Raw genomic sequence first — 55,176 nt, 5'->3', positions numbered from 1 at the left:
AGTCCCCCTTGCCGCGCAGCGCCTCTCGACGTCCGATGGCCTCCACGATGTCGGCGACCGTGCCGAGCCCCTCCTCCGACAGCGTCACCGCCCGCAGCGCCAGGTCCCGCACCGCGCTGTTGCGCAGCGCCCCCAGCAACTCCAGTTCCTCGGCGATGATCCTCCCTTGTTCATCGTCGAAGAAGTAGGCCGGCGGCACCTGGAAGAACCCGGCCAGCGCCTCCAGATGACGCTTCGTGGGGTTGTCCCGGCGCCCGGTCCGCAGCTGCCACAGGTACGCCGCCGAGAACGACTCCCCGGTGGTCTCCCGGCAGGCCCGCGCCACCTCCTCGTGGCTGTGCTGCTCCCCGTTCGGCCTGCGCACCACCTGGAACAGGCGGTCGATGCGGTCGGCGAGGGTGGTCGCCTTTGCCTCGGTCATCATCGCCTTCCATGTGCTCGGATGAACGGTCTTGGGACTCTCATTCATCTTGGATTGACACGGTCCGCCCGTGAACTTACGGTCGTTCACGTTAGCTGAGATGAATGACCGAGGGGAGCCGGTCACTCGTCGCCGAACCAGAGGGGGAGCTGGACATGACGAAGGTGGTCCCAGGATCCGGACTCGCCGCAGGTGCGCTCACCGTCGCGGCCAACCCGCCGGCGGCTGCTGAGGTGAACGAGTCGCAGGCGTTCACGGGCTGGTCCTACGAACACACGCCCGAGGAGGCCGTGCGCGAGGCCCTGGACATGGCGCGGCGGCGGGCGATGATCGCCGGGTTCGACAGCGACGAGTGCGTGCTGCTGTTCGTGAACGCGACCCGGCTGGGGCCAGGCTGTTACGCGGGGGACGCGGGTCTGCGCTGCGCGCGCTGAACCACCAGGATCGCGGCGGCGACCGCGAGGACGACGACTCATCTCGAGACAGCCCAGCGCGGGCCACGGCGCACGCGTGACGACGGCCAGAACCACGCCGAGGGTCCGCCGGCTGGGCAGAGGGACGACCAGCCGCGAAAATCTCACCTGGCCATCATGGCGAAAATGTCGAAAGCTCCGTGACGTCGATCGACGCAGGGGTGGCGGCCGGACGAGGCCGCCAGTCGACAACGAGGAGACGACATGCGGTTCATGCTCATGCACCGAGTCCAGGAGGACGACCCGGCTTCGTGGGAGCCGAACGCCGAACTCATCGAGCGGATGAACGCGTTCGTGGAGAAGCTGACCGCGGACGGCGTGATGCTCGGCGCCGAAGGCGTGCAGCAACAGGGCGCGGTGGTGCGCAGGCGTGGTGCGGCGATCAAGTCGATCGACGGGCCGTTCGCCGAGGCCAAGGAGGTCGTCGGCGGGTTCCTGCTGATCAACGCGAAGGACCTGGCCGAGGCCACGGCCGTGGCGGAGGAGTACATCACCTGCTTCGCGGGCGTCGAGGAGATGTCGGTCGAGGTGCGGCGGGTCGCCGAGTTCGAGGACATCGAGCCCTATCTGACCAAGTAGGCCAGTTCGACGACGAACCACTCGCCGTCCAGCTGACAAGGTCCACCTGGGTGGAGCCGCACGTCCTCGCTGTCCAGCGCAACGAGCACGTGCGGCCCCTCCAGGTCCAGCGACGCGTCCGAGACCGTGCGCACGGTGACGTCGTCGGGCCGGACGTCCAGCGGTTCCGGCAGGTTCTCGCCCAGGTCCTTCAGTTCGACCAGCCGGTTGCGGTAGAAGGTCGCGCCGATGTTCGTGAGCCGGTGCACGGGCGACACGGGCCGGTACACGAAACCGCCGCGATGCTCGGAGATGAACCGCGGCTCGCTGCCGTCGAGCCAGTCCATCCGGCCTTCCGAGCCGTCGACGCTGAGCACGACGTACGGGTTGTGGTGCAGGTGCCACGGGTGGGTCTCGCCCGGTTCGAGCGTCACCTCCCACACCCTGATCACCGGATCGTCGTGCAGCACGCGCCGGCCGACGTCGACTAGCACGATCTCCTCGCCGGACGGTGAGACCACGACGTCACCCCGCAAGGCGCACCTCCAGCAGATAGCGGTCCTGGACCGACTGCCACGACGCGGCGGTCCACGGTTCGATGTGGGCGATGTGCGCGTCCGGTCGCAGCAGGACCACGACGTCGCCGAAGCGTTCGCGCACCGTGTCGCCCGGATCGAAGTAAGCGCGCGAACGCAGGCCTGAGTCGTGCGGCGCGTCCCACCGGCTCACGACGACCTGCCTGAGTCCGGCAGGTCCGTCAGCGGGGATGAACGGCCGGCGGCGGGCGTCGGTGAGGTGCAGCGCGACGAACGAGTCACGGCACAGCTCGTGCAGGTGGACGGGACCGCGCAGGCCGAAGATCCGCAGGTCCGGGGCTCGGTCGCCGACGCGCAAAGGCCCGGTGCGCGTCATCGACCAGTCGGCGCCCAGCCTCACGCCGAGCAACGTCCGCGTCATCGCGTCCCGCCACCCGGCCACGGAGTCCGAGCGCCGGTCCATCACGGCACGGGCCGCCTCCGCCATCGCGCCGGAACCGTGCACGGCCACCGGTTTCTGCTCGGCCTCGTAGCCGTCCAGCAAAGCCTCCGAAGCCCACCCGCGCAGCACCCACGCCAGGCGCCACGGCAGGTTGGACGCGTCGAGCACGCCGGTGTTCAGGCCCAGCGCCCACATCGGCGTGATCAGGTGCGCCGCGTCGCCCAGCAGGAACACCCGGCTGTCCCGCCACGACGACGCGACGCGGTGGTGCACGGTGTAGACGTTGCTGCCCAGCACCTCCAGCGAGCCGACCTCGCCGATGAAGTGCCGCGCCTTGTCCCGCAGCTCGTCAGAGGCCGGCTCGTCCCGGCCGGGTGCCAGTGGGAACACGAACCGCCAGCAGTGCGGCTGCCGAACGAGGACCATCCACTCCTCGCGGTCGCCGAAGTAGGCCAGGTACGGGTAGTCGCGCGGGTGGGCGATGTCGAGGTCGCACACCAGGTCGACCAGCATGTACCGCTGTTCCAGGGTGTGGCCGCCGACCTCGACGCCGAGTCGTTCCCGCACGGTCGACCGGCCGCCGTCGCAGCCCAGCACGTACGCGGCCGCGAAGCCGACGGTTCCGTCCGGAGTGGACAGTTGTAGCGTCACGCCGTCCTCGTGCTGGGTGAAGTCCACCAGCCGATGACCCATTCGCACCGTGCCGGGTGCCAGCATCGACGCGAGCACCGGCTCCAGCTCGTGCTGCGGAACGTTGACGACGAACGGAAACCGGGTCTCGCCGGCCAACGCCGACGTGAGCACGCTCCCGGTCGAGGTCCCGGTCGCCCGGTCCACCTCGCCGATCTCGTCGAGCCGCAGCGACGCCTCCAGCACCGGCCCCAGCGCGTCGTACCGGTCCAGCACCTCCAGCGTGCGCGTCAGGATCGTGCCAGCCCTGGTCTCTGCCGACAGCTCGTCGCCGGCCTCGAAGACGACGACCGGGACGCCGTGCGCGACCAGGCCCAGCGCGGTGATCAGCCCGATCGGGCCCGCGCCTATTACGGCCACCGGACTATCGGACGTGTTCATCAGCCCTCCCCGACCTCTATGTTCGACCATGAGGGTGCCTTCGGGGGAGGGAACATGAGGAAAGCGTTTTCAGTGTTGCTGGTCATGCTCGCTGTGACGGCCTGTGCGGCGCCGGCCGGGCAGAAGGCTTCGCAGAAGGTCAACTACCTGACGTCGTTCGGCACGTTCGGCCGGGACGCGTACGTCTACGTGGCGAAGGAGAAGGGATTCTTCGACGAGGCAGGCCTGGACGTCACGATCACGCCGGGCACCGGCAGCGTCGACGTCCTGAAGCTGGTCTCGGCCGGGCGCGCCGACTTCGGCGTCGCCGACTTCACCGCCACCGCGATCACCACGGCCAAGGAGAAAATGCCGGTCACCGTGCTGGCGGCGATCCAGCAACGGTCGCTGGCCGCGATCGTCGCCCTGGAGGGCAACGGGATCAGCAAACCGGCCGACCTGGAGGGCAAGAAGATCGGTGACCAGCCGGGGTCGACGAACCAGGTGATGTTCCCGGTCTACGCCAAGGCCGCCGGCATCGATCCGGCGAAGGTCCAGTTCGTGCCGTCCGCTCCGCCCGCGCTGCCGCAGCTGCTGGCGGCCGGGCAGGTCGACGGGATCGGCCAGTTCGTCGTCGGCAAGCCGTTGATCGAGGCGGCGGCGAAGGGCAAGAAAGCGGTGGTGTTGCCGTACGGCGACCTGGTGCCTGACCTCTACGGCAACGCGCTCGTGTCGTCCAAGGACTTCGTGCAGAACAAGCCGGAGTTGGCGCGTACGTTCATGACGGCGTTGCTCAAGGGTCTGGAGTATTCGATCGAGCACCCGGACGAGGTCGGCCCGATCCTCAAGAAGTACCAGCCGACCCAGGACGCGGACGTGGCCAGTGCCGAGGTCGGGCTGATGGCGCCGTACGTCAAGCCGTCGGACTACAGCGGACGCGTGGGCGGGGTGACGGAGGCGCGGGTCTCGAAGATCGTCGGCACCCTCGTGGAGGCCGGTGCGATTCCGGCGGGATCGTTGGCGCCCACCGACTTCGTGTCCTTCGGGAGCTCGCCCAAGTGATCACCCTGAGCGGGGTCTCACACTCCTTCGGCGGTGTGCACGCGCTCGACGGCATCGACCTGGAGGTGGGTGAGCACGAGTTCGTCGCGGTGATCGGGCGGTCGGGCTGCGGCAAGTCGACGTTGCTGCGGCTCGTCGCCGGGCTGCTGACGCCGTCTCGTGGCCGGATCCTGGTGGCCGGTTCGCCGGTCACCAGGCCGCGCCGGGACGTCTCGGTCATGTTCCAGCGGCCGGCGTTGCTGCCGTGGCGGACGGTGCTGGCCAACGTCCTGCTGCCGACCGAGATCCTCGGCCTGGGCGATCACCGGGACCGCGCGCACGAACTGCTGGAACTGGCCGGGCTCGGCGGGTTCGAGAAACGGCTGCCGCACGAGCTGTCCGGCGGCATGCAGCAACGGGTGTCGCTGTGCCGGTCGTTGATCCAGAGTCCTCAGGTGATGCTGATGGACGAGCCGTTCTCCGCGTTGGACGCGATCACCCGCACCGAGCTTTCCGAGGAACTGCAACGGGTTCAGCTCGCGCGGCCGCGCGCCGTCGTGTTCGTGACGCACTCCATCGACGAGGCCGTGCTGCTCGCCGACCGGATCGTGGTGCTCAGTCCGCGGCCGGGCCGGATCCACCGGGTCGTCGAGGTGGATCTGCCGAGGCCGCGTGCGCTCGGGCAGGTCGAGCTGGACGAGGTGAGCCGCGAGTTGCGCGGGCTCCTGGTGACCGCGTGAGGACCGCGCTGCCGGTGCTGGGACTGCTGGCGATCATCGGGCTGTGGTGGCTCGCGACGATCGTGTTCGGGATCGAGCCGCTGCTCGTCCCGTCACCGGCCGACGTCGTCGCGTCGTTCCTGGAACTGCCCGGCTACCTGCTCGAACAGGCGCTGATCACGTTGTGGGAGGCCGTGTCCGGCTTCGGGCTGTCCATTGTGATCGGTGTGCCGCTGGCGTTGCTGATCGTCGGGTCGCGCGTGCTGGAGCGGATGTTCTACCCGCTGCTGGTCGCGCTCAACGCCGTGCCGAAGGTCGCCATCGCGCCGATCGTGGTGGTGTGGTTCGGGTTCGGCATCTCCTCGAAGGTGCTCATGGTGGTGCTGGTGTGCATCTTCCCGATCGTCATCTCGACCGCGTCCGGCATGAAGTCGACGCCGAGCGAACTGGTCGAGCTGTTCCGGTCGCTCGACGCCACGCGCACGCACGAGTTCTTCAAGCTGCGCCTGTGGCACGCGTTGCCGCAGATCTTCGTCGGTCTGAAGGTGTCGATCACCTTGGCGGTCATCGGGGCGGTGATCGGTGAGTTCGTCGGAGCCGACGCCGGACTGGGCTACGTGATCACCGTGTCCGGTGGCAGCGCCGACACCTCGCTGGCGTTCGCGGCGATGGCGCTGCTCGCGATCATCAGCGTCGCACTCTTCTACGGCCTGACCTGGGTCGAGCGGAAGCTCGTGCCCTGGGCGGAGGTCTAACGCGCCAGGCGGTTCAGCAGTTCGCCGAGCAGCGCCCGTTCTCCCGGCGTGAGGCCGGCCGGATCGTCGGCGACCAGGGCGCGCAGGGTGAGCGCGGTGCTCGCACGGGTCGCGGCGGCGTCGGTCGTGGGAGCGTGCAGGACGCCGGCCAGCGCGGACTCGCGGACGCGTTCGGACAGCGCGAAGTCCGGTTCCGGCTGGGTGATCAGGGTCAGCGTGACGCCGACGTTCGCGGCGAGCACCTGTTCGGCGGCGTCGTCCGCGGGCACCTTCAGCAGGCCTTTCGTGGCGGCCTCGGTGAACCTGTCCCGCAGCGCGGCATGCGCGGGAGCGGTGACGGCACAAGGCTTTCCCGGTTCGGCGCGGCCGTAGAGCAGGCCGTAGAACGACGGGTGCTCCAGCCCGAACCGCACGTGCCTGTCCCAGCCCTCCCGCAGGTCGTCGAGCGGGTCGCCGGAGCTCTCCACGGCGGTGTACTGGGTGAAGCCGTGGTTCAGCACGGCGTCGATCAGGCCCTGCTTGCTGCCGAAGTGGTGGTACAGCGTCGGCGCCTGCACGCCGGCGCGTTCGCACACGGCCCTCGTGGACACCGTGCCGCCGCCGTCCAGCAACTCGGCCGCGGCGAGCAGGAGTCGATCCCGTGCGTTCTGCATGTGGTTATAGTAGATCATATAGCGCTACATTGAGTGCTATAGCGAAAGGAGAAGTCTGATGAGGACCTGGTTCATCACCGGAGGGACGCCTGGAGGGTTCGGGCTGGTCTACGCCGAGGCGGCGCTCGAGCAGGGCGACCGGGTGGTGCTGACCGCGCGTCGGCCAGCTGAACTGCGGGAATGGGCCAACCAGCACGGCGATCGCGTGCTGGTTCTCCAGCTCGACGTGACTGACGCCGAGCAGGTGCGCGCGGCGGTGGCGGCAGCGGAGGAGCGGTTCGGCGGGATCGACGTGCTCGTCAACAACGCGGGCCGCGGCTGGTACGGCTCGGTGGAGGGAACTCCGGACGAGACGGTCCGTCGCACGTTCGACCTGAACCTGTTCGCGGTGGTCGAGGTGGTGCGCGCGGTGCTGCCGGGCATGCGGGCGCGCGGTGACGGCTGGATCGTGAACATGTCGTCCCTGGCCGGACTGGTCGGGGTGCAGGGCTTCGGCCACTACTCGGCGGCGAAGTTCGCGCTCGAAGGGCTGTCGGAGACACTGCGCCAGGAGGTCGAGCCGTTCGGTGTGCGGGTGCTCGTCGTGGAGCCGGGGGCGTTCCGCACCAAGGCGTACGCGGGCTTCCAGGACGAGCCGGTGCGCGAAACCGTTGACGCGTACACGGGTCTGGTGGAGGGCATCCGCGCGACGTTCGCGGACCAGGACGGCAAGCAGCCGGGCGATCCCGGACGCGGGGTGCGGGCCGTGCTCAGCGCGATGAACGCATCTGTTCCGCCGCAACGGATCGTGCTCGGCGGCGCCGCGTACGACGCCGCCGTTGCGATGCACGAGAGTGCACTTGTCGAGCTGCGCGAGAACAAGAAGCTCTCGCGTGGTGCGGACTTCTAGTTCGCCGTGCCGCCACCTGCGGCGAGGCGCATCAGGTCGGAGTCGAGGTCGATCGTCAGCTCCGTGCCGCCCGCGCTGCCGTACTCGTGCTGATAGCTGCCCCACGACTCGTCGCGCACGGTCTTCTCGAAGCCGGAGGTCATGAGCGCCACCAGTTCGAGGGCCGCCCGCTCGATGCGCTTGTTGAGGCCGTTGTCCTGCCAGTCCTCGGTCGCGGCGAACAGCGCCGTCGGCACCACGACCGTGCGCAGGTAGGCGAACAGGCCGCGCATCTGGTCGTCGACCACGAGCGCGTGCCTTGCCGTGCCGGCGGTCGCGGCGAGCACGACGGGCTTCGCGATCAGCAGGTCGTTGTCGAGGATCTGGAAGAACGACGTGAACAGGCCGCTCGCGCCCGCCTTGTAGACGGGGGTGCTCGCGACGATGCCGTCCGCGTGCCGCAGGGTCGTGATGGCGGTCTGCAGCTTCGGCCCGATGTGGTTGGACACCAGGGCGTTCGCGATCTCGGAGGCGAGCTCGCGCAGTTCGATCACCGTCGTGCCGACGGTCTGCGCCCGCTTGCCGGCGAGCGTTTCGACCCGTCCGGCGACGCGGTCGGCGAGCAGACGGGTGGACGACGGGTCGCTCGTGCCGGCGGACACCACCACCAACTGGAAGTTCTGGCCCATTACTCCTCGCTCTGGCTGAGCTTGCCGGTGATCACGGCGAGCTGTTCGAGTTCTTGCGGCGTCAGCACGTTCAGTGCGCGCGTGACGCTGCGTGCGTGCGGGCGGCCGATCTGGCGTTGCGTCTCCCGGCCCGCGGGGGTGAGCGTCAGGCGCACACCCCTGCGGTCGCCGGGGTCGGGGCAGCGGTCGAGGTAGCCGCGTTCGACCAGGCGGTCGACCATGCGGGACAGAGCGGGCTGGCTCAGCAGCACGTGGCGGTTCAGCTCACTCATCCTGAGTGGACTGTCGCACTTGGACAGCTGGTACAGCACGTCGTACTCCCGCATGGTCAGGTCGCCCCAGATGTCCTCCGCGTTGAACTGCTTCATCAACACGGAGTACGCCTTCATCAGGGACTCCCACGCCTCGTTGGCTCTGGTCACTGCGAGTCCTGGTACGGCGAGCCACCCGTGACGTTGTCACCCCGGTTGGCGTTCGGCTTGGGCCGGCGGACCGGTCCGTCGCCGTACTTGTCCTTGACGCGCCCGGCGTGCGTCGGCGGCTTGGCGGTCTCGGGGTCCTGCCGCGCCTCCATCTCCTTGCGCAGCACCGGAACCACCTCCTCGCCCAGCAGGTCGAGCTGGTTGAGCACCATCTTGAGCGGCAGGCCGGCGTGGTCCATCAGGAACATCTGGCGCTGGTAGTCGCCGAAGTGCTCGCGGAACGTCAGCGTCTTGTCGATGACCTCCTGCGGGCTGCCGACCGACAGCGGCGTCTGCTCCATGAAGTCCTCCATCCTCGGGCCGTGGCCGTAGACGGGAGCCTCGTTGAAGTACGGGCGGAACTCCTTGAGCGCGTCCTGCGACCGCTTCGCGATGTACGCCTGACCGCCCAGACCGACGATGGCCTGCTTCTCCGTGCCGTGGCCGTAGTGCGCGTACCGCTGGCGGTAGAACTTGATCAGCCGCATGTAGTGCTCTTTCGGCCAGAAGATGTTGTTCGCGAAGAACCCGTCACCGTAGAACGCGGCCTGCTCGGCGATCTCCGGTGTGCGGATGGACCCGTGCCACACGAACGGCGGCAGGTCGTCCAACGGCCGCGGCGTGGAGGTGAAGCCCTGCAACGGAGTGCGGAACTTCCCTTCCCAGTCCACGACGTCCTCGCGCCACAACCGGTGCAGCAGGTTGTAGTTCTCGAGCGCCAGCGGCAGGCTCTGCCGGATGTCGGCGCCGAACCACGGGTAGACCGGCGCGGTGTTGCCGCGACCCAGCATCAGGTCCATGCGACCCTTCGACAGGTGCTGGAGCATCGCGTACTCCTCGGCGATGCGCACCGGGTCGTTCGTGGTGATCAGCGTCGTCGCGGTGCTGACGATCAGCTTCTCGGTCTTCGCCGCGATGTGGCTGAGCAGCGTGGTCGGCGCGGACGAGAAGAACGGCGGGTTGTGGTGCTCGCCGATCGCGAACACGTCGAGCCCGACCTCTTCTGCCTTCTCCGCGATCTGCACGATCGCGTCGATGCGCTCGGCCTCGCTGGGGGTCTCGCCGCTCACCGGGTCCCTGGTGATGTCGCTCACCGAGAAGATTCCGAACTGCACGGCACCCGCCTCCTTCTGATCCGTACTGTCTGATGACTAATGCGTTTGCATCTACTCTAACGCCTGGGTGCCCCACCTATTCCCACTACCCTGATCACATGTCATTGGGCGTGGGGGACGCCTGCTTCAGCTACGGCGGAGTCCCCGTTTTCGCAGGTCTGTCGTTCGTCGCGGCTCCCGGTGAGGCCGTCGCCGTCCTGGGGGCGAACGGCTCGGGCAAGTCGACGCTGCTCCGCTGCCTGGTCGGGGCGGAGGTGCTGGACTCGGGCAGAGTGCTGTTCGACGGTGGTGTGGTGGACGAGTCGTCGGGCGCGTTCCGTGCCGCCGTCGCGTCGCTTCTGGACGACGCCGACTACTTCCCGGACGTGTCCGTTGTGGAGCACCTGCGGCTGCTGGCGTGGCTGCACGGCTCCACCGCGGACGTCTCGGCCGTGCTGTCGGAGGTCGGACTGACCTCGGCGGCGGACCAGCTGCCGCCGACGTTGTCCTCGGGGCAACGCCATCGGCTCGGGCTGGCGTCGTGCTTCGTGCGCCCGCGTTCGGTGCTCGTGCTGGACGAACCGGAACAGCGCCTCGACACGGCCGGCCGCACCTGGCTGCGCTCCCGCCTGCTGGCGGAGAAGGCTTCCGGGGTCGCGGTCGTGTTCGCGTCGCACGACCAGGAGCTGGTGGAGGCGGTGGCGTGCCGGACCGTCACGCTGTGACCGCCGCTGCCGTCCGGCGCCGGTTGCGGACTCCTGAACCGTGGCGGTTCCTGGTCGCGCGGCTGTACTCGCGGATCGTCCTCGTGTCGATCGCCGGCGCGGTCGGCTACGGCTGGGCGTACGCCGGGCTCACGAAGGCACCTCAGGCCGGGAGCGCCTGGACCGCGCTCTGGTTGTCGGTGCTGGGCGCTACCGTGCTGATGAAGGTGTCGCTGGCGTTCGGGCCGGTCTTCGCCGGCGCGGACCGGATGTTCTGGGTGCTGAGCTCGCCGGCGTCGCGCGGGGCCTTGCTGCGGCCCCGCTTTTTCGGGCTGCTCGCTGTTGGCGCGGCGGTGGGTGTCGTGTGGCCCGCGGTGGTGTTCGGGGTCGTGGGGGCGGTTGTGCCGCCGCTGGTCGCCGGTGTTCTCGGGGCCGCCTGTGGGCTTGCCGTGGTGGCCGGGGCCGTGGTGTTGCAACGGGCTCGGGTGCGGGCGCAGGGGTGGTTGAGCGGGCTGGTCGGGCTGGCGGTGGTGGCGCTGGTGGTGCCTGCCGGGTGGTTCGGTGTACCGGTGCCTTGGGCGGGTTCGGTCGGCGTGCCTGCGGACCGGCCGGGTGAGCTGGCGGGTGGCGTGCCTGCGGACCAGCCGGGTTCTGGTGGCACGGCAGCGGGCGAGTTGGGCACCTTCGGCGGGCCGGCTGGAGAGCCCGGCGTGATCTGGGCCGCCTGGGCGGTGGCGATCGGCCTGGCGTTGGTGGCCGCAGCCTCCGTACGGCACCTGCGGCGGTCCGACCTCGCGAGTGGGGCGGCGTTGGCCGGCGTGACGCGGGTGTCGGTGAGCTGGTTCGACCTCGCACTCCTCGGCGCGATCCTCGCGGAACGCCGTGCGCGCAGCCTGGGACGCGTGAAGTCGGCTCGGCTGAACCAGGGTCGCTCCCACGTCGCAGCCCTCGCCTGGACCGACGCGCTTCGACTGCGCCGCACCCCCAGCGCCGCCCTGGTCTGGGCGGCGCTGCTGCCGGTCCCTGCGCTCGTGGCACTGGGCGGCGAGCCTGACATCGCTCCCGCCGCCCACCTCGTCGCCGCGTTCCTGGCCACCGACCGGCTGGCCGCGGGCCTGAAGTTCGTGTGCCGTTCCCCGGCCATGCGCCGAGCCTTGGGCCTGCCCGATCGTCAGCTGAGGCTGGCCCACCTCGTGTTCCCCGCGGTGGGCGCCGTTCTGTGGTGTGCGATCACCACGGCCTTCACGCCGCACGTGTCCGTGGTGAACGGGATCATCTCGGCGGCGGGCGCGGTGGCGGTCGTGTATCGGATCGCTACGCGCCCGCCGGTCGACTACGGTGCCGCGATCGTCAGCTTCGGGATGTACGGGCCGACACCGGCCGGCCTGATCGTGCAGCTCAGTCGTGGCCCGGCCCTGCTGACGGTGCTCGGTCTGGTGCAGACGATGCTGTAACGCTGACCTTTAGGCGAGCAGCGCCGCCACGCGTTCAGCGGTGGCCACACTGGACTGCGGGTTCTGGCCTGTCACGAGATTGCCGTCCACGACCACCGTGCTCGACCACGGCTCACCCGTCGAGAGTCGCGCGCCGAGTTCGGTCAGCCGACCGGCGACGGAGTAGGGGACGTTCAGGCCGCCCTGGCGTTCCTCCTCGTCGCTGAACACCGCCATCTCCTTGCCGGCGAACACGAACGTGCCGTCCGCGCGGACCGCACTGAGCAGCCCGGCCGGTCCGTGGCACAGCGCCGCTACGAGCTTGCCGTTGTCGTGGAAGTCCGCGAGCAGCGTGCCCAGCGACGTGTCGGACGCCAGGTCCGCCATCGGGCCGTGCCCGCCGGGCAGGTAGATCGCGTCGAAGTCGGCGGCCTTCAGACCGGACAGCACGGCCGGGGCGCGCAGGTCCTCCAGTGAGGTGACGGCGTCGTCGAACCTGCCGTCGAGGCTCGCCTTGTCCACGGTCGGCACGACGCCGCCCGGCGTTGCCAGCGTGACCTCGATGCCGGCCTCCCGCAGGACGCGCACGGACTCCACGACTTCCTCGGCCCAGTAGCCCGTGGGGTGGCTCGAACCGTCCGCCAGCGTCAGCGAGTCGGCGCCGGTCACGACCATCAGTAGCTTCTTCATGTGCCCAGGACATCACAGATCAGCAGAACGCGACGGAGGAGCTATAAGCTGACTTATGGCTTCGAGGTTGACGGACCTGGATCTGCTGGCGACGTTCCTGGAGATCTACCGGGGCGGCTCGCTGACCAGCGCGGCGTCCAGGCGGGGGCTCACCCAGCCGGCCGTCAGCGGGCAGCTCGCGAAGCTGGAGAAGGAGCTCGGCGCGCCGCTGTTCGTGCGGGGCAGCCGTGGGGTCACGCCGACACCCCGTGCCGATGAGCTGGCACGACGTGTCGGTACCCACCTCGATCAGCTCAAGACCGCCCTCGACCCCGTATCGGCTCTCGAAGGCACGGTGCGACTCGGGGGAGCGGCCGAGTTCATGACCACCCGAGGCATGCCCGCGTTCACCCCGCTGACCCAGCGCGGCCTCCGGCTGGAGATCACGCTCGGCCTGGCCGGCGACCTCCTCAACGGCCTGAAGGCCGGGCAGCTCGACCTCGTGCTGTCCTCGGTCCGCCCCGGCGCGGGCCTCACCGCCACCCCGTTCACCGACGAGGAGTTCCTGCTGGTCGGGCCACCGATGCTGGCCAGAACCGTGGACCAGCGGCTGCTCGCGCGGAACCCGGCGCGCGCCCTCGAACACCTGCCGCTCGTCGCCTACTCGGACGAGCTGCCGATCATCCGGAGGTACTGGCGCAGCGAGTTCGGCGAACGACCGAAGAACGCGACCGCCGTGATCGTGCCGGACCTGCGCGCCGTGCTGGCCGCCGTGATCGCCGGGGCGGGCGTGTCGGCCCTACCGCGCTACCTCGCCGAACCCGCGCTCGCCGCCGGATCCGTCGAACAGCTGCACCACCCGGAGATACCCCCGCTCAACACCCTCTACGTGGTCACCCGCGGCACGACGACCCCGGCCACCGACGTGGTCGCGGAGCACCTGAGGTCACGCGACTGGGGCGCGCTCTAGACGCTCCGAAGAACCGAGACCACGATGCCGAGGATCACGGCCTTGTCGCCGTCGATGACCGGGTACGCCTCGTTGCGCGGCTCGAGGAACACGTGGCCGTTGCGACGCTGGTACACCTTCACCGTCGCCTCCTCCTCGATCATCGCGGCGACGATCTGGCCGTTGTAGGCCTCGTGCGTCTGCCGCACCACGACGGTGTCGCCGTCGCAGATCGCGGCGTCGATCATCGAGTCACCGCGCACGCGCAGCGCGAACACGTTGCTGCCCCTGCCGACCAGCCCGCGCGGCAGGTTCAGCACCTCGTCCACGTGCTCGATGGCGGAGATCGGGGTACCGGCGGCGATGTCACCGACGACCGGCACGGAGATCGAGTCCTCGGAGACCATCCCCGGCGCCATCGGCGCGCCGCTCAGGAAGACCCGCACGTCCATCGGCCGCGTCACGGAACCGCCGCGCTTGAGGAAACCCTTGTCCTCCAACGAGGACAGGTGCTTGGAGACGCTGGAGGACGACTTCAGGCCGACCGCCTCGCCGATCTCGCGGGTGCTGGGGGAGTAGCCGTGCTCGACGACCCAGTCGCGAATGGCGACCAGGATCATCTGCTGGCGCTCCGGCAGCTCCGTCGTGTCGAGCTCAAGATCGTCGTAGGCGGTCATCGGCCAGATACTAGTAATGGGGTTGCAGACACGATCGGGTGGCCGTTCGATCATGTGATGACCTCTGCCTGGGTAGGAGACCTCGTCCGGTTGCGCGGCGTCGAACCGGAGGACTGGGAGGCCTTCCACCGGTTCGACGACAACACGGACGAGATGCGCAGGGCGGACCGCGTCCACCCGCCGCGATCCGCTGCCGGGCAACGGGAATGGGCGCAGAAGCAGGCGTTGAAGGAGCCGGTGGACGACAGGATGATGCTCGCCGTCGAGTCGCTGGCCGACGGGGCGCTGGCCGGGATGATGACGACCAGCGAGATCGACCATCGCGCGGGGCGGTTCAGTTACGGGGTCGCGATCGGCACCGGGCACAAAGGACGCGGCTACGCGACGGAAGCCGTGCGGCTGCTGCTGAACTTCATGTTCGGCGAGCGGCGGTTCCACAAGTGCGAGGCGAGCGTCTGGGCGTTCAACGACGCCTCGATCGCGTTGCACCGCAAGCTCGGCTTCACCGAGGAGGGCAGGCTGCGCGACCACGAGTTCTTCGCCGGGCGCCACCACGACGTGGTGCTGTTCGGGATGACGGCCGCCGAGTTCGCCGCCCGGCACCCGTACCCGAGCGAGATCTGATCGGCTCCTCCACGATGTGGCGGTGAGCACACGTCGGGAACGCTCCTGGGGCCTGCGACCAGGTAGGTCTGTGCGAACCCAGGTGGCGCCCGTGGCGCTGACACCAGAAGTGGCGCCAGGCGTGCTGGACGAGGCCGCGCTGCTGGAGCTGTACGAGTCGACGGCCGAGCGGTTGCACCGCTACGTGGCCAGGCGGGTCGGCACCGACACCGCGCAGGACGTGGTGTCCGAGGCGTTCCTGGTGCTGTGGGACCAGCGCGCCGGGCAGACCTACGAGGCCGACGCGATCCGCGCCTGGCTCTACGGCGTGGCGACGAACCTGCTGCGCGGCCACGTCCGCGCCGAGGAACGCAAGCTGCGGGCGTGGAGCAAGGAGTACGCGGCCCGCACCGACGAGGCCGACATCGGCGACAGGGTGAGCGCCGCGGCGGACGCCGGCGTGCTCGCCGGTCCGCTCACCTCCTGGCTCGCCGAACTGCGCGTCGAGGAACGCGAGGTGCTGCTGCTGCACGCGTGGGCGGACTTCACGCCGACCGAGATCGCGGTGGCGCTCGACGTCCCGGTGGCCACCGTGCGCACGCGTCTGCACCGTGGCCGCGCACGGCTGCGCACCCGCCTTGTCGCGACCGACTACGACTTCACCGAGGACAGCCATGTCTGAGCCCACCAAGCCCGAGACCCTCGACCGACTGCTCGACGCCGCCCTGTCCCGGGCCGGCGACGAGCCCGTCCAGTTCGACGTGGCGGCAGGCAAGAACGCCCTGGCCGCCGCGCTGAAGTCACGCGCCGAAGTGGCCGAGCCGATCGCCGTCGGCGCCGAGCACCGGCCGCGCAGGCGGGTCCGGTGGCTCGCCGCCGCGGCCGCCGTGGCCGTGCTGACCGGCGGTGGCCTGGCCGCGTCGACCGTCGACCTCACCGGCGTCGGCAGCAACTCCGTGAGCGCCGCCGAGGAGCTGATCAAGGCAGCGGACCTCGCCTCCCGCGTGGTCGACCGCCCGCTCGCCCCCGGCCAGTTCCGCTACGTGCGCAGCCGTTACGAGGGCATCAGCGGCGAGTACGGCTCGACGAACGCGACGTACAGCGACATCGTCCAAGAAGAGTGGATTCCCGCTGACCGCCGCGACGAGTGGCTGTTCCGCAACCAGAACGTCTCGACGAAGTGGCTGGAAGGGCACGAGGGCCAGGGGCAGCCTCAATCCGGTTCGGCGTTCAAGGACGGTCAGGAGTTCCGCGCCAAGTGCGGCAACTACTCCTACTACGCCGAGGGGCAGCCGGACCGCTGCACGAACGGCAAGTTCCACAATCCGACGCCGGAGTTCATCGCCTCGCTGCCGAAGGACCCGGCGGCACTGCTGGCGAGGCTCAAGGACGCGGGACAGACCGGCGACGCCGGAGCGTTGGTGGAGGCCGGCGGGGCGCTCAACTCGGGGCAGTACCCGGCCGAGGTGCGGGCGAACATCTTCCGCGCGCTCGCCCTGATGCCCGGCCTGGTCGTGACCGACAAGAAGGCCAACCTCGACGGCAAGGAAGGCGTCGCGCTCGGCATGAAGTACTTCGACTACTTCACCGAGATCATCATCGACCCGGAGAACGGTGACTACATCGGTCGCCGGGAGACCGTCGCCGAGGACCTGCCCGAGGAGGAGGGCGGCCTGGAGAAGGGCACCGTCCGCACGTCCTCCGCGGTGACCACCAAGATCGTGGACTCGCTGGGCGCCAGGTAGCTTCTCCCGCCATTCGGGGCGCGGGAGAGACATGCAACCCTGGGGTTGCGCATCCTCGGGGGGATGTGCAACTCTGGGGTTGCACTTATTGGCGGACATCGGGAGTTGTCGTGAGCGTGGACCGGATCGAACGCGAGACGCTGATCAAGGCACCGCTGGCGCGGGTCTGGCAGCTGGTGACCGAGCCGGGGTTCTGGGTGGCCTCCCAGCCGTCCGGCGCCGCGGTCGAGGGGGAGACGACCCTCTGCAAGAACGAGCAGTACGGCGACTTCCCGGTGCGGGTCGAGACCGTGACGCCGCAGACCTACGTGTCCTACCGCTGGGCCAGCGCGTTCCAGGGACAGGAGCTGGGCGCGGACAACACCACGCTGGTCGAGTTCACCCTCACGCCCGAGGGCGAGACGACTCGGCTGAAGGTGGTGGAGAGCGGGTTCTCGCAGCTCGCGGGCTCGGAGGAGCTGCGCGCGAAGGCTCTTCGCGACAACACGGGCGGCTGGCCCGAGGTGCTCGACGCGTTCGTGAAGAAGGCCGAAAGCTAAGTTGAGCGCGTGCCCAAATCAGCCGACCGCGGCCGCCGCACCCGTGAACAACTGATCGACGCCGCCGCTGTGCTGGTGGGTGAGGTCGGCTGGGGTGCGGTGACCACGCGGCTGGTCGCCGAACGGGCGGGCGTCAACGCCGCGCTCGTGCACTACCACTTCTCGTCGGTGCAGGAACTGCTGTCGACGGCCGCGCTGCGGTTCGCTTCGAAGGCGTTGGCCGAGTCGGCGGAGGCGCTGCGGTCGGTGTCGCCGGCCGAGGGCGTCGAACGGATCTTCGCGGACCTGTCCCGGTTCACCGGCACGGATCCCGAGTCGTTGCTGCTGGCCGAGGCGTTCCTGGCGGCGCACCGGTTGCCCGAGTTGCGGGCCGGGCTGTCGGCGCTGGTCGTGGAGTTCCGCACGGGTGTCGCCGGGTGGTTGCGGGAGTCGGGGGTGCAGGACGCCGACGCGGTGGCGTTGTTGCTGGGCGCGGCCATCGACGGGCTGGTGCTGCACCGCGCGCTGGACTCCTCAGTCGACTTCGGCGTGGTCGCAGGCCCGTTCCGGCGCCTCGTCGCGGGCTGACCAGCGGGGCTCGCCACCGGCCTGTGCGAACGCGGCCAGCGCCTCGACCAGGCCGTGCCGCAGGTGCTCCGGCATGCGCGCGACGATCGTGCTGATCTCGGCACGCCGGCGGGCCATCACCTCGGTCACGACCCGGCTGCCTTCCTCGCTCGCCACGACCACGACCTCGCGTTTCGTGGCGGGGTTCGGGGCGCGGTCGACCATGCCGGACGTGATCAGGCGGTCGATCATGCGCTTGGCCGTGGACGGGTTGACCTCCAGGAGGTCGGCGAGCGCCGTGAGGCTCATCGGACCGCGGCTGTCGAGCAGGACGACCATCCTGAGCTGCGGCAGCGTGAGCGTCTCCTCGACGGCTGCGAGCGACCGCGCCGACACCGCTACCAGCAGGCGGGACGCGGTGAGGACCGCGTCGGTCAGGTCGTCGGCATCGCTCACGCCTGTAGTTCTACAGGGCCCGCCTTCAGATAACGAAAAGATAAACATTGCACTGTGCAACGGTCGGCGGGTCGTGGGCTGTCCGTACCTCTCGGCATGCGGATACTCCTCGTTGCATTGCTGACGTTGTCGCTCGGCGCGCAACCCGCGTTCGCGCAGCAGGACCTGGGGCCCGGCTACGTCCAGACCCAGTTCGGGCCGATGGGCCCGGCCGGACGCGACCTGCTCCAGAAGGTGGCGCTCGCGGGGTTGTGGGAGGGGCCCGCCGGGCGGATGGGGCTCGAGAAGTCGGCCAGCTCGAAGGTGCAGGAGGCCGGTCGGCACCTGATCGACGGGCACGCCGACCTGGACAGGCGCACGGTCGAGCTCGCCCGCACGCTGAACGTCCAGCTGCCCACGCGGCCCAACGAGTCGCAGCAGGGCTGGCTCGACGAGATGACGGCCGCGCCCGCGCGCAGTCCCGAGTTCGACCGCGTGTTCGCGAACCGGCTGCGGGCGGCGCACGGCGTCGTCTACAAGTTCCTGGCGAGCGTGCGCACCGGCACGCGCAACACGGCGATCCGGGATTACGCCAAGGTCTGCATGGACACCGTGCTCGACCACATGACGGTGCTCGAAGCCACCGGGATGGTCGACTTCAACGACACCGAGGCGATCCCCCTGGCTCTGGTCGCACAGCCCTCCTCGGTCGCGCCCACCGCTCCCGCGGCTGTGTCGCAGCAGTACTCCCAGCAGCGGCAACAGGGTGACGGTGTGCCCGACGGCTTGATCGGACTGGGGGTGTTGGCGCTGATCGTGGCCGGTCTCTGGTTCTGGACGAGCGGGCGGAGCAGTCGCCGGATGCACCCGTAGTGCTAGATTGGGCATATGCCTAAGTCGAACGCCCAACAGCGTGTGTTGATCGTCGGAGCGGGGATAGCCGGTCTCGCCACCGCGTGGTGGCTGGAGCGCGCGGGGTGGGATGTCCTGGTGGTGGAGAAGGCGCCGTCGTTCCGCGCGGGCGGCTACATGATCGATTTCTTCGGGCCGGGTCACGAGGTGGCGCGGCGGATGGGACTGCTGCCGGCGCTGGAACGGCGGCGGGCGCCGATCTCGTCGGTGACGAGCGTGGATTCGGCCGGTCGCCGGCGCAGTGAGATCTCCACCGCCGCCTACGAGGCGGTCGCGGACGGAGTGATCAGCCTGTTGCGCGGCGACCTGGCGTCGGTGATCCGTGACGACCTGCGGGCCGAGATTCGGTACGGCACCACGGTTTCCGCCATCGACGACGGGCGCGTGACGTTCTCGGACGGTTCTGCTGACGAGTTCGACCTGGTCGTGGGTGCGGACGGCGTGCACTCGCGGGTGCGGGAGCTGGTGTTCGGGTCGTCGTTCGTGCGGTACCTGGGGCATCACGTGGCGGCGTTCTCGGTCCACGATCCCGCGCTGAGCGCCCGGATCGGCTATCGCTACCAGATGCTGACCGTGCCGCACCGGATGATCGGCTGCTATGCCGTGCGGGACGGGTCGATGGCCGCGTTGATGCTCTACCGGTCCGCGTCCCCGGAGTTGCCCGCTGATCCGGCGACGGAGTTGCGGTCGCGGTTCGGCGACCTCGGCTGGGTCGCGCCCTCGCTGCTTTCCGTTGTGCCGGAGGACGTCTACTACGACGAGGTGTCCCAAGTGGACATGCCGGTCTGGCATCGAGGCAAGGTTGTGCTCGTCGGCGACGCGTGCGGGGCCGTCTCGCTGTTCGCGGGCCACGGGGCGTCGCTCGCGATGACCGGCGCCTGCGTGCTGGCGGAGGAGCTTGCCGCGGGCCTCGACGGCGCTTTCGACCGCTATCAGGCGCGGATGAAGCCCGCCGTGGAGCACACCCAGGAGTTCGGGCGGCGGTTCATCGGCTGGATGGCGCCCTCGTCGGCGTGGCGGATCTCGTTGCGCGACCTGGCTTTCCGGCTGTCCGGTCTGCCCGTCGTGCGGAACCTGATCCGCGGCTCCGTCATGCCGGACGTCGACGGGGTGCTCACACCCGCAGCACCCGCAGGCACAGCCGCCTGAGCACCTCGCGCAGCTCGTCGTCGGTCAGGTGGGGGAACGCCGCGATCACCGGGCCGACGTCGCTCGTGAGGAACCACGCGGCCCGCTGGTCGTCGGTCGGCTCGTCGCCGAACAACAGTCGCATGGCCTTCTCGGCCAGCCTCGCCAGCTCGGCGTTGATCCTCTCGTTGCGCCGCACGCTGGGATCGGTCCGGCCGAGCGGCGACAACGCCCTGTTCGCGACGACCTGGTCCACGAACCCCGCGACCACGTGCTCGGCGCGGGCCCGCTTGCCCCTGATCTTCGCGGTCTCGTCCAGCATCGCCTCGAAGAACGCGATGCTGTTGTCCAGCAACGCTTCCAGGATCGCCGACTTCGTGCGGAAGTAGTAGTAGACGTTCGCCTTCGTCACGTCCATGTCGTCCGCGACCGTCCGCAGCCGCCGCCCGGCGGTGCCCGGCCGCTACGAGGTCGTGGAGGCCGACCTGACGTCGGACGCCGGCTGGGCCGAGGCGATGAAGGGCGTGCGGTACGTGCTGCACGTCGCGTCACCGATGTCCGGCAGCGCCGACCTGGTCGGTCCCGCGCGCGAGGGAACGTTGCGGGTGCTGCGGTTCGCGGTGGAAGCAGGCGTGGAACGGGTCGTGATGACGTCGTCCTGCGCCGCGGCGACGCCTCCGGAAGGCTCGACCGGTTCGTTCGACGAGACGGTGTGGACGGACCCGTCGGGCGTGGGGATCGACGAGTACCGGCGCTCCAAGCTGCTGGCCGAGCAGGCGGCCTGGGAGTTCATGCGCCACAAGGACACCTCGCTCGTGACGGTGCTGCCCGGCGCTGTCTTCGGTCCGATCCAGACGCGCGCCAACATGGGTTCGGTGCGGGTGATCGAACGCATCCTCGGCGGCATGCCGGGCGTGCCGCGCATCGGCCTCAACATCGTCGACGTCCGCGACGCGGCCGACCTGCACGTCAGGGCCATGACCGCCCCGGACGCGGCGGGGGAGCGGTTCATCGCGGTCAGCGAGTTCATGTGGATGGCCGACGTCGCGCGCTCGCTGGACGCGCCGTCCCGCGAACTCCCGAACTTCGTGGTGCGCGCGGCTTCTCTGGTGGCCAAGGACATGCGGCCGCTCGTGCCCATGCTCGGCCGCGGTTACTCCTACACCCACGCCAAGGCGTCCTCGATGCTCGGCTGGGCACCTCGCCCGGCGCGCGACACCGTCGTCGAATGCGCGGCGAGCCTGCGTCAACGGGCGTCGTAGGCCTCGCGGTTGGTGAGCACCTCGGCGATGTGCTCCTCGGCCCACTGGCACAGCGCGAGCAACGGCGCGTGCAGTGTGAACCCGAGCTCCGTCAGCTCGTACTCGACGCGCGGCGGCACCTCGGCGTGCACGTGCCGCGTGACGAGCCCGTCCCGTTCGAGGTCTCGCAACGTCTCGGTCAGCACCTTGCCGCTGATGCCGTCGAGCTGCGTCTTCAGGTCGCCGAACCGCGTGCGCCCGTTGCCCAGCACCGACACCGCCATCGCCGTCCACTTGTTCGCGATGCGCGCCAGGCTCGTGCGCGACGGGCAGGTGGCCGCCAGCACGCTCCAGTCCGGCATGGTCTGTGACATGGCACACATCCGTCCATTAGTTACGTTGAGGTAATTGGTTACTTTTGGTGAGCATAGGTCAACCTCAACGAAAGGGAGACCCCATGACCACTCCGCTCGCCGTCGTCACCACCTACTTCGAGGCCCTCGAGTCCGGTGACTTCGCCACCGTCGCCGCCCAGTTCGCCGACGACATCGTGTGGCACCAGCCGGGCGACAACCGGTTCTCGGGCCTGCACCGCGGCGGCGACGCCGTCGGAGCCATGATCGGCGGCATGATGTCCGTGTCCGAGGGCACGTTCTCGTTGAAGCGCAACGCCCCGCTGATGGTGAACGGCGACACGGTGGCGGCTCCGGTGCGCTGGACGGCCAAGCGGTCCGGCGCGGAGATGGACGGGGTCGGGGTCGACCTGATGCGCGTCGTGGACGGCAAGGTCGCCGAGGTGTGGCTGTTCACGGCCGACCCGGCGGAGGAGGACACCTTCTGGGGTCAGGAGTGAGTTCGGCGCGTCCCGCCACCCGATCGGGCTAGATCACGACAGACTGTGCGGCGTGGAACGGGATCGCAGGTGGGCGGACAAGGGTGAGGCCATCGGGCACGGCGTGAGCTGGCTCGCGCGGTGGAGTCTGCGGACGGCGCTGGCCGCGCTCGGCTTCTGGATGGTGTTCTGGCTGATCGGGACGCTCTGGGTGGTCGTGATGCCCGTGCTGCTCGGACTGCTGATCACGACGGTGCTGTGGCCGCCGGCGCGCTGGATGATGTCCAAGGGGCTGAACTCGGCGCTGTCGGCGACGATCGTGCTGATCGTCGGGCTCGGGGTGCTGGGCGGGGTCATCGCGGCGATCTCGTCGTCGATCGCGTCCGGTGTGCCGGAGATCGCGCAGAGCGCGCAGAAGGCCGTCACGCAGCTCCAGGACTGGGCGTCCGGGCCGCCGTTCAACCTGAAGGGCAGCGACCTCGACCGGCTCATCTCGCAGGGCGTCGAGCAGATCAAGTCCAGCATCGGGTCGATCGCCGGCGGGCTGCTGACCGGGGCGGGCGCGGTGACGTCCGGTGTCGTGACCGGGCTGGTCGCGCTGCTGCTGGCGTTCTTCTTCGTCAAGGACGGCATGCGGTTCACGCCGTGGGTGCGCGGGCTGATCGGCGAGCGCGCCGGCGGCCACGTGACGACGGTGCTGGAGCGGGTCTGGGTGACGCTCGGCAGCTTCATCCGCAGTCAGGCGATCGTGTCGCTGATCGACGCCATCTTCATCGGGCTCGGCCTGGTCATCCTCGGCGTGCCGCTGGCGATCCCGCTGGCCGCGCTGACGTTCCTCGGCGGCTTCATCCCGATCATCGGCGCGTTCATCGCGGGTGCGCTGGCCGTGCTGGTCGCGCTCGTCAGCAACGGCGTGACCACGGCCATCATCATGTTGATCATCGTCATCGTGGTGCAGCAGGTCGAGGGCAACGTGCTGCAGCCGATCCTCCAGTCGCGCAGCCTGCGTCTGCACGCGGCGGTCGTGTTGCTCGTCGTCACGGCAGGGACCAGTCTTTACGGCATCGCGGGAGCGTTCTTCTCCGTCCCGGTTGCCGCCGCGGTGGCCGTCGTGATGCGCTACCTGGGCGAAGTCATCGAGGCGAGGTCCGTAATGGTTACGTCACAACCTGACGGGGATGAACCAGGCGAGACCGAACGTTCTCCTGAGTGAACCCGAGAAGAGGAGTGACACTGTGACGGAGAAGGCTGTTCTCGCGGGCGGCTGTTTCTGGGGCATGCAGGACCTGTTCCGCCGCCACCCCGGCGTCGTCTCCACGCGCGTCGGCTACACCGGCGACCCCAGCACGCCGAACGCCACCTACCGCCGCCACGGCAACCACGCCGAGGCCATCGAGATCACGTTCGACCCCGAGCAGCTCAGCTACCGGCAGATCCTGGAGTTCTTCTTCCAGATCCACGACCCGTCGACCCGCAACCGCCAGGGCAACGACGTCGGCGCCGGCTACCGCTCGGCGATCTTCTACACCGACGACACGCAGAAGCAGGTCGCGGAGGAGACGATCGCCGCGGTCGACGCCTCCGGCAAGTGGCCGGGCAAGGTCGTCACCGAGGTCACCCAGGAGTCGGACTTCTGGCTGGCCGAGCCGGAGCACCAGGACTACCTGGAGCGCTACCCGAACGGCTACACGTGCCACTACGTGCGGCCGGAGTGGCAGCTCGGCGAGCGTTGATCGAGATCGTCGCGCTGCACGTCTCACCCGTGCACGCTTTCGAGGGCCGTCCGTCGGACGGCCCTCGTCCCGATCCCGGACCCGTCTCGCGCGATCGCGTGGACGTTCGGGCTGGGCTGGGCATCGTCGGCGACCGGTACTTCAACCATCCCGCGCATCGCAACGCGGCGGTCACGTTCATCTCGGCCGAGTCGCTCGACCCGTGGCCGGTGGACCCGCTGCTGGCGCGCCGCAACGTCGTCGTGCGCGGGTTCGACGTGGACTCGCTGCCGCGCGGCGCGGTGTTCAGCCTGGACAGCGGGGACGGGCCGGTGCGGTTCGAGGTGCATCGGCCGGCGAACCCCTGTGCGTGGATGGATCAGGTCATCGCTCCCGGCGCCTTCAGGGCGTTGCGCGGGAAGGGCGGGATTCGCTGCGTGCCGCTGGACGACGGGGTGCTGCGTACCGGGAAATCCACCGTGGTCATAGTGGGCGCATGAAGTGGTTGCGCCGCAAGCCAACGATCATCACGGCGGTAAGCCTCACCTTAGTGCTCGTCGCCGCCGCAGCGCTGTGGAACGTCGCCAGCGCCCGCACGTTCCAGTTCTTCGGTGACCTGGTCGACCGCGTCGAGACCAACGAGAAGCTGGTGGCCCTCACCTTCGACGACGGCCCCGATCCCGCCGGCGCCCAGCAGGTCCTGGACCTGCTGAAGGCAGAAGACGTCCCGGCGACGTTCTTCCTCATGGGCCGCGACCTGGAGAAGTACCCCGATCTGGGCAGACAGATCGCGGAGGCGAAGCACGAGATCGGCAACCACACCTTCCACCACCAGCGCATGATCGGCGTTCTGCCGAGCACCGTGGCGAAGGAGATCGAGGACACCGACGCTCAGATCCGCAGGACCGGCTACAGCGGCGACATCCACTTCCGCCCGCCCAACGGCAAGAAGCTCTTCGCCCTGCCGCACTACCTGAAGGAACACAACCGCACGACGGTCATGTGGGACGTGGAACCGGACTCCGAAGGCACGCCCACCGCACAACAGATCGCCCAGCAGACCCTCGCCGAGACCAAACCGGGCTCGATCATCCTGCTCCACCCCATGTACGCCGCCAGGGACCAGACCCGGCAGGCGCTCAAGCCCATCATCACCGGGCTGAAGGAGCGCGGTTACCGGTTCCTCACCGTGTCCGCGCTCCTCGACAGCCGTTAGATGAGATCGGCCAGCTCCACCCGGCGCAGGAACTCGCCGCGCACCCGGTCCGCCACCGCGTTCACGACCTCGGCACCATCAGCGGAGGGGTCGATGTGCACGCGGAACGGTGGCTTCGAGGAGCCGACGACGTCCACGATCGCGTCGGCCACGGCGCCGACGTCCGCCCACGACGGTTCCAGTTCGGCGAGCCGGCCGCCCACCTGGTCCATCAGGCCGGGGTAGAACTCCTCGTACTCCGCGGCCCGAGACGTGTCGGCGGGGGTGCCGCTGTGCGCGAAGTGGTTGGTGCCGTGGGTGAAGGCGCCCGGCACGACGATCGTGGTCTCGATGCCGAACCGCAGCAGCTCGGCGCGGTAGGAGACCGCGACCGCGTCCATCGCCGCCTTGGCCGCGAAGTACGGGGCCAGGTACGGGGGAGTGCCGCCGCGCGTCGAGCTGGAACCCACCCACACGACGTGGCCCGAGTGCTGACCGCGCAGGTGCGGCAGGGCGGCGCGGTTCACGCGCTGGGTGCCCAGGACGTTCACGTCGTACAGGGCCGCGTACTGCTCCGGCGTGAAGGCCTCGGCCGGACCGGTGACCATGTGGCCCGCGTTGTGGACGACCACGTCCAGATGTCCTTGTTCCGCGATGATCGACGCGATCGCGGCGTCCGCGGGCTCCTGCGACTGCACGTCGAGCTCGACGGCGTGCACGTCGGCCTTGTTCTCGGCGCCGAACACCCCGAGTTCTTCCACGGCACCGGAGTTGCGGCCGGAGGTCTCCCGCATGCCCGCGTAGACGGTGTGGCCGGCGAGGGCCAGCCTGCGGACCGCCAGCGCGCCGAAACCGCTGGACGCTCCCGTGACGACGATGACCTTGCCCATCAGATGATGCCTCCGTTCGCGCGAATGGTCTGGCCGTTGATCCAGCGAGCCGGGCCCGCCAGGAAGGAGATGACCTCCGCGATGTCGCCGGTCGAGCCGAGACGCTCCAGCGGCGGCTGCTTCGCGAGGGTGTCGATGGTCGCCTGGTCCTTGCCGTCGAGGAACAGGTCGGTGGCGGTGGGGCCGGGGGCGACGGTGTTCACGGTGATGTCGCGGCCGCGCAGCTCACGGGCCAGGATCAGGGTCAGTGCCTCGACGCCGCCCTTGGACATGGCGTAGGCCCCGTACTGGGGGAAGCGCAGACCCACCACGGACGACGAGACGTTGATGATCGCGCCACCGTCACGCAGCCGGCGTGCGGCCTGTTGGTTCACGATGAACGTGCCGCGGGCGTTGGTGCGCATGATGCGGTCGAACGTGTCGAGGTCCATGTCCGCGACGGTGCCGAGCGGCATGATGCCCGCGGAGTTCACGACGACGTCCACGCCGCCGAAGGTCTGCACGGCCAGTTCGAACGCGGCGGTGACGGCTTTCTCGTCGCCGACGTCGGCCTGCGCGGCGACGGCCTGGCCGCCGTTCGCCCTGATCTTCTCCACGGCCTCGTCAGCCGCAGTCTTGTTGCCGGCGTACACGATGACGACGGCCGTTCCGTCGGCGGCGAGGCGCTCGGCGGCAGCCCGCCCGATGCCCCTCGATCCGCCGGTGACGATCGCAACGCGAGTCATGACAGCACTCCTAGCTGGTGTTTCCGTCGTTACCTGATTCAACGTAGCACTGATATCGAATCAACGCTACCGCTGATGTGTTATCGTCGTTACATGGACACGAGAGAGCGTCTGGTGAAGGCTGCGGCCGACCTGCTCGTCGAGGGTGGCAAGGAAGCGGTCTCCACGCGCGCGGTCGCTTCGGCGGCGGGCGTGCAGGCGCCGACGCTCTACCGGCTCTTCGGCGACAAGGACGGGCTACTCGACGCCGTGGCGGCGTTCGGCTTCTCCGACTACCTCGCGACCAAGCAGGCGATGGGTGCCAGCGACAACCCCGTGGACGACCTGCGACGGGGGTGGGAGCTGCACATCGGCTTCGGCCTGGCGCGGCCCGCGTTCTACCTGCTGATGTACGGCGAGCCGCGCAAGCGTGAGGCGCGGCTGAAGGCGGACGCGATGCTCCGCGAGATCATCAGCCGCATCGCGTCGGCGGGCCGGCTGACGGTCCCCGTCGAGCAGGCGGCGCAGTTCGTGCACGCGGCGGGCATGGGCGTCGTGCTGGCGTTGATCGCGACGCCGGAGGAGGACCGCGATCTGGAGCTGATCACGTTCTCACGCGAGCAGGTGATCAGGGCGATCACGACGGACGTCGCGCCGGACGAGCCGACGGACATCCCGAGCAGGGCGATCGCGCTGAGGGTGGCACTGGAAGAGGACCCGCCCCTGATGCTGTCTCCAGCGGAACGGGCCCTCTTGGCCGAGTGGCTGAACCGTGTGGCCAAGTGATCAGGCGTTCGGGTCGAACGCGATCCCGGCGGGCTTCGCGATGCCCAGGTTGTAGTTGAACGCGCTGTCCTTGATCGCCAGGGACGCGCTGCCGAAGTTCGCGTTCACGAGCTTGTCGCGGACCCCGGCGGGGAAGCGGTCCCAGCTGACCAGCCCGGGGTACTGGTAGACCCCGTAGTGGTTCTCCGCCTGCTCGCCCGCGCCCGCGAGCCGGAAGCAGTGCGTGCTGGCGCCGTCCTTGTGGTAGATGATCTTCGGGTGGGTGCCTTCCCACTGCACGTTGGCACGCGGGTGGGTCTTGTACTTGCCGTGCTCCGACGTCGAGACGAACTGGGCCACGTCGTTCTGCACCCAGACGACCACGTGCTCGATGTCGTGGCGGTGGCCGCAGCAGTCGATCAGCGGAACGGCCTGGTCCTTCTCGAAGTACAGGTCGTACAGGTAGGCGCACCAGCCGTTGTTGCACTTGGAACGGCTGTAGGAGTTGGTGTTGTCCAGGTCGGACCTGTCGTGGCAGTTGCCGTTCAGCGCGCCGGAGTTCTTCAGGCCGGGCGCGATGTCACCGGTCGGCGAGATCGCCGGGGTGGGGTAACAGCCGTCGCCGTCGTAGTCGAACGCCGGCTGCCACTTGCCGTCGGCCGCCTCGTAGTTGGCGGGGATGGCCCGGGGCGGGTCAGCGAGCGCGATGCCGGGGAACAGTGCCGTGATCAGCAGTGCGCCGGCGAGCGCGGTCAGGAGCTTCTTCCTCAACAGAGGCCTCCGGGGTGCAGGGGAGCGAGGCTTGCGAGGCCGAAGGTGGTACATGAACCACGTTCACGTCTAGGTACTTCGCCAAATCTTTGCCATACCGGGAAATTAACAACCCCGGGACGGAATCGATCACGTCCCGGGGTCGCGCTCTCATCCGCCCAGGTGGGCCCTCATGCGACGGGTCGCCGCGACCAGGTTTCGCAACGCCGGCTCCACCTCGGCGTAACCGCGCGTCTTCAACCCGCAGTCGGGGTTGATCCACAAACGTTCACCTGGCACCGCGCGCACCGCCTCGGTGATCAGCGAAACGATGTCGTCCTCGCTCGGCACCAGCGGTGAGTGGATGTCGTAGACGCCGGGACCGATGCCACGCGGGAACTCCAGGCCCTCCAGGATCTCCATCTTGGACCGCGCGGCCTCGATCGTCGTGACGTCGGCATCGAGGTCGGAGATCGCGCCGATCACCTCGCCGAACTCCGAATAGCACAGGTGGGTGTGGATCTGGGTGCCCGTCGTGGCGCCGGCGGTGGCGAGCCGGAACGCGCCGACCGACCACTCCAGGTACGCCGGTTGGTCCTTCCGGCGCAACGGAAGCAGCTCGCGCAGCGCCGGTTCGTCGACCTGCACCACCCGGATCCCGGCGGCCTCCAGGTCGCGGATCTCGTCGCGCAACGCCAGCGCCACCTGGTTCGCGGTGTCGGCCAGCGGCTGGTCGTCGCGGACGAACGACCACGCGAGGATCGTCACCGGACCGGTCAGCATTCCCTTGACCGGCTTGGACGTCAGCGACTGCGCGTAGGTGCTCCACGGCACCGTCATCGGCTTCGGCCGCGACACATCGCCGTGGATGATTGGCGGCCGCACGCACCGCGACCCGTACGACTGCACCCACGCGAACTCCGTGCTGGCGAAGCCCTCCAGGTGCTCGGCGAAGTACTGGACCATGTCGTTGCGCTCGGGCTCGCCGTGCACCAGCACGTCCAGGCCGATGTCCTCCTGAAGATCGATCACGCGACCGATCTCGTTTCGCATCCGCTGCCCGTACTCGTCCTCGGTGATCTCCCCGCCGCGCACGGCCGCGCGTGCCTTGCGGATGTCGCCGGTCTGCGGGAACGAACCGATCGTCGTGGTCGCGAGCGGCGGCAGCGCGAGCCGGGCCTGCTGGGCGGCAGCGCGTTCCTCGTACGGCGCACGGACGCTGTGTTCCGGCCGCAACGACGCGATGCGTGCCCGGACGTGGTCGTCGCGGCGCGGGCTGGGCACCTGGTGCTTCGCCTCGTCGGCCCAGGCGCCGTCGGCTCCGTTGCGCAAAGCCTTGCCCAGCACCACGATCTCGCGCACCTTCTGCCGTGCGAACGCCAGCCGCGCCTGCACGTCCGGTTCGAGGTTCTCGGCTTCCAGGTCGTACGGCACGTGCAGCAGCGTGGAGGACGACGAGACGACGACCTCGCGCGCGGAGCCCAGCAGTGCCGCTGCCGTCGCCAGCGCGGCGTGCAGGTCGGTGCGCCACACGTTGCGCCCGTCGACCAGGCCGGCGACCAGGATCTTGTCGCGCAGCGCGGGGATCGCGACCGACGTGTCCGGCGCGCTCACGAGGTCGATGCCGATCGCCTCGACCTGGGAGGAGGCCAGGATCGGTAGTGCCTCGCCCAGGTCGCCGTAGTAGCCGGTGACCAGCAGCTTCGGCCGGCCGGGCAGCCCGCTGAGCGTCCGGTACGTGCGGCGCAACGCGTTCAGTTCGGCCGGTGTGCGGTCGGCGGCGAACGCCGGTTCGTCGATCTGCACCCACTCGACGCCCTCGACGCGCAGGCGGCCGAGCAGTTCGACGTACGCCTCCAGCAGGCGATCGAGCAGTGTCACCGGTTCGAAGCCGGGAACCGTGCTCTTGGCCAGCAACAGGTACGTGACCGGGCCGAGCAGCACCGGCCGGGTCGTGATGCCGAGTTCGAGCGCCTCGCGGTACTCGGCGATCGGCTTGTCGCCGGTCAGCCGGAACTCGGTGTCCGGGCCCAGTTCCGGCACCAGGTAGTGGTAGTTCGTGTCGAACCACTTCGTCAGTTCCAGGGCCGCGGCGCCGTCCCGGCCGCGTGCCGCCGCGAAGCAGGTGTCCAGTTCGGACAGTCCGAGGTCGCGGAACCGCTGGGGGATCGCGTCGAACAACAACGACGTGTCGAGCACCTGGTCGTAGAACGAGAACGTGTTCGACGGTACGGAGTCCAGTTCGGACAGTTCGGCCCAGGTCTGCGCCCTGAGCTGTTTCGCGGTCTGCTGGAGTGCAGCCTCATCGATCTTTCCGGCCCAGTACTGCTCGACCGCGCGCTTCAGTTCGCGCTTCGGTCCAATGCGGGGGTAGCCGAAAACAGTGCTGCCAATGGTCACAAGCTCTCTCCTCGCGAGCGTGCGGAAGCACCGGAGACACGCGAGCAGGGCGGCACGGAGCCGCGCCCGTCAGCCCGCCCGAGAGGCTCCGGAGCACCGCGCACCGGGTCGGCGCGCGGACCGGCGGCAGGTCTTCGGACTCGTGGGCGCCGTTCTCGAGCCCTGAGGCTCGCTCCTACCGGCCGTCGCTTCCCAGATCTGGCAGACCCAGTGCGTATGACGGCTTTCGTTCCCACTCACCGCTGCGGGGCAGTCCCGGACTCGCACCGGGTTCCCTTTTGCTCCACCCGGAACGAGCCCGGGTGAACCGCTGGCAGGACCGACACTAGCGTGCGGCGCCGAGCATGCCCAGCGCCATGTCCGCGTATTGAATGGTGAGATCACTCAAGTCGACCGGCCCGGTGGGGGAGTACCAGCGGGAGACACCGCTGCACATCTCCAGCAACGCCAGCCGGGCGATGCTCGGATCGGCCACCGTGAGCTTGCGCGCCTTCACGCCGTCGTCGATCGCGTCCTGCCAGAAGCGCTCGTAGCGGTCGCGCAACGCCACGATCTCCTCGCGGCGCTCGCCGGTCAGCGCCCGCATCTCGCCGTCCACCACCGCCGTCTCGCGCGGCTTCTCGGCGTGCGCCCGCACGTGCATCTTGACCAGCGCGACGAGACGGTCCGTCTCGTCGCCGGTGATCTGCCCGGCCTTGCCGATCAACTCGGTCAGGCTCGTGCGCATGATCTCGACCAGCAGGTCTTCCTTGGTGCCCATGTAGTGGTAGAGCGTCGCCGACGACAGCCCGGCGGCCTGCGCGAGGTCGCGGATGCCGGTGCCGTGGAAGCCGCGCTCGGCGAACAACCGCACGGCGGCCTCGCGGACCCGTTCCTCCGTCGTCATCTGCTGCCTCCCTTGACCGGCCGGACGCGCTCACTCTAGCGTCAGGCCCAATCGATCGATCGATCGAAGGGGAGAGATGACCGTCGACTACTCCTGTGCCGAGGGCATCGCGCAGGTGCACCTGAACCGTCCGGAACGGCTCAACGCCGTGGTCCCGGCGCTGGTCGAGGACCTGCTGGCCGCGTTCGCACGGGCACGTGAGGACGAGGCGCGGGTGATCGTGCTGGCGGGCCGCGGCAAGGCGTTCTGCGCCGGCCACGACCTGAAGGAGCCGGTCCCGGTCGAGACCGAGGAGCAGACGCGGGCACGGCTGGAGCGCATCCAGGACGTCACCCGCGCGATCCGCGACTTCCCCGGCGTCGTGATCGCCGCGGTCCACGGCTACGCGCTGGGAGCGGGCGCGGAGTTCGCCCTGGGATGCGACCTGATCGTGACGGGAGGCCTCGCGAAGTTCGGTTTTCCCGAGGTCAGCGTCGGTCTCAGTGTCACGGGAGGGATCTCCAGCCTGTTGCCGAAGATGGTCGGTCCCCACCGGGCGAAGCAATTGCTGTTGCTGGGCGAACACATCACCGGCGGCACGCTGATGGAGCTCGGAGTGGTGTACCGGGACGTCATCGACCACGAGAAGCACGCGATGAAGCTGGCGAAGCGCATCGCTGCCCAGCCTCCGGTCGCCGCGTTGTTGGCGAAACGCGCGCTCGACCAGGGCCTCGGTTCGACGCTCGACCAGGCGCTGGCCACCGAGGTCGACCACGCCGTGATCACCAGCACCTCTGGCGAGGGGGACAAGCCGCGGGAGGAGTTCGGCCGTGGCTGACCTGATCGGCGCGCTCCGGACCGCGGTCACGAGGTGGCCGGACAAGACCGCGTGGACGTTCGATCCGGGCGGCTCGTTCACCTTCGCCGAGATCGACGCGCTGTCCGACGGGTACGCGCAGGCGTTGCGGGACAAGGGGATCCGCGCGGGCGACCGGGTCGCGATCATGCTGCGGAACGTGCCGGAGTTCCCGCTGGTCTGGTTCGCGCTGGTCAAGCTCGGCGCCACGGCCGTGCCGCTCAACGTCAAGTACCGCTCGGTCGACGCCTCTCATGTGCTGACCACCTCGGAGGCCGTCGCCGTGGTCGGCGCCGAGGAGTTCCGGTCACTGCTCGCCGACCACGTGGTGCACTACGTCGAGGAACTGGAGCCGGTCGGCGGGTTCGTGCAGGGCGAGGTGTCCGCGTCGGTCAGCCTGCAGTTCACCTCAGGCACCACGGGGAATCCGAAGGCCTGCGTGCTGTCGCACTCCTACTGGCTGACGCTCGGCGGCAGCCTGGTCGAGTACTTCCCGCAGCTGAACTCCGGTGACGTGATGCTGACGGCACAACCGTTCCACTACATCGATCCACAGTGGAACGTCGTCGCGGCACTGCTCGCCGGCGCGCATCTCGTGGTGCTGGACGGCTTTCACCCGTCGTCGTTCTGGGCGAAGGTCCGCGAGCACGGCGTCACCTACTTCTACTGCCTCGGCGCGATGCCGGCGTTGCTGCTGCGCATGCCTGTCGATCCGTTGGATCGACAGCACTCCGTACGAGTCGTGCAGGCCTCGGCGATCCCGCCCGCCCTGCACGCCGAGCTGGAAGAGCGCTGGGGCGTCGGCTGGTTCGAGGCGTTCGGCATGACCGAGACCGGAGCCGACCTGCGGATCACCGCGCTCGACCACGACCGGTTCGTCGGCACGGGTTGCCTCGGGCTGCCCGCGCCGCATCGCGAGGCCAAGATCGTGGACGGCGAACTGTGGTTGCGCGGCCCCGGCATGATGGACGGCTACCTGGGTTCGCCCTCGCCGTTCGCGGACGGCTGGTTCCGCACCGGCGACCTGGCGCGGATCGAGGACGGCCGTGTCTACCACCTCGGCCGCAGCAAGGACATGATCCGGCGCAGCGGCGAGAACGTGGCCGCGCACGAGGTCGAGGAAGTGCTGATGTCGCACCCGTCGGTGCGGCTCGCGGCCGTGATCGGCGTGCCGGACGACATTCGCGGTGAGGAGGTGAAGGCGTTCGTCGTCGGGGAAGTCACTGATCAGGAGCTCGCCGAGTTCTGTGCGGAAAGACTGGCGTCGTTCAAGGTTCCGCGTTTCTGGGAGTTCCGCGAGGATCTACCGCGCACCCCGTCCGAACGCGTCGCCAAGGAGCTGCTGCGGTGAGCTTTCACTGGGAGAGCCCGGTCTTCTTCGATGAGCTGGACCTGAACGGCACCTTGCACAACTCGCGGTTCGCGCTGCACGTCGAACGCGCCCAGTCAGCGCTGTTCGAGTCGATGGGCTTCGGCTGGTCCTCCTACGCCGACCGCGATCCCGACCTGAACTACGTGGTCAAGGAACTGCACATCGAGTTCGACGCGGCCTTCACCGCGCCCGGCGTGCTCCCGGTCGAGATCACCGCAGACCGCATCGGCACCACCAGCGCCCGCTACGGCTTCCGTTGCGGCCGTTACGCCTCCGGCTACCGGGTGATCGTCAAGGTCGGCTCCGACGGCCGTCCCGCGCCGTGGAGCGACTGGTACCGCATGGCTTTCGAAGGGCTCTCATGATCAAGGCCGACCTGCTGCTGACGAACGCCGAGTTCGTGACGCTGGACGGCCCGGCGTCCGCGCTCGCCGTGCTGGGCGACCGGATCGTGGCGCTGGAGGAGGTCCCGGCCCGAGAGGTGGTCGACCTTCAAGGCGCGACCGTCACGCCCGGCTTCCACGACGCCCACAACCACATGGCGTGGTTCGGCCTGACTCTGTCCGAAGTGGACTGCCGGGTCACGAGCCTCGACGCGCTGTACGCGGCCGTCGAAGCAGCACCGGACGGCGAGTGGGTCGTGGGCTTCGGCTACGACCAGAACAAGTGCGGCGGCCACCCGACCCGCGACGGCCTGGACCGCGTCGCGCGCGGCCGCAAGGTGTGGATCAAGCACACGTCCGGCCACATGTGCGTGGTGAACACGCCCGTGCTGGAAGCGCTGGGGATCTCGGAGAGCGCGGTCGAGGTCTCCGGCGGGCTAGTGGTCACGGACAACGGCCGCCCGACGGGCTTGTTGCAGGAACAGGCCCAGCACCTGGTCGGCCCGCTCGTGCTGCCCTATCCGGTGGACACCCTGGTCGACGCGATCGACCGCGCCGGCCGCGTGTACCTGAGCGAGGGCATCACGAGCTGCGTCGAGGCGGGCATCGGCGGCGGCTGGATCGGCAAGTCCCCGGTCGAGCTGGAGGCCTACCACCGCGCTCGCGACCAGGGAAAGCTGCACGTCCGCGTCGAGCTCATGATCGCCGCCGACGCCCTGCACCCGGTGACCGAACTGGGCCTGGGCCTCGACCTGGGCATCCGCACCGGTTTCGGCGACGACTGGCTGCGCATCGGCCCGGCCAAGATCTTCTCCGACGGCTCGCTGATCGGCCACACCGCCGCGATGTGCCACGACTTCGCCGACACCCCGGGCAACCACGGCTACCTGCAGGACTCCTCGGACGCCTTGCGGGAGCGGATCATCGCCGCCCACCGAGGCGGTTGGCGCGTCGCCACCCACGCGATCGGCGACGCGGCCATCGACCTGGTCTTGGACGCCTATGAGGAAGCTGGTCGCATCGACCCGCGCCCGGACGTCCGCCACCGCATCGAACACTTCGGCGTCGCCCGCCCCGACCAGGTCGAGCGAGCGGTGTCGTTGGGCGTGATCGCCGTGCCCCAGGGCCGTTTCGTCAACGAGATCGGTGACGGCATGCTGAAGGCGCTCGGGCCGGAGCGTGCCGCGTGGGCCTATCGCCAACGCTCGCTGCTCGACGCGGGCATGATCGTCCCTGGCAGCTCGGATCGCCCGGTGGTGAACGGCGCCCCGTTGCTCGGCATGCACGGCATGGTCGAGCAGCTGACGTCGTCCGGCACGCCGTTCAGCCCGGCCGAGGCGGTGACGGGCCTGGAAGCGTTGCGCGCCTACACCTACGGCTCCGCCTACGCCTGCAAACAGGAACACCTCAAGGGCACGTTGACCGTGGGCAAGCTCGCGGACCTCGTCGTGCTCTCGGACAACCCGGTCACCGCCGGCCGGATCAAGGACATCCAGGTGCTGCGCACGATGGTGGGAGGACAGTTCCGGTGAGGCTCGTAGCCGCTTCTTCGCTCACGTCAGAGGAACTCGCTGACGTGCAACAGATCTACTTCGACGGCTTCGAGCCGCACCTGCGCGCGCCGTTCGACGACCTGCTGGCCGACACCGCCCTGGTGCTGATGGACGACAAGCCGCTCGGCCTCGCCGTCCTGCGCACCCTCGGCGACACCGGCTGGGTCTACCTGCGCTACTTCACCGTGGGGGAGAAGGGCCGCGGCCTGGGCGAACACCTGTGGACGCACCTGCGCGTCGCGATGACCGGCGCGGGCCACACCCGGATCATCTACGACGTCGAGGACCCGGCCCAGCACGGCATCGACCCGGCCGAGGAACGCGTCCGGCGCCGCCGCATCGCGTTCTACCGCCGCCTCGGCGCCGTGCTGCTGCCCGTCAACGGCTACCTGCCGCCGCAGGGCAGCGCCGGCTACCCGATGCTGCTGATGGCGGCGGACTACGTCTCCCAGACCCCGGCCGCCGCCGACGACCTGGCCCGCATCACGGTCGCCGTGTACGAGCACCGGTACGGCATCGCGGCGTCCGATCCCGTGGTGACGCGGACGTTGCGGCTCAGTGGCGTCTCACATCCGGGCTGAGCCGGCCTTCCAGTACCCGCTGAACATGATCGACTTGCGGTCCACCCCTCGGTCCTTGGTCAGGTGCCGCCGCACCCCGGTCGCGAGCGCCGACTCCCCGCACGCCCACGCGTAGTCCACAGAGGACAGGGTCTTGCCCCCGATCGCCTTCAGCACGGCGGAACCAGGCTCGGCGTCGCCGCGGAACACCCACTCCGCCTCGAGGTCGATCCGGTACGACTCGTCCGGCACCTCGACGAACACCTGCGCCGGTCGCGTCTCGACCTCCAGGATCGCCGCGAGGGCGGGCAACGCGGTCTCGTCGGCCGCGAGCAGCACCGAGCCTTCCGACGGTGGCCGGTAGGCCGAACCGCCCGCGCGGAACCCGGCCTGGTCGCCCGCGATCGCGCGGCGGGCCCACCGGGTGCCGGGGCCCGCGTCGCCGTGCACCACGAAGTCGACGTCGATCTCGGCGACCTCGGGCCGGTGCGCGCGGACCGTGTACCAGCGCAGATCCGGCCGCGTGTCCTCGGGCATCGCGCGCAACGACGAGCGGACGTTGATGCGGTCGTCGGCCGGCATGACGAGCTCGCGGCCGGTCGCCATCAGCAGGCCGAAGTACTCGTCCGGTCCGGTCACCTCGAACGGGGCGAGCTCCGGCGCGTGGAAGGTGATCCGGCGCATGTGCTCGCCGAGTTCGGTCACCGCCGTGACGGTCATGACGAACTGGTCGAAGACCTCGCGGCGGTTCGCGGGGGCCATCAGCAGCTCGGCGGCCTTGGTGGCGGCCTTGAGCGTGAACCGGTCGAAGGCGGAGTAGCGCGACATGTCAGCACCGTACACCTTTGGTTAGGCTTACCTAAGCTCTCGGGCGAAATCGAGGCTGGTACCGCAGACTGCGAACATGTTCCCCAGGACCGCGCAACAGCAATGGTGGTTCGAAGAGCCCGCGAGCAAGAACCGCAGTCAGGCTCTCGGCCTGCGGCTCGCCATCGCCTACCACCAACGGGACGCCGAGGCCGTCGCACGACTGCTGCCCGACGACGAGGGCGAGATCTGGCTGGTGATGGGCGCGCTGGAGAACGGCCTGCTCGGCCTCAACCAGCTGTACCCGCCCGGCCCGCCGGACGAGGTGTGGGAACGCGTCACGCCGATCATCGACGCCTCCGCGCCCCAAGGTGTCGCTCCGCGCGCACGTGCGTTGCTCGCGGCGATGACGGACGCCATGTACAACGCCACGCTCGGCGAGGTCAACGAGCGCAAGGAACAGGACCCGTACGTGGGTGCGCACCTGTACGCGGCGATCACGGCGATGCGCTCCATGGAGCACGAGGGCAGTGTGCAGCGCATGCAGGCCAAGGCCGACGAGCTCGATTCACTGACATAGGCGCGGTCTCGTCCGGCCGCGGTAGCCCGGCAGGGACGTCAGTGCCCGGCAGGTCGACTCGACCTGCCGGTGATTCATCCGATTGTGTACAGGGGAGTCATTCTCGACAGGGAAGGTCAACGTCGAGGTGCTGCTGTACGTCCCCGTGCCGCCCGCCCGAAGCGCCCCGTGCACTGGGCCGCGCACATGCACAGCGGCGTCTGACGACCACGTCAGCGTCCCTGGTAGGTGAACGCGGCCCAGTGACCGGGTGCGTCGAGGTGAGCGATCCGGGCCCGGCGTGCCAGCACCGGGTCGAGGTCCAGCGGCACCTGCCTGCCGGGGTCGAGCATCCACACCTGGGTGGCGCGCAACGCGGTGGCCGGATCGCGATAGCCGCGGGTCAGGTAGTGGTGGAACATCGTCACGAACAACGTGGTCGTGAGATCGACGATCGGCCAGCGCGCGCCCACCGCGCCGGTGGCTCCGGCGGCGATGAACGCGGTGGCCAGGGTGAGTGCCTCGTCGTGCGCGGTGTCGGTGACGTCGCTCGCGCAGGAGGCCAGCACGACCAGGCCGCCGTCGGCGTCGCGGCCTCGGTGGCGGGCCTGGCGCAGGATCGCGCGCGTCGGCAGCACTTCTCCGTCGTCCAGCAGGAGATGCGACTCGACGGCGGGTGTCTCGCCGCGGGCGTGGCAGGTCAGGTGCAGCACCGAGGCGCCGGGCGTGGACCGGCTCGGCAGGTGGCGCAGCACGTCGGCAGGGCGCACGCGGTCCTCCAGCGTGGTCGCGCCGGGGTAGTCGTGCTCGCGCAGGGTCTTGATCTCGGTCGCCGCCCACGCCAGGCCGGCGTCCTGGACCCTGACCAGGGCGACGGACTCGTCCACCGGTCTGCTGGTTCTCGCGGCGGCGTCGGTGAACTGGCGGGCCGACGCGGCGTACGTGATCACCGCGTCCTGGCACGCGTACCGCACCCTGCCGCCATGGGTGCGGCGGGCGGCGTGCCAGGGCACCGCGCCCAGTTCGCCGACCGGGACGAGCACGATCCGCGGCAGGCCGGGGAACCGGCCGAGAAGCTCGCCCATCACCGCGTCCCACGCCCACTCGCAGGTGTGCCCCATGGTCTCGTCCCACCACCGCTCGTCCTGCGCGGACGGGTCGAGCAGAGTCCGGCGGGCATCCTGGAACGCGGCCGCGGGTTCGGTGCGCAGATCGGGCAACGGCAGGTGCTCCACGGCCCCGTCCAACGCGATGACGAGTGCGAAGCCGGCAGCGTGCGGAGTCGCCGGTACCAGATAGGCCAGCGCGTCGCTGCCGGTGCGCCGCAACGCTTCCCGGACCTCCTCGGTGTCCGGCGGCTGCAGCAGCTGGGACGCCGCGTCCGACCCGGCTATCGCGGTGAGCACGCGGAAACGGAGCTCGGACGGCGCGGACTCGGGGTCCCACTCGGCGGCGAGGTCGAGCCGGCCGGAGTCGCGCAGCAGGTCGGAGATGGACGCTTCGGCACTGAGCGAGTGCAGCACGAGTGACCGGCCGAGCTCGAGCGCCCGCACCGCGAGGTCGAGGCGGTCCGCGGCCAGGCACCAGCGGGCGATCGTCGCCGCTTCGCCGTTCGCGTGCTCCGCCATCGTGAGCGCGTGGCCGACGTCGGCCTGCAACAACACGTCAGACGTCCGCGCCCGCAACGCCAGCACGCCGTTCTCCGCCGCCCGCACCCGATCATCCTCGCCGGCGCGCCTGTTCAGCCCGTCTCCCAGTTGGAAGTACACGTCGGAAACGTCGGCCATGCCCGGTTCGCGCTCGACCAGGGTGACCGTCCTCTGCCAGTGGGTGATGGCGTTGTCGAGGTCGTTCTCCTCGCGGGTGAGCAAGTGCCGCATGCGCAGGGCGACGCCGGTGGCGAAGCCTATGCGCACGGCGTCGCGGCCGTTGAGCGTGTTGTCGCGTTCGAACGGGAGCAGCAACTCGATGGCGCGGTCGATCTTCCCGACATCGCCGATGGTGATCCCGTTCTGAATCAGGACGAGCGCCTGCCCGACATCGTTGTAGTGCGCGGAGATGTGCGTTCGGTCCGCAGGAGGCACGAAGTCCGCCATCAGCGACGTTCCGTGCGCGGACGAACGCAGGAAGTCCCGCATCCGCCGCACGTTCTGAGTCACCGCGTCGAGCAGCAGCGGGGACAGGTCTCCCAGTTTCTGCGGGACTCGCTCGAACTGGCTGATGACCTCGTCGTATCGCGCCTCGTCCGGGGAGTGGTGCTGGAACGACGCGAGACCCACGGTCGCCCTGGCCCACGCGAGCAGCCCTTCGAGCTGGGGATCTGCGTTCGGGCCGCTGGTCCGCAGCACGTCGAACGCGGTCTCGACGTCCTGCAGGTTCCACATGCCGATCGCCCGCTTCGCCAGAGCGGTCGCGCCGTAGACCTTCATCAACACCTGGACGAGCTCGTCGTCCGGGAACCGCGCGGCGACGTCCCGGGTGGCTCGTACGGCGGCGTTGAGCGGGCCGGGCTCGTCCGTCAGCACGGCTTTCAACACCTCGAGCAGCACGCAGATCAGCCTGGACCTCACGTCGTCCTGGTCGTAGGACGTCAGATCCTCATAGAGCGCCCGCAGCGTGTCGAGCTCGTCGATGGAAGCGTTGGCCGCGATGATGCGGAACGAGACGTTGACGACGAACGACTCGAGCGTGTGCTCACGGCCCGGATTGCCGACGGGGAACACGTCCAGTGAACGCCGCAGGCGGGCGATCTCCTCGGGCAGTTCGCCGGCTGTGAACGGTGTGCCGAGATCGTTGGGGTACTTCATCAGGCCCAGCAGGTCGCGGAAATGTGCCGCGGCCGGAACGTCGTCGGTCAGCGCCGCGGCCGCCGCGTCCACCGCCTCGGCGGCCGCGAGCGCGTCCTCGGACTTCTGGCTGATCCTCGCCTTCTCGCTGTGGATGCCGGCCCGCACCGTCGCGATCAGCGCGTGTTCCTGGGTGCCCGCAACGGTTTCCTGCTGGTCGATCGACGTCAGGGCGTCGTCGTAGCCACTCGCGTCCGTGAGCGTCAGCAAGCCGACCATCGCCCTGTACGCGAGGATCTGCGGGTGGGAGCGGTTCTTCTCGGTCAGCGAGTCCAGCATCTCGGTGACGGTGCGCGCCACTGCGGCCTTGCGTTCGGCCGGGACGAGATAACTGTTGCGCATCACCAGGACCATCTCGGCCGCACCCAGCCGGCCGGGTGGCAGGCGGGTCTCGCGGGGTTGCAGCGACGTCAGGAGCAGCTGGACCCGCAACAGCCGGGCGTTGTCGCCGGACTCCTCCACGTAGGCCGGGATCTCCAGCAACGCGGCCAGTTCGCTGTCGGCGGCGAAGTCCTCCTCGGGCCCGGCGTGCAGCGAGTAGCGCAGCACGCGGACCACGGCGAGGTGATGCCGCAGATCGCGGTCGGCGGAGTCGTTCTCCCGCGCCAGGACGAGTTCGGCCACAGCTTCGTCGAGCTCCGCGCGAGGGCCGGATCCCTTTTCCTGCAACGCCTTCCTGGCGAGCAGCGTGCCGAGTTCCGCCGCGACGGGGTGTTCCCCGCGCAGCGCCCGCAGCTCGGCGATCGCGAACAGCGCGTCGTCGGTCGGCGGTCCGCTCTGCCAGCGCTTGGCGGCGGCGAGCGCGGCCTCGATGCGGGTCACGGTGATCGACTGTAGGCCGGGACCGCGCCCGATGGAGGCGACGGGACTACTTTGACCACTATCTGTCCCCTGCGCGGCCTTTTGTACCTGGCGGGACTTCCCGATGATGTTGTGGTGACGATCGATCCGGAGCTGGTGCGCGATGTGGCCGAGAAGATCCAGTGGTTTGTGGACGGCAGGCGCACGCCCAATGTGTGGCAACGGTTCGACAGCGCGTTGACGGCGGTGGGCGCGGCCCACGGAGCAAACGACGCCGCCGCGATGGAACAGGTCCTGTACGAGCTGGAGTTGCTCTCACGGCGCGTTGCCGAGAAGCAGGGACAGGAGTCGGCGGAGGAGCCACCGCCGAAGGTGCGTGATCGAGCGAACGAGCTGGTGCACACGTTGCTGCCGGACGACGAGCAGGACGAGTGATCGCCCCCGCGTTGCTCGCCTACTTCCACATCCCGCTGGAGGGACCGAACGCCGCGGAGGGGCGGGCCTGGCTGGACGAGGCGTGGCGTGTTCTGGGGGAGGAGCTCGGGTTCACCGAGCCCGTGCCCGGTCTCGGCGCCGGCACGGAACTGTCGGGTGGCACGGGGTTGCTGGCGGCACGGCAACGGGACGGCGACGAGGTGTGGCAGGCGTCGGTGCGGCTGGAGCACGACGTGCGCTGCCTGACCGTCATGATGGCGCCGCCCCGGGACCGCGACTGCGCCGAAGCCTGGGCCGGCCTGGAGGCGGAACTGGCCAGGCTGGGCCGTCCCGCGGCCGGTGTGCTCGGGGAGACGCGCATCCTGCTGGCGTTGGACCCCGAGGACGACCTGGAGGCGCTGCGAACGGCGGTGCCCGGCGGGGGCAGCGTCGGCTGGTCGCGCAGGCCGGACCGGATCGCGGTGCCCGGCGGGGTCGTGCGGGTGTGGGAGACCGGCCCGCCCGCCGACGACCGGGTGGTGCGGCGGCTCGTTGCGGTGGCGCCGGTCGAGCTGGAACGCCGGCTGGACCGCTTGGTGTGGACGACCGGCGACGGCGAGCTGACGGCGCTGGCCAGGCACCTTATGCACGCGGCCAAACTTCGGTACCAGGTCAGGGTCTTCCTCCGTGACCGTGCCATCGCGCGTGGGCGCGGCACGCCTGAGGAGATCGCACCCGCCTTGCGCGTGATGCGGCGTGGCGTGGGCATCATCGTGGAGAACCTCCGCAAGGCGATCAGCGGCGACCTGTTGTCCGACGGCGGCCCGGTGGCGGACGACCTCGCGCTCGGCACCTGGTTCCTGACGCGGCTCGACGACGAACTGGACGCGCTCGGCTCGCCCCGCGACGCCCGTCCAGAGCCCGTTCGGCTCAGCGGACCGGACGTGTTCGTCAGCTACATCCACGATTCCGAGCAGCACAAGAAGGACGTGCGGGTGTTCGCCGACCTGCTGCGCGACCAGGGGGTCAACGTCCACCTCGACCAGTACTACCCGGACGTCCGGCGGGACTGGTACGAGTGGATGCTCAACCGGGTGCCGACCGCCGCCTACGTGATCGTGGTGGCGTCCCCGATGTGCCGCATCGTCGGCGACGCGGCGGGCGATCCGGCGCAGAACCTCGGCGGCCGGTCGGAGATGGGCCTCCTGCGTGAGCTGATGCACTCGGACCGCCCGCGGTGGACTCGGCGGATGCTGCCCGTGGTCCTGCCGGGCCGGTCGGTCGGCGACATCCCGTTGTTCCTGCAGCCGCGCACGATGGACCACTACCTGATCCCCTCGCTGACGGCCGCCGGGGTCAGGCCGGTGCTGGTCGCGATGAAGGCTGCGGACTAGCGCGACCTGCGGGAACATCTCTGAGGCGCAACTAACAGACACCCCGACGTGCATGCTCATACATCGTCGTGCATAATTCTCAACGTGTCCAAGGTGCTCACTTCACTTCCCGTCGGCGAACGCGTCGGCATCGCCTTCTCCGGTGGTCTCGACACCTCCGTCGCGGTCGCGTGGATGCGTGAGAAGGGCGCTGTGCCCTGCACGTACACCGCGGACATCGGGCAGTACGACGAGCCCGAGATCGATACGGTCCCCGGCCGCGCCGGTACGTACGGTGCCGAGATCGCACGTCTTGTCGACTGCCGTGCCGCGCTGGTCGAGGAAGGTCTCGCGGCGCTGGCCTGCGGCGCGTTCCACATCCGCTCCGGTGGCCGCGCGTACTTCAACACGACCCCGCTCGGGCGGGCCGTCACGGGCACCATGCTCGTGCGCGCCATGCTCGACGACGACGTGCAGATCTGGGGCGACGGCTCCACCTACAAGGGCAACGACATCGAGCGGTTCTACCGCTACGGCCTGCTCGCGAACCCGTCGCTGCGGATCTACAAGCCGTGGCTCGACGCGGCGTTCGTGAACGAGCTCGGCGGCCGCAAGGAGATGTCCGAGTGGCTGCTCGAGCGTGACCTGCCCTACCGCTCGTCCGTCGAGAAGGCGTACTCGACCGACGCGAACATCTGGGGCGCGACGCACGAGGCCAAGTCGCTCGAGCTGCTCAACGAGGGCATCGAGATCGTCGAGCCGATCATGGGCGTCAAGTTCTGGGACCCGTCGGTCGAGATCGCGACCGAGGACGTCACCATCGGCTTCGACCAGGGCCGTCCGGTCACGATCAACGGCAAGGAGTTCCACGACGCCGTCGACCTCGTGCTGGAGGCGAACGCCATCGGCGGCCGCCACGGTCTCGGCATGTCCGACCAGATCGAGAACCGCATCATCGAGGCCAAGAGCCGCGGCATCTACGAGGCGCCCGGCATGGCGTTGCTGTACATCGCCTACGACCGGCTCGTGAACGCGATCCACAACGAGGACACCGTCGCGGCCTACCACAACGAGGGCCGCAAGCTCGGCCGTCTGCTCTACGAGGGCCGCTGGCTCGACCCGCAGTCGCTGATGGTGCGCGAGTCGTTGCAGCGCTGGGTCGGCTCCGCGATCACCGGCGAGGTCACGCTGCGGCTGCGCAGGGGCGACGACTACTCGATCCTCGACACGTCCGGCCCGGCATTCAGCTACCACCCGGACAAGCTGTCGATGGAACGCACCGAGGACTCGGCGTTCGGCCCGATCGACCGCATCGGCCAGCTGACCATGCGCAACCTCGACATCGCGGACTCCCGCGCCAAGCTGGAGCTCTTCGCGGGCCTCGGCATGGTCGGCACCCGCCAGTCGGCGCTCATCCCCGCCCTGCCCGAGCCGACGCAGCTGATCGGCGAGGTGCCGGACGGCGGCGCGGAGGCCATCGCCTCGCGCGGTGAGGTCTCGGCGGCCGACGAGCTGCTCGACGCGGCGGCCATGGAGTTCGGCACGGACTAACACGAGAACACGGGGCCGGTGGGGATCACCCCGCCGGCCCCGTTCTCGTCAGGTCTGGGGCCACATCGAGTAGATGACGTTCTCCGCGTCCGCGCACACGACCTGCGGCATGATGCCTTCAGGGACCTGGTTGCACGACATCGATCCGACCATGACCGGTGGCAGGCCCGTCTTCGGGTCCGACCGTTCGGCGTAGTAGTCGAACAACACTGCTCCGGCCTGGTCGCAGTTCAGCCTGCCCTGCGGGGTCTCCATCACGACGGCCAGCATCGGCTTGCCCAGAGCGCCGGTGAACGGCCGGTCGCAGTACTGCGAGGGCAGGCTTTCGTACTGGTCAGGTGACACGCCGGTGAGGGCGGTGGCCGCGGCTGACGTGGTGGTGGTCGGCGGCTGAGTCGTCGGGGCGGTGGACGACTCGGGGTCCGAAGGCGAACCGGACCCGGTGATCTCCGGGGTGCAGCCCGCCGCGAGGACGGCGAGCAGCACAGGTGTGATCAAGAACCTCATGCCTGCGGGGTCGGCACCGGCCTCACTATCGTTACGACTCGTGTCGATCGAGGATGAGCGGGCTCGGCCCGCCGTACTGCTCAATCCCCTGGAAGGCGACCCGACGGACGCCGACAGCCACATCGGCGGCCCGATGCTGTGGCCGATCGACGAGCCGTGGCCGCATTGCGACGGCGCCGCGCACGATCCCGCCGGCGCCGGTGAACCGTTCGTCGGCGCCGTGCAGCTCTACCGGCGCGACTTCCCGGAGCTACCGTTCCCGGACGGTACCGATCTCCTCCAGGTCTTCCTCTGCACGCTTCACCACGACCTGCCTCATGCCTACGGCCCGGACGTGCGGCTGGTGTGGCGTGACGCCGCGACGGTGTTCGAGCTGATCGAGGAGGAGCCTGCGCCGTCCGTGCAGGAAGAGCTGTACGTTCCCACGGTCAACGTGCTCGAACCGATCCGCTTCGCCGAGCACGAGACGAAGACCTCCGGTGGCACGAAGATCGGCGGCTGGACCGCGTGGTGGCAGTCCGGCCCGATCGAGTTCGAGTGCCCGGAGTGCGGCTCGGTGCAACGCCAGACGCTGTCGCTGGCCACCCACGAACCGTCCGGTGACGACGTGGAGTGGGAGTTCGGCCGTGAGGGCAACCTGAACATCCTCACCTGCGCCAAGGACGTTCAGCATCCGATCACCGTGCACGTCGACTGAGCGCCGCCACCCCGGCCAGCAGCACGAGCAGGATCCCGGCGAACCACGCCATCACCGTGGTGGGCGCGAGATACCGGGTGGCGAGCCCGATCGACAGCGACGGCACGCTCAGCCCGAGGTAGGCGATGAAGAACAGCGTCGCCAGCGCCTCGCCGCGCTTCTCCGGCGCCGCCATCGCGGAGACCACCCCGATCGACGCCTTGAACTGCACACCGGCGCCGATTCCGGCGATCGCCCCGCCGACCAGGAACAACGGGAAGCTCGTCGCGTACATCCCGGCCACGACCAGCAGCACGCCGATCGCCTGCCCGCCCAGGCCCACCGCACGCCGGGCGGACAGGGAAAGGCCGCCGGTCACGGTCTGGGCGAGCGCCGCTCCACCGAACACGAGGAACACCACGAGCCCGGCCAGCAGCCGCGACGGGTGGTGCAGTTCGCCCGCCACGAAGCCCGGCGAGACCGACGTGAACACACCGAACACCGCGAACGCCGAGAACGCTCCAGCGGCCGCCGCGAAGTAACCCGTGCGGTCGCCGTGGTCGGCGCTGATCCGTTGTGGACGGTACGAGACCCGCTTGCGCACCACGGTTTCCGGCGTGAGGGCGACGGCGGCGATGCTCACCGCGAGCAACACGGCCAGCACGACGTACGGTGTGCTCAGCGGCGAGGGCGCGTACTGCGCGAGTGCGCCCGCCACCAGGGCGCCGACGCCGAGGCCGCCGATGTTCGCCGCGGTCGACACGATCTCGAAGCGGCGCGGTGACGCGCCGGGGCGGTGCCGGGAGTGCAGGTCGTAGAGGTAGGCGGTGGCGGTCGCGGCGATCATGCCGACACCCAGGCCGTTGATCACGCGCGCGACGATCAGGACCGGCAGCGACGTGCTCGTGAGGAAGAGCAGCGCGGAGACGATCTCCAGGCTCAGCGCGGGGATGAGGATCGTCTTGCGGCCTGCCCAGTCCGAGACGTGGCCCGCCAGCACCAGGCTGATCACCACGCCGACCGCGAAGGCGGCGAACACGACGGTGATCGCGAACGTCGAGAAGCCCTCGCGCGCCACGTAGAGCGGGAACAGCGGCGCGGGGACGGTCGAGTAGGCCATCGCGATGAGGAACGTGCCGGCGACGGCCCAGAAACCCCTGCCGTGGTGCGTGCTCGCAGCGGGTCGTTCGGCGATCGGTGAATCGAGGACCAGGGACATGCCTCCACCTTGCGTGCCTCGATACATCACGTCCAACGAAAGTTGCTGCTGGCGATCATCACTTTCTGAGATACTCGCTGGTGTGGACCTCCGCCAGCTCGAGTACTTCGTCGCGGTCGCGGAAGAGGGCAGCTTCACCCGCGCCGCCGCCCGCGTGCACGTCGTGCAGTCCGCCGTCTCGGCCGCGATCAAGACCCTCGAACGCGAGCTCGGCGCCGTCCTGCTCGACCGCAACTCCAAGCGCGTCCTGCTGACCGACGCGGGGGAGGCGCTGCTGCCGAAGGCCCAGGCCGTGCTCGACGCCGCCACCGAGGCCAGGGACGCCGTCGCACAGGTCCAGGGCGGGCTCACCGGCACGGTCCGGCTCGGCACGCTGACCTCGGTGGCTCTGATCAACCTGCCGGCGCTGCTCGGTGAGTTCCACCGGCGTCATCCCGGGGTGCTGGTGCGCACCAACGCGTCGACCACGGGGTCGCTCGGGCTCGTCGAGCAGCTCCTGGACCGCAGGCTCGACCTGTCCTTCGTGTCGGTGCCCGGCGACGTGCCGAACGGGATCGTCCTCGACGAGCTGTCCCACTCGGTGATGGACCTGGTCGTGCCCCGGGACCACCCGCTGGCCGTCAGGGACGAGGTGTCCATCGGCGACCTCGCCGGGCTGGACTTCATCGACTCGCCGCTGGGCTACGGCAACCGGGCCGTGGCCGACCGGGCGTTCGCCGCCAACGCCGTGCCGCGCCGGGTGACCGTGGAGATGTCCGACATATATACCGGCGTCGACTTCGTCCGGCACGGCCTCGGCGTCGTGCTGCTGCCCGGCTACGTCATCGGCGCCGCGGCGGACGTCAAGACCCTGACCGTGACCGGCGCGGACCTGCGCTGGCCGCTGGGACTCGCGTGGCCCGCCGGGCGCCGGCCGAGCGCCGCGACCAGGGCGTTGATCGCTGTGGTGCACGAGTTCTTCTCCCGCTGAACGGTCAACGGGTGCAGGTGAAGCTCGACGCCCTGTCCGGATCTCCGGCGCGGTACCGGGGCCAGCCCGGGTACTCGCAGAGCGGACGCGTGCGGTTGTGGGTGTTGTCGGCGACGACCGGGTTCGCCGGCGACCGTCCTTTCTGGACCCAGCGTTCCAGTGCGGTGAGCGAGTCCCACCCGGCGGCGAACGCGGGCGTGCCGAAGTTCGCGTGGTTGGCCCCTGGCACGAGGTAGTAGCGCAGGAACTTCTCTGTGGTGCCAGGGCCCAGGAGGTCGCGCACGCGCTGGTAGTAGTCGTTCGTCGAGCGGTGCGACACCAACTCGTCCGCGGCGCCGTGCAGCATGATCAGCTTGCCGCCGGAGCGTGCGAACGGGCGCAGGTCCACGTCGTTGCGGTCCTGGATCGTGGAGAGCCGGCTGATCCGGTCGAGCCACTTCCCCGGGCGCAGCGGATCCAGGTCGAGGGAGTTGAATCCGGGGTCGCGGGTCAGGAAGTACTTCACCCACTGGTCCCAGTACTGCATGCCGTAGCCGCTGGTGACCGGCATGGGGTTCGCCGGCGCGGTCGTGCCGAACCCGAGGAACGGGGTCCGCATGTCCGCTCCCGAGAGGAACGGGAAACCGGGGTACTGGGTCTCACCGCTGGCGACCCGGTACGGCCACCGCAACGGCGTGGACATCGCGACCACAGCCCCGATCTGCGGATCGGACAGGCAGGTCGGCCCGGTGTCGGCGCCGTCAGGGCATCGCAGGACGCGCGGGTCGAACTGGCAACGCGGGTTCGACACGACCCTGTCCGCGACGCCGTCCAGGCCGTCGCACGCGGTGATCACGCTGTCGATCAACAGAGTCTGCTTCGCGGGTCCGGGGAACGCGCCGGGACGGGACAGGACCTGAGTCAGATGTCCCAGGTACAGGCCCTCGGCGAGGTTGTTCCACGCGGGAAAGCCCGAGATCACGCCGTCGAACGCCCGCGGCCAGCGTTGAGCGACGATGAGTGCCTCACGGCCACCCGTCGAACCGCCCGCGAAGTACGTCTCGGCGGGATTCTTTCCATAGGCGCGCCGGATCAGGAACAGGCTCGCGTCGTGCGTCTTCTTCAGCGCGTCTCCGGCGGCGAAGTTCCGCACCGCCTCGTCGTTCACGCCGAACGAGCCGTCCAGCGACGGAACCGACGCCGGGCCCTGCTGGTGGCCGGAGTCGCTCGCGAACGTCGCGTACCGCCGCGCCAAGGGTGCCGGCGCGTCCGGAGCGGCGAACGGCACGTTCCCCGTCAGTGCGGGAATCGTTCCGTTGTAGCCGCCGCCACCGAACATCAACGCCTTGCCGTTCCAGCCGTGCGGCAGCGCGACGCGCATCTTGATGGCGGGCGCGGACCGGTCGACGGGATGCAGGTCGGCGTCGACCTGGCAGTACTCGATCGTCTGTCCACTCACGACACTGGACGTGACGGCGGCCGCTGTGACGCGGCCGCCGGTGGTAGGCAGGCTGATGACCGAGGCCGGGATCTTCACCTGGTTCAGGTCCGCGCACGCGGTCGTCGCGCCGGCCGGGACGGCACCGAGAAAGGTCATTCCCGGTAACAGAAGCACGGTCGAAAGCACAGCAAGAGGCCTCACGCCGGACTCCCTTTCAGCGGTAGAGGTGCGTGCCGGGGACGGCCAGCGGGTCCTCGCGGACCTCGGCGGGGTTCGTCTCGGGGAGGAACCACGCGCTGACGAAGGTGATCAGCCCCATGAGCGTGATGTAGGCGGCCACCGGCACTGTGCTGCCGGTCTGAGCGATGAGCGCGGTCATGAGGAACGGCGTGCCACCGCTGATGATGATCGCGGAGAGCTGGTAGGACAGCGACGCGCCCGAGTAGCGGACGTTGGGCGCGAACAGTTCGCCGAGGAAGCTCGCGATCGGGCCGTACGTGAGGCTCTGGAAGATGAATCCCACCACCACGGCGACGAAGATCAGCGGCAGCGACGCGGTGTTGACGAGCCCGAAGTACGGGAAGCCCCACAACGCGACACCCAGGCCGCCGATGAGGATCAGCGGACGGCGCCCGATCCGGTCGGAGACGTGCCCGGCCCAGGGCAGGACCGCGAGCATCGCCACGGAACTGAGCAGCACGACCGTCAGCAGCGGAACGCGGTCGAGCTTGAGGGACGTGGTGCCGTAGTTCAGCAGTCCGGCGATGCTGACGTAGAAGAGGCTGTTGGTGGCCGAGAGGATCCCGCAGGCGAGCAGGATCGTGCCCCACCTGCTCCGGATGACCTGCGCGAGCGGTGCCCTGACGACGGCGCGTTCCGGTCGCACCACCTCCTGCTGCAGCTCGCGGAACTCCGGCGTGTCCTCCACTTTGGACTGGATGTAGAGGACCACCGCGAACATCACGACGCTGAGCAGGAACGGGATCCGCCAGCCCCAGCTGAGGAACGCGTCGTTCGGCATCAGGCCGCTGGCGGCCAGGAAGATCAGGTTCGAGATGATCACGGCGACGGGAACGCTGGTCTGCCCGAAGGTTCCAGCGAACCCGCGCCGTTTCGGGCTCGCCGACTCAGTGAGCAGCAGCATGATGCCGCCCCACTGGCCGCCTGCCGCGAGCCCTTGAAGGAAGCGCAATGTCACCAGCAGGATCGGTGCCAGCGCACCCACCGCCGACGCGCCGGGCAGACAGCCGATCAGGAACGTCGCGCCGCCCATGAGCGCGAGGCAGGCCACGACGACCGGCTTGCGCCCGTACTTGTCACCGAAGTGCCCGGCGAGCACCCCGCCGATCGGACGCGCCACGAACCCCGCCCAGAACGTGCTGAACGCGAGCAGCGTCCCGGTCAGCGCAGAAGACTGCGGGAAGAACACCTTGGGGAACACCAGCGCGGCCGCGGTCCCGTAGAGGAAGAAGTCGTACCACTCGATCGAACTGCCGATCAGCCCCGCGGTCAGCAGCTTGCGGAAGCCCCGGCGCCGGGTCGCGGACTGTTCTTCGGGCTGGGCCAGAGGGGTTGCCATACATGCCGCCTTCGTCGGTGAACCGGCAGGTGATGACGGCCAATGCTAGGGCGGCGGCACCCTTTGGCTGAGGTCTGGATCACACACCCCTCGCGTTGATCTGGTGGGCCTTTCCACCACCGGCGGCTGAGCAACAATGGCGTCGTGACCATCGACCCGAGTGAGTCGCACGAACTCGTGCGCCGGCAGCGCGAACTGGCGTCGTTGTACGCGACGGCGAAGTCGCTCACGGCTCTCGGCGAGCTCGACGCCGTGCTCCAGTCGATCGTCCGCCACGCCCACGACCTGATGGGCACGGACTTCACCTACCTCTCGCTCGTCGCGGACGGCAGGCTCTCGGCCAAGGCGGCGGAGGGAACGATCTCCGCCGCGTTCCTGAGCGCCACGATCCCGGCCGGCGTCGGCCTCGGCGGCAAGGTGCTGGCCACGCGGCGTCCGCAGTGGGTGCCCAACTACGCCGCCTCGACCCTCATCGACCACGACGCGGGCTTCGACGTGCTGGTCGGCACCGAGGACCTGGTCGCTCTTCTCGGTGTGCCGCTGGTGATTCGGGACGAGGTGGTGGGCGCGCTGTTCGCCGCGTACCGCTCCGAGCGGTCGTTCCACGCGGGCGAGATCGCGTTGCTGAGCGCGTTCGCCGACCACGCCGCGGTGGCGCTGGACAACGCCCGTCTCTACGAGAAGAGCCGGAAAGCGTTGCAGGACCTGCAGGAGCACATGACCGTCGTCGAACGGGCGCAGGCGATCCACGAGACCCTGACGGGCGTGGTGCTGGAAGGAGGCACGCCGGACGACGTCGCGCAGCTCCTCGCCGGTCAGCTCGGCGGGAGCGTGGTCGTGCTCGACAGGGCTGCAGGACATCACTCCGGCCGGGTCACGACCTCGGTCGACGCCGAGGGGGTCGCGCACAGCGTGGCCCCGATCAGGGCGGGTGACAGCTACCTCGGCGCGCTGTCGTGGAGTCGCGAAGCGTTGCAGGGGAACGGTGTCTCGGAGGACATGGACCTGCGCACGCTCGAACGGGCCACGCACATCCTCGGCTTGCTGATCCTCAAGGAACGCGCTGTCGCCGACGCGAGCGAACGGCTCAGCGGCGAACTGCTGACCGAGCTGATGGTCGGCGGCCCCGGGATCAGCCCCTCCCAGCGCTCGCGCGCCCAGGCCCGTCACATCAACGCCGACCGGCTGAACCTGGTCCTCGTCGCGGACTCGCCGGCGTCCTCCGCCGACCTCGTGCGCCACCTGCACGACATCGCCAGGGACCGTTCCGGACTGGCGGGCGAACACCTCGGCCGGGCGACGATGATCGTGCCCAGCGCGGACGACGACCGCACCGTCGAGGAGGTCCACCGCCGGCTGCGGCGCGCGTCAGGCGCTCCCGTCGTCGTCGTGGGGGAGCGGGCGGTCAACCACGACTGGTCGCGCGCGTTCTCCCTGGCCGGCCGGTGCGGCGCGGTCATGCGGGCGCTGGGGCACACCGACCGCGGCGCCACGACCGGCCGGTACTCCCTCTACGCGTTGATCTTCGACGTGGACCGGGCGGGCGAGCTCGACCGCTTCCTCGCCGAGTCAGTGGGTCCCCTCGCCGAATACGACCAACGGCGCGGAACCGATCTCGTCGGAACCCTCTGCGCCTACTACGACCACCGTGCCAACGTCGCGGCGACCGCGCGCGCGTTGCACGTGCACGTCAACACGCTCCTCAAGCGGCTGGACCGCGTCAGCGACGTCCTCGGTGCCGACTGGCGCACCGAGAACGACCTGGAGCTGCAACTCGGGCTTGCGCTGCACCGGTTGCGGAACCTCACGTAGTGGCGCGCAGAGCGCTCTTCGACAGCTTTCCGGTGCCAGTCTTGGGCAAGGTGGCCCGGAAGACGACCTCGTCGGGCAGCCACCACCTGGCGACCGCGGGCGTGATGTGCCGCAACAGGTCGTCGCCGGTGGTGGCGCTGCCGTCGCGCAGGACGACGTAGGCGACGGGGCGTTCGCCCCACTTCGGGTCCGGGCGCGCGACCACGGCGACCTCGACCACGTCGGGGTGCGAGGTGAGGGCGCTCTCCAACTCCACCGAGGAGATCCACTCGCCGCCGGACTTGATCAGGTCCTTCATCCGGTCCACGAGCCGTACGTAGCCGTCGGCGTCGATCGTGGCGAGGTCGCCGGTCCGCAGCCAGCCGTCGCCCGTGAAGCTGTCCGGTGCGTCCACCCGGAAGTAGCCGCCCGCCACCCACGGGCCCGCCACCTGGAGCTCACCGATCGCCTTGCCGTCACGCGGTAGTTCCGCGCCTGTCTCGACGTCGGCGATCCGCAGGTTCACGAGCGGCAGCGGCTGGCCCTGGGAGGCCCGCACCGCCACTTGTTCGTCTGCGTTTTGGTGCTGGGTGCGGGTGCCGCCGATCGTCCCGACAGGACTGATCTCCGTCATGCCCCAGGAATGCGTGATGGGTACGCCGAGCGCGGCTCGGTAGGTCTCGGACAGCGCCGGGGCGATCACCGAGCCGCCGCCGAGCAGGAACCGCGTGGCGCTCAGGTCGTAGGAGAGCAGGTCGGGAACCAGGCTCGTCCACACCGTCGGTACGGCACCGGCGACGGTGACCCGTTCGGTCTCCATCAGCTTCAACAGATGAGCCGGATCCGACGACGGGCCGGGCAGGACGAGCGAGGCGCCCGTCATCATCGCGCCGTAGGGGAGACCCCAGGCGTTGGCGTGGAACATGGGCACGATCGGCATCACGACGTCGCTCTCGCACAGGCCGATGAAACCGGCCGCGAGCGTTCCGAGGCAGTGCAGGATCGTCGACCTGTGGCTGTACAGCACGCCTTTGGGCGGTCCGGTCGTGCCGGACGTGTAGCAGAGCCCGGAGGCCAGGTTCTCGTCCGCGAGCGTGAACGAGTCCTCGAACGAGCCCGCGAACGGAGCTGCTCCCGCGACCAGCTCGTCGTAGCGCACGACGCGAGAATCGGCGGGGATCTCGACGTCACTGTCGTCTGGCAGGACGACCCAGTGCCGGACCGTCCGCATTCGGCCGGCACTGGGCCATATTCGGGGGAGCAGAGCGCGATCGACGAACACCACGTCGTCCTCGGCGTGGTTGACGATGTACTCCAGGTGCTCCGCCGAAAGCCGGATGTTGAGGGAGTGCAGCACCCGCTTGGTGATCGGCGCCGCGAGGTACAACTCCAGGTGACGCCGAGTGTTGGTCGCGAACGTGGCGACGCGGGCGCCGACCGGCACGCCGAGCGAGTCGAGCGCGGTGGCGAGGCGCCGGGTCTGCTCGGCCACCTCGGCGTAGGTGGCCCGCTCCCCGGCCGTCACGACCTGCTTGTGCGCGTACAGCCGCTCGGCTCGCTCCAGAACGTGCGCGATGGTGAGCGGCCGGGGTTGCATCAGCCCGTCCATGAACGATCACACTAAGTGAGCTCCTGGGCGGGCAGGAGGGCAGAACCTTCCACTCATTCTCCTGCCCTGGCAGCGATTCCTCACACCGCGCGGTAGGCGTCGCACGCCAGCGTGACCAGATCGGTGAGGTGCTGCGGCGGCTGGTCCTTCCACCACGCGAGCCAGACCGCGATCGGCGGCGCGTCCACCACGGCCCGATAGGCGACGCCAGGACGTGGGTTCAGGCTCGCGGTGGCCTCCGACGTCATGCCCACGGCCTGCCCGGCGGCGATCAGCGTCAGCCATTCGTCGACGCTGTGCGTGTTGCGGACGACGGCGGGCGCCTTGCCCGGTTGCCAGAGGTCCAGGGTGGTCGTCCCGGTCCGGTCGTCCACGGCCAGCGAGTACCGGGCGAGGTCGGCGAGCTTGAGCGAACGCTTGCGCGCCAACGGGTTGTCCGTCGCGACCACGCCGTAGCGCCGTTCGGTGCCGAGCAACGCCGTCTCGAACCGCGAGTCGTCGATGGCCTTGCGCAGGACAGCGACATCGGCCATGCCCTCGGCGAGGCCGGCGGTGACCGAGTTCGACTGGACGAACACCAGTGGCAGTCCGGGATGCTTTGAGGCCCAAGCCTTCTGCACACGCCGGGTGTGCTTGCCCAGCGCCGACCAGGCGTAGCCGATCCGCAGTTCGGTCAGCGACTGCGACGCGATCCGGTGCAGGTGCGCGACCTCGTCCAGCACTCGCCGGGCACCGTCGAGCACCTGGGTGCCCACGGCGGTGAGCGCCACGTGCCGGGTCGAACGTTGCAGCAGCCGCACGCCGAGCGAGGCCTCCAGCGCCGCGACCGAACGGGACACCGACGCCTGCGTCAGGTCGAGTTCCCTTGCCGCGTCG

Annotated in this window: 60 protein-coding genes and 1 riboswitch (2 of these 61 running past the window's edge); of the genes, 35 read left to right on the top strand and 25 right to left on the bottom strand. The window is 69.4% G+C overall.

The genetic code is table 11. The annotated features are described in order from the left end of the window. On the bottom strand, positions 1-421 hold the 5' portion of the coding sequence (locus BM417_RS44555) for a transcriptional regulator (protein WP_093606196.1). It extends 2 nt beyond the left edge of the window; only the first 421 of its 423 coding nucleotides appear in the window; its start codon is at positions 419-421; the stop codon is cut by the window's left edge — 1 of its three bases falls inside, at position 1. Positions 422-576: 155 nt separating this feature from the next. Here BM417_RS44555 and BM417_RS44550 point away from each other — a divergent pair, with 155 nt between their 5' ends. Together BM417_RS44550 and BM417_RS44545 are read left to right on the top strand one after the other, a co-directional pair. Further along, complete coding sequence (locus BM417_RS44550) at positions 577-855, top strand: hypothetical protein (protein WP_143139093.1); 279 nt, start codon at positions 577-579, stop codon at positions 853-855. Between the two features lie 243 nt (positions 856-1,098). After that, positions 1,099-1,473, top strand: coding sequence for a YciI family protein (locus BM417_RS44545; RefSeq protein WP_093606164.1), 375 nt, complete (start codon positions 1,099-1,101; stop codon positions 1,471-1,473). Here BM417_RS44545 and BM417_RS48330 read toward each other — a convergent pair. Together BM417_RS48330 and BM417_RS44535 are read right to left on the bottom strand one after the other, a co-directional pair. Further along, positions 1,458-1,973 carry a hypothetical protein gene (locus BM417_RS48330; RefSeq protein WP_177320967.1) on the bottom strand — a complete coding sequence of 172 codons (516 nt, stop codon included), beginning with the start codon at positions 1,971-1,973 and terminating at the stop codon, positions 1,458-1,460. The two genes, BM417_RS44545 and BM417_RS48330, sit on opposite strands and share 16 nt — an antisense overlap. 4 nt (positions 1,974-1,977) lie before the next feature. Next, positions 1,978-3,501: an FAD-dependent monooxygenase gene (locus BM417_RS44535; RefSeq protein ID WP_093606163.1), complete on the bottom strand. Its 1,524-nt coding sequence runs from the start codon at positions 3,499-3,501 to the stop codon at positions 1,978-1,980. Between the two features lie 54 nt (positions 3,502-3,555). On the opposite strand from BM417_RS44535, the gene BM417_RS44530 reads away from it, so the two are divergent. Genes BM417_RS44530 through BM417_RS44520 form a run of 3 tightly spaced genes read left to right on the top strand, consistent with a single transcriptional unit; the run spans position 3,556 to position 5,995 of the window. Then, positions 3,556-4,542 carry an ABC transporter substrate-binding protein gene (locus tag BM417_RS44530; protein WP_245822820.1) on the top strand — a complete coding sequence of 329 codons (987 nt, stop codon included), beginning with the start codon at positions 3,556-3,558 and terminating at the stop codon, positions 4,540-4,542. Continuing rightward, complete coding sequence (locus BM417_RS44525; protein ID WP_093606162.1) at positions 4,539-5,261, top strand: ABC transporter ATP-binding protein; 723 nt, start codon at positions 4,539-4,541, stop codon at positions 5,259-5,261. The genes BM417_RS44530 and BM417_RS44525 overlap by 4 nt, the downstream gene beginning before the upstream one ends. Beyond that, complete coding sequence (locus BM417_RS44520; protein WP_093606161.1) at positions 5,258-5,995, top strand: ABC transporter permease; 738 nt, start codon at positions 5,258-5,260, stop codon at positions 5,993-5,995. Before BM417_RS44525 ends, BM417_RS44520 begins: the two co-directional genes overlap by 4 nt. On the opposite strand, the gene BM417_RS44515 is transcribed toward BM417_RS44520, so the two are convergent. Then, positions 5,992-6,648, bottom strand: coding sequence for a TetR/AcrR family transcriptional regulator (locus BM417_RS44515; protein ID WP_177320966.1), 657 nt, complete (start codon positions 6,646-6,648; stop codon positions 5,992-5,994). The genes BM417_RS44520 and BM417_RS44515 overlap by 4 nt on opposite strands. A gap of 58 nt (positions 6,649-6,706) precedes the next feature. Here BM417_RS44515 and BM417_RS44510 point away from each other — a divergent pair, with 58 nt between their 5' ends. Then, positions 6,707-7,537 carry an SDR family NAD(P)-dependent oxidoreductase gene (locus BM417_RS44510; protein ID WP_093606159.1) on the top strand — a complete coding sequence of 277 codons (831 nt, stop codon included), beginning with the start codon at positions 6,707-6,709 and terminating at the stop codon, positions 7,535-7,537. On the opposite strand, the gene BM417_RS44505 is transcribed toward BM417_RS44510, so the two are convergent. The 3 genes from BM417_RS44505 to BM417_RS44495 are packed head-to-tail and all read right to left on the bottom strand — an operon-like array spanning position 7,534 to position 9,781. Continuing rightward, the gene (locus BM417_RS44505) at positions 7,534-8,205 is read right to left on the bottom strand and encodes a CE1759 family FMN reductase (protein ID WP_093606158.1); all 672 of its coding nucleotides are present in this window, start codon (positions 8,203-8,205) and stop codon (positions 7,534-7,536) included. The two genes, BM417_RS44510 and BM417_RS44505, sit on opposite strands and share 4 nt — an antisense overlap. Further along, positions 8,205-8,627: a MarR family winged helix-turn-helix transcriptional regulator gene (locus BM417_RS44500; RefSeq protein ID WP_245822817.1), complete on the bottom strand. Its 423-nt coding sequence runs from the start codon at positions 8,625-8,627 to the stop codon at positions 8,205-8,207. Before BM417_RS44500 ends, BM417_RS44505 begins: the two co-directional genes overlap by 1 nt. Next, positions 8,624-9,781, bottom strand: coding sequence for an LLM class flavin-dependent oxidoreductase (locus BM417_RS44495; RefSeq protein WP_093606157.1), 1,158 nt, complete (start codon positions 9,779-9,781; stop codon positions 8,624-8,626). The genes BM417_RS44500 and BM417_RS44495 overlap by 4 nt, the downstream gene beginning before the upstream one ends. 98 nt (positions 9,782-9,879) lie before the next feature. Between BM417_RS44495 and BM417_RS44490 the strand changes: the two genes are divergently transcribed. Both BM417_RS44490 and BM417_RS44485 read left to right on the top strand, forming a co-directional pair. Further along, positions 9,880-10,485 carry an ABC transporter ATP-binding protein gene (locus tag BM417_RS44490; protein WP_093606156.1) on the top strand — a complete coding sequence of 202 codons (606 nt, stop codon included), beginning with the start codon at positions 9,880-9,882 and terminating at the stop codon, positions 10,483-10,485. After that, positions 10,482-11,918, top strand: coding sequence for a DUF6297 family protein (locus tag BM417_RS44485; RefSeq protein ID WP_143139092.1), 1,437 nt, complete (start codon positions 10,482-10,484; stop codon positions 11,916-11,918). The genes BM417_RS44490 and BM417_RS44485 overlap by 4 nt, the downstream gene beginning before the upstream one ends. A gap of 9 nt (positions 11,919-11,927) precedes the next feature. Here the strand turns inward: BM417_RS44485 and BM417_RS44480 are convergent, their stop codons facing one another. Beyond that, complete coding sequence (locus BM417_RS44480) at positions 11,928-12,587, bottom strand: type 1 glutamine amidotransferase domain-containing protein (RefSeq protein ID WP_093606154.1); 660 nt, start codon at positions 12,585-12,587, stop codon at positions 11,928-11,930. Positions 12,588-12,642: 55 nt separating this feature from the next. Here BM417_RS44480 and BM417_RS44475 point away from each other — a divergent pair, with 55 nt between their 5' ends. Next, positions 12,643-13,536, top strand: a complete 894-nt coding sequence (locus tag BM417_RS44475; protein WP_245822815.1) for a LysR family transcriptional regulator — start codon at positions 12,643-12,645, stop codon at positions 13,534-13,536. Here BM417_RS44475 and lexA read toward each other — a convergent pair. Beyond that, entirely contained in the window at positions 13,533-14,192 is a 660-nt protein-coding gene (lexA, locus tag BM417_RS44470; RefSeq protein ID WP_093606153.1) for a transcriptional repressor LexA, read from the bottom strand. The two genes, BM417_RS44475 and lexA, sit on opposite strands and share 4 nt — an antisense overlap. A 57-nt stretch (positions 14,193-14,249) precedes the next feature. On the opposite strand from lexA, the gene BM417_RS44465 reads away from it, so the two are divergent. The 5 genes from BM417_RS44465 to BM417_RS44445 all read left to right on the top strand — a co-directional run bounded on the left by BM417_RS44465 (position 14,250) and on the right by BM417_RS44445 (position 17,646). Beyond that, positions 14,250-14,816 carry a GNAT family N-acetyltransferase gene (locus BM417_RS44465; protein ID WP_093606152.1) on the top strand — a complete coding sequence of 189 codons (567 nt, stop codon included), beginning with the start codon at positions 14,250-14,252 and terminating at the stop codon, positions 14,814-14,816. Between the two features lie 70 nt (positions 14,817-14,886). Further along, a complete protein-coding gene (locus tag BM417_RS44460; protein ID WP_218164765.1) occupies positions 14,887-15,477 on the top strand; it encodes an RNA polymerase sigma factor in 591 nt (196 codons plus the stop codon). Continuing rightward, on the top strand, positions 15,470-16,540 hold the full coding sequence (locus tag BM417_RS44455; RefSeq protein WP_093606150.1) for a CU044_5270 family protein: 1,071 nt from the start codon (positions 15,470-15,472) through the stop codon (positions 16,538-16,540). Before BM417_RS44460 ends, BM417_RS44455 begins: the two co-directional genes overlap by 8 nt. A gap of 110 nt (positions 16,541-16,650) precedes the next feature. After that, complete coding sequence (locus BM417_RS44450) at positions 16,651-17,079, top strand: SRPBCC domain-containing protein (RefSeq protein ID WP_093606149.1); 429 nt, start codon at positions 16,651-16,653, stop codon at positions 17,077-17,079. A gap of 9 nt (positions 17,080-17,088) precedes the next feature. Then, positions 17,089-17,646, top strand: coding sequence for a TetR/AcrR family transcriptional regulator (locus BM417_RS44445; protein ID WP_093606148.1), 558 nt, complete (start codon positions 17,089-17,091; stop codon positions 17,644-17,646). Here the strand turns inward: BM417_RS44445 and BM417_RS44440 are convergent. Beyond that, a complete protein-coding gene (locus BM417_RS44440; RefSeq protein WP_245822813.1) occupies positions 17,593-18,081 on the bottom strand; it encodes a MarR family winged helix-turn-helix transcriptional regulator in 489 nt (162 codons plus the stop codon). The two genes, BM417_RS44445 and BM417_RS44440, sit on opposite strands and share 54 nt — an antisense overlap. Positions 18,082-18,177: 96 nt before the next feature. Here BM417_RS44440 and BM417_RS44435 point away from each other — a divergent pair, with 96 nt between their 5' ends. Together BM417_RS44435 and BM417_RS44430 are read left to right on the top strand one after the other, a co-directional pair. Further along, positions 18,178-18,933: a DUF4142 domain-containing protein gene (locus BM417_RS44435; protein ID WP_093606146.1), complete on the top strand. Its 756-nt coding sequence runs from the start codon at positions 18,178-18,180 to the stop codon at positions 18,931-18,933. A 15-nt stretch (positions 18,934-18,948) separates the two neighbouring features. Next, positions 18,949-20,121 carry an FAD-dependent oxidoreductase gene (locus BM417_RS44430; protein WP_093606145.1) on the top strand — a complete coding sequence of 391 codons (1,173 nt, stop codon included), beginning with the start codon at positions 18,949-18,951 and terminating at the stop codon, positions 20,119-20,121. On the opposite strand, the gene BM417_RS44425 is transcribed toward BM417_RS44430, so the two are convergent. Further along, positions 20,087-20,518, bottom strand: coding sequence for a TetR/AcrR family transcriptional regulator (locus BM417_RS44425; protein WP_093606144.1), 432 nt, complete (start codon positions 20,516-20,518; stop codon positions 20,087-20,089). The genes BM417_RS44430 and BM417_RS44425 overlap by 35 nt on opposite strands. Between BM417_RS44425 and BM417_RS44420 the strand changes: the two genes are divergently transcribed. After that, positions 20,517-21,362, top strand: coding sequence for an NAD-dependent epimerase/dehydratase family protein (locus tag BM417_RS44420; RefSeq protein ID WP_093606143.1), 846 nt, complete (start codon positions 20,517-20,519; stop codon positions 21,360-21,362). The two genes, BM417_RS44425 and BM417_RS44420, sit on opposite strands and share 2 nt — an antisense overlap. Here the strand turns inward: BM417_RS44420 and BM417_RS44415 are convergent. Further along, positions 21,347-21,715, bottom strand: a complete 369-nt coding sequence (locus BM417_RS44415) for a winged helix-turn-helix transcriptional regulator (RefSeq protein ID WP_093606142.1) — start codon at positions 21,713-21,715, stop codon at positions 21,347-21,349. The two genes, BM417_RS44420 and BM417_RS44415, sit on opposite strands and share 16 nt — an antisense overlap. Before the next feature lie 83 nt (positions 21,716-21,798). Here BM417_RS44415 and BM417_RS44410 point away from each other — a divergent pair, with 83 nt between their 5' ends. Genes BM417_RS44410 through BM417_RS44390 form a run of 5 tightly spaced genes read left to right on the top strand, consistent with a single transcriptional unit; the run spans position 21,799 to position 25,101 of the window. Then, positions 21,799-22,194 carry a nuclear transport factor 2 family protein gene (locus tag BM417_RS44410; RefSeq protein WP_093606141.1) on the top strand — a complete coding sequence of 132 codons (396 nt, stop codon included), beginning with the start codon at positions 21,799-21,801 and terminating at the stop codon, positions 22,192-22,194. Positions 22,195-22,246: 52 nt separating this feature from the next. Further along, a complete protein-coding gene (locus BM417_RS44405) occupies positions 22,247-23,386 on the top strand; it encodes an AI-2E family transporter (protein WP_093606140.1) in 1,140 nt (379 codons plus the stop codon). Between the two features lie 22 nt (positions 23,387-23,408). After that, the gene (gene msrA / locus BM417_RS44400; RefSeq protein WP_093606139.1) at positions 23,409-23,906 is read left to right on the top strand and encodes a peptide-methionine (S)-S-oxide reductase MsrA; all 498 of its coding nucleotides are present in this window, start codon (positions 23,409-23,411) and stop codon (positions 23,904-23,906) included. Continuing rightward, a complete protein-coding gene (locus tag BM417_RS44395; protein ID WP_093606138.1) occupies positions 23,885-24,385 on the top strand; it encodes an MOSC domain-containing protein in 501 nt (166 codons plus the stop codon). The genes msrA and BM417_RS44395 overlap by 22 nt, the downstream gene beginning before the upstream one ends. Then, entirely contained in the window at positions 24,382-25,101 is a 720-nt protein-coding gene (locus BM417_RS44390) for a polysaccharide deacetylase family protein (RefSeq protein WP_093606137.1), read from the top strand. Before BM417_RS44395 ends, BM417_RS44390 begins: the two co-directional genes overlap by 4 nt. Here BM417_RS44390 and BM417_RS44385 read toward each other — a convergent pair. Next, positions 25,098-25,970 carry an SDR family NAD(P)-dependent oxidoreductase gene (locus tag BM417_RS44385; protein ID WP_218164764.1) on the bottom strand — a complete coding sequence of 291 codons (873 nt, stop codon included), beginning with the start codon at positions 25,968-25,970 and terminating at the stop codon, positions 25,098-25,100. The genes BM417_RS44390 and BM417_RS44385 overlap by 4 nt on opposite strands. Further along, on the bottom strand, positions 25,970-26,695 hold the full coding sequence (locus tag BM417_RS44380) for an SDR family oxidoreductase (protein WP_093606135.1): 726 nt from the start codon (positions 26,693-26,695) through the stop codon (positions 25,970-25,972). The genes BM417_RS44385 and BM417_RS44380 overlap by 1 nt, the downstream gene beginning before the upstream one ends. A gap of 93 nt (positions 26,696-26,788) precedes the next feature. On the opposite strand from BM417_RS44380, the gene BM417_RS44375 reads away from it, so the two are divergent. Next, a complete protein-coding gene (locus BM417_RS44375) occupies positions 26,789-27,460 on the top strand; it encodes a TetR/AcrR family transcriptional regulator (RefSeq protein ID WP_093606134.1) in 672 nt (223 codons plus the stop codon). Here the strand turns inward: BM417_RS44375 and BM417_RS44370 are convergent, their stop codons facing one another. From BM417_RS44370 to BM417_RS44360, 3 genes are all read right to left on the bottom strand, one after another. Then, on the bottom strand, positions 27,461-28,210 hold the full coding sequence (locus BM417_RS44370) for an NPP1 family protein (RefSeq protein WP_245822811.1): 750 nt from the start codon (positions 28,208-28,210) through the stop codon (positions 27,461-27,463). A 150-nt stretch (positions 28,211-28,360) separates the two neighbouring features. Continuing rightward, the gene (metE, locus tag BM417_RS44365) at positions 28,361-30,589 is read right to left on the bottom strand and encodes a 5-methyltetrahydropteroyltriglutamate--homocysteine S-methyltransferase (protein ID WP_093606132.1); all 2,229 of its coding nucleotides are present in this window, start codon (positions 30,587-30,589) and stop codon (positions 28,361-28,363) included. A gap of 108 nt (positions 30,590-30,697) precedes the next feature. Then, positions 30,698-30,916: riboswitch (cobalamin riboswitch) on the bottom strand. Beyond that, on the bottom strand, positions 30,915-31,475 hold the full coding sequence (locus BM417_RS44360) for a TetR/AcrR family transcriptional regulator (RefSeq protein ID WP_093606131.1): 561 nt from the start codon (positions 31,473-31,475) through the stop codon (positions 30,915-30,917). Its footprint overlaps the riboswitch before it by 2 nt. A gap of 76 nt (positions 31,476-31,551) precedes the next feature. Here BM417_RS44360 and BM417_RS44355 point away from each other — a divergent pair, with 76 nt between their 5' ends. From BM417_RS44355 to BM417_RS44335, 5 genes are read left to right on the top strand one after another with little or no spacing between them, the layout of a single operon-like run. Beyond that, positions 31,552-32,292 (top strand): enoyl-CoA hydratase/isomerase family protein, encoded by a 741-nt coding sequence (locus BM417_RS44355; RefSeq protein ID WP_093606130.1) that lies wholly within the window; start codon positions 31,552-31,554, stop codon positions 32,290-32,292. After that, positions 32,285-33,661, top strand: a complete 1,377-nt coding sequence (locus BM417_RS44350; protein WP_093606129.1) for an AMP-binding protein — start codon at positions 32,285-32,287, stop codon at positions 33,659-33,661. Before BM417_RS44355 ends, BM417_RS44350 begins: the two co-directional genes overlap by 8 nt. Further along, positions 33,658-34,047, top strand: a complete 390-nt coding sequence (locus BM417_RS44345; RefSeq protein ID WP_093606128.1) for an acyl-CoA thioesterase — start codon at positions 33,658-33,660, stop codon at positions 34,045-34,047. Before BM417_RS44350 ends, BM417_RS44345 begins: the two co-directional genes overlap by 4 nt. Continuing rightward, positions 34,044-35,597 (top strand): amidohydrolase, encoded by a 1,554-nt coding sequence (locus BM417_RS44340; RefSeq protein WP_093606127.1) that lies wholly within the window; start codon positions 34,044-34,046, stop codon positions 35,595-35,597. The genes BM417_RS44345 and BM417_RS44340 overlap by 4 nt, the downstream gene beginning before the upstream one ends. Next, on the top strand, positions 35,594-36,199 hold the full coding sequence (locus tag BM417_RS44335) for a hypothetical protein (protein ID WP_093606126.1): 606 nt from the start codon (positions 35,594-35,596) through the stop codon (positions 36,197-36,199). The genes BM417_RS44340 and BM417_RS44335 overlap by 4 nt, the downstream gene beginning before the upstream one ends. Here BM417_RS44335 and BM417_RS44330 read toward each other — a convergent pair. Further along, on the bottom strand, positions 36,185-37,006 hold the full coding sequence (locus tag BM417_RS44330; protein ID WP_218164763.1) for a siderophore-interacting protein: 822 nt from the start codon (positions 37,004-37,006) through the stop codon (positions 36,185-36,187). The genes BM417_RS44335 and BM417_RS44330 overlap by 15 nt on opposite strands. 76 nt (positions 37,007-37,082) lie before the next feature. Between BM417_RS44330 and BM417_RS44325 the strand changes: the two genes are divergently transcribed. Next, a complete protein-coding gene (locus tag BM417_RS44325; protein WP_093606125.1) occupies positions 37,083-37,565 on the top strand; it encodes a hypothetical protein in 483 nt (160 codons plus the stop codon). A gap of 212 nt (positions 37,566-37,777) precedes the next feature. Here the strand turns inward: BM417_RS44325 and BM417_RS44320 are convergent, their stop codons facing one another. After that, the gene (locus tag BM417_RS44320; protein WP_093606124.1) at positions 37,778-41,212 is read right to left on the bottom strand and encodes a CHAT domain-containing protein; all 3,435 of its coding nucleotides are present in this window, start codon (positions 41,210-41,212) and stop codon (positions 37,778-37,780) included. Between the two features lie 114 nt (positions 41,213-41,326). On the opposite strand from BM417_RS44320, the gene BM417_RS44315 reads away from it, so the two are divergent. The 3 genes from BM417_RS44315 to argG all read left to right on the top strand — a co-directional run bounded on the left by BM417_RS44315 (position 41,327) and on the right by argG (position 44,529). After that, on the top strand, positions 41,327-41,626 hold the full coding sequence (locus BM417_RS44315) for a CATRA system-associated protein (RefSeq protein ID WP_143139090.1): 300 nt from the start codon (positions 41,327-41,329) through the stop codon (positions 41,624-41,626). Continuing rightward, complete coding sequence (locus BM417_RS44310; RefSeq protein WP_093606122.1) at positions 41,623-42,999, top strand: CATRA conflict system CASPASE/TPR repeat-associated protein; 1,377 nt, start codon at positions 41,623-41,625, stop codon at positions 42,997-42,999. The genes BM417_RS44315 and BM417_RS44310 overlap by 4 nt, the downstream gene beginning before the upstream one ends. A gap of 84 nt (positions 43,000-43,083) precedes the next feature. Continuing rightward, entirely contained in the window at positions 43,084-44,529 is a 1,446-nt protein-coding gene (argG, locus tag BM417_RS44305; protein WP_093606121.1) for an argininosuccinate synthase, read from the top strand. 48 nt (positions 44,530-44,577) lie between these two features. Here argG and BM417_RS44300 read toward each other — a convergent pair whose 3' ends face one another. Continuing rightward, positions 44,578-45,036 carry a hypothetical protein gene (locus tag BM417_RS44300; RefSeq protein ID WP_143139089.1) on the bottom strand — a complete coding sequence of 153 codons (459 nt, stop codon included), beginning with the start codon at positions 45,034-45,036 and terminating at the stop codon, positions 44,578-44,580. Between the two features lie 40 nt (positions 45,037-45,076). Here BM417_RS44300 and BM417_RS44295 point away from each other — a divergent pair, with 40 nt between their 5' ends. Then, positions 45,077-45,733, top strand: coding sequence for a YwqG family protein (locus BM417_RS44295; RefSeq protein ID WP_093606191.1), 657 nt, complete (start codon positions 45,077-45,079; stop codon positions 45,731-45,733). Here the strand turns inward: BM417_RS44295 and BM417_RS44290 are convergent. After that, positions 45,714-46,931: an MFS transporter gene (locus tag BM417_RS44290; RefSeq protein WP_093606119.1), complete on the bottom strand. Its 1,218-nt coding sequence runs from the start codon at positions 46,929-46,931 to the stop codon at positions 45,714-45,716. The two genes, BM417_RS44295 and BM417_RS44290, sit on opposite strands and share 20 nt — an antisense overlap. A gap of 82 nt (positions 46,932-47,013) precedes the next feature. On the opposite strand from BM417_RS44290, the gene BM417_RS44285 reads away from it, so the two are divergent. Continuing rightward, entirely contained in the window at positions 47,014-47,901 is an 888-nt protein-coding gene (locus tag BM417_RS44285; protein WP_093606118.1) for a LysR family transcriptional regulator, read from the top strand. A 4-nt stretch (positions 47,902-47,905) separates the two neighbouring features. Here BM417_RS44285 and BM417_RS44280 read toward each other — a convergent pair whose 3' ends face one another. Both BM417_RS44280 and BM417_RS44275 read right to left on the bottom strand, forming a co-directional pair. Further along, a complete protein-coding gene (locus BM417_RS44280) occupies positions 47,906-49,477 on the bottom strand; it encodes a tannase/feruloyl esterase family alpha/beta hydrolase (RefSeq protein ID WP_093606117.1) in 1,572 nt (523 codons plus the stop codon). 58 nt (positions 49,478-49,535) lie between these two features. Continuing rightward, positions 49,536-50,900: an MFS transporter gene (locus BM417_RS44275; RefSeq protein ID WP_093606116.1), complete on the bottom strand. Its 1,365-nt coding sequence runs from the start codon at positions 50,898-50,900 to the stop codon at positions 49,536-49,538. A gap of 144 nt (positions 50,901-51,044) precedes the next feature. Here BM417_RS44275 and BM417_RS44270 point away from each other — a divergent pair, with 144 nt between their 5' ends. After that, complete coding sequence (locus BM417_RS44270) at positions 51,045-52,712, top strand: helix-turn-helix domain-containing protein (protein ID WP_093606115.1); 1,668 nt, start codon at positions 51,045-51,047, stop codon at positions 52,710-52,712. On the opposite strand, the gene BM417_RS44265 is transcribed toward BM417_RS44270, so the two are convergent. Together BM417_RS44265 and BM417_RS44260 are read right to left on the bottom strand one after the other, a co-directional pair. Then, a complete protein-coding gene (locus BM417_RS44265; protein ID WP_093606114.1) occupies positions 52,705-54,300 on the bottom strand; it encodes a long-chain fatty acid--CoA ligase in 1,596 nt (531 codons plus the stop codon). The two genes, BM417_RS44270 and BM417_RS44265, sit on opposite strands and share 8 nt — an antisense overlap. An 80-nt stretch (positions 54,301-54,380) precedes the next feature. Next, a protein-coding gene (locus BM417_RS44260; protein WP_093606113.1) for a LysR family transcriptional regulator crosses the window boundary here: on the bottom strand, positions 54,381-55,176 show its 3' portion. 56 nt of this gene lie beyond the right edge of the window; the window shows 796 of its 852 coding nt (coding positions 57-852); its start codon lies off the right edge, out of view; it ends in the stop codon at positions 54,381-54,383.

This window comes from Lentzea waywayandensis (assembly GCF_900115955.1).
GTDB lineage: Bacteria > Actinomycetota > Actinomycetes > Mycobacteriales > Pseudonocardiaceae > Lentzea > Lentzea waywayandensis.
Note: the sequence above shows the minus strand (reverse complement) of the source record. Positions and strands in the feature narration are given on the sequence as shown.

Coding starts and splice junctions, on each gene's coding strand:
- BM417_RS44550 (WP_143139093.1), top strand. CDS start 577: ATGACGAAGGTGGTCCCAGGATCCGGACTCGCCGCAGGTGCGCTCACC.
- BM417_RS44545 (WP_093606164.1), top strand. CDS start 1,099: ATGCGGTTCATGCTCATGCACCGAGTCCAGGAGGACGACCCGGCTTCG.
- BM417_RS44535 (WP_093606163.1), bottom strand. CDS start 3,501: ATGAACACGTCCGATAGTCCGGTGGCCGTAATAGGCGCGGGCCCGATC.
- BM417_RS44530 (WP_245822820.1), top strand. CDS start 3,556: ATGAGGAAAGCGTTTTCAGTGTTGCTGGTCATGCTCGCTGTGACGGCC.
- BM417_RS44515 (WP_177320966.1), bottom strand. CDS start 6,648: ATGCAGAACGCACGGGATCGACTCCTGCTCGCCGCGGCCGAGTTGCTG.
- BM417_RS44510 (WP_093606159.1), top strand. CDS start 6,707: ATGAGGACCTGGTTCATCACCGGAGGGACGCCTGGAGGGTTCGGGCTG.
- BM417_RS44505 (WP_093606158.1), bottom strand. CDS start 8,205: ATGGGCCAGAACTTCCAGTTGGTGGTGGTGTCCGCCGGCACGAGCGAC.
- BM417_RS44490 (WP_093606156.1), top strand. CDS start 9,880: ATGTCATTGGGCGTGGGGGACGCCTGCTTCAGCTACGGCGGAGTCCCC.
- BM417_RS44480 (WP_093606154.1), bottom strand. CDS start 12,587: ATGAAGAAGCTACTGATGGTCGTGACCGGCGCCGACTCGCTGACGCTG.
- BM417_RS44475 (WP_245822815.1), top strand. CDS start 12,643: ATGGCTTCGAGGTTGACGGACCTGGATCTGCTGGCGACGTTCCTGGAG.
- lexA (WP_093606153.1), bottom strand. CDS start 14,192: ATGACCGCCTACGACGATCTTGAGCTCGACACGACGGAGCTGCCGGAG.
- BM417_RS44465 (WP_093606152.1), top strand. CDS start 14,250: ATGACCTCTGCCTGGGTAGGAGACCTCGTCCGGTTGCGCGGCGTCGAA.
- BM417_RS44455 (WP_093606150.1), top strand. CDS start 15,470: ATGTCTGAGCCCACCAAGCCCGAGACCCTCGACCGACTGCTCGACGCC.
- BM417_RS44435 (WP_093606146.1), top strand. CDS start 18,178: ATGCGGATACTCCTCGTTGCATTGCTGACGTTGTCGCTCGGCGCGCAA.
- BM417_RS44430 (WP_093606145.1), top strand. CDS start 18,949: ATGCCTAAGTCGAACGCCCAACAGCGTGTGTTGATCGTCGGAGCGGGG.
- BM417_RS44420 (WP_093606143.1), top strand. CDS start 20,517: ATGTCGTCCGCGACCGTCCGCAGCCGCCGCCCGGCGGTGCCCGGCCGC.
- BM417_RS44425 (WP_093606144.1), bottom strand. CDS start 20,518: ATGGACGTGACGAAGGCGAACGTCTACTACTACTTCCGCACGAAGTCG.
- BM417_RS44415 (WP_093606142.1), bottom strand. CDS start 21,715: ATGTCACAGACCATGCCGGACTGGAGCGTGCTGGCGGCCACCTGCCCG.
- BM417_RS44410 (WP_093606141.1), top strand. CDS start 21,799: ATGACCACTCCGCTCGCCGTCGTCACCACCTACTTCGAGGCCCTCGAG.
- BM417_RS44390 (WP_093606137.1), top strand. CDS start 24,382: ATGAAGTGGTTGCGCCGCAAGCCAACGATCATCACGGCGGTAAGCCTC.
- BM417_RS44385 (WP_218164764.1), bottom strand. CDS start 25,970: ATGGGCAAGGTCATCGTCGTCACGGGAGCGTCCAGCGGTTTCGGCGCG.
- BM417_RS44380 (WP_093606135.1), bottom strand. CDS start 26,695: ATGACTCGCGTTGCGATCGTCACCGGCGGATCGAGGGGCATCGGGCGG.
- BM417_RS44375 (WP_093606134.1), top strand. CDS start 26,789: ATGGACACGAGAGAGCGTCTGGTGAAGGCTGCGGCCGACCTGCTCGTC.
- BM417_RS44360 (WP_093606131.1), bottom strand. CDS start 31,475: ATGACGACGGAGGAACGGGTCCGCGAGGCCGCCGTGCGGTTGTTCGCC.
- BM417_RS44355 (WP_093606130.1), top strand. CDS start 31,552: ATGACCGTCGACTACTCCTGTGCCGAGGGCATCGCGCAGGTGCACCTG.
- BM417_RS44340 (WP_093606127.1), top strand. CDS start 34,044: ATGATCAAGGCCGACCTGCTGCTGACGAACGCCGAGTTCGTGACGCTG.
- BM417_RS44330 (WP_218164763.1), bottom strand. CDS start 37,006: ATGTCGCGCTACTCCGCCTTCGACCGGTTCACGCTCAAGGCCGCCACC.
- BM417_RS44325 (WP_093606125.1), top strand. CDS start 37,083: ATGTTCCCCAGGACCGCGCAACAGCAATGGTGGTTCGAAGAGCCCGCG.
- BM417_RS44300 (WP_143139089.1), bottom strand. CDS start 45,036: ATGAGGTTCTTGATCACACCTGTGCTGCTCGCCGTCCTCGCGGCGGGC.
- BM417_RS44290 (WP_093606119.1), bottom strand. CDS start 46,931: ATGTCCCTGGTCCTCGATTCACCGATCGCCGAACGACCCGCTGCGAGC.
- BM417_RS44280 (WP_093606117.1), bottom strand. CDS start 49,477: ATGACCTTTCTCGGTGCCGTCCCGGCCGGCGCGACGACCGCGTGCGCG.
- BM417_RS44275 (WP_093606116.1), bottom strand. CDS start 50,900: ATGGCAACCCCTCTGGCCCAGCCCGAAGAACAGTCCGCGACCCGGCGC.
- BM417_RS44265 (WP_093606114.1), bottom strand. CDS start 54,300: ATGGACGGGCTGATGCAACCCCGGCCGCTCACCATCGCGCACGTTCTG.